Annotated in this window: 47 protein-coding genes and 1 pseudogene (2 of these 48 cut by a window edge); 14 read left to right on the top strand and 34 right to left on the bottom strand. The window is 64.9% G+C overall.

The window, feature by feature from the left end; translation table 11 throughout:
• Positions 1-1,091, bottom strand: partial view of an alanine--tRNA ligase gene (gene alaS, locus DXT59_RS27725; RefSeq protein WP_116141350.1) — the beginning only. It extends 1,534 nt beyond the left edge of the window; the window shows 1,091 of its 2,625 coding nt (coding positions 1-1,091); it begins with the start codon at positions 1,089-1,091; its stop codon lies beyond the left edge, outside the window.
• Positions 1,092-1,349: 258 nt separating this feature from the next.
• Here alaS and DXT59_RS27720 point away from each other — a divergent pair, with 258 nt between their 5' ends.
• On the top strand, positions 1,350-2,570 hold the full coding sequence (locus tag DXT59_RS27720; protein ID WP_116141349.1) for a CaiB/BaiF CoA transferase family protein: 1,221 nt from the start codon (positions 1,350-1,352) through the stop codon (positions 2,568-2,570).
• Between the two features lie 9 nt (positions 2,571-2,579).
• On the opposite strand, the gene DXT59_RS27715 is transcribed toward DXT59_RS27720, so the two are convergent.
• Positions 2,580-3,131 carry an RBBP9/YdeN family alpha/beta hydrolase gene (locus DXT59_RS27715; RefSeq protein WP_116141348.1) on the bottom strand — a complete coding sequence of 184 codons (552 nt, stop codon included), beginning with the start codon at positions 3,129-3,131 and terminating at the stop codon, positions 2,580-2,582.
• Positions 3,132-3,272: 141 nt separating this feature from the next.
• Between DXT59_RS27715 and DXT59_RS27710 the strand changes: the two genes are divergently transcribed.
• On the top strand, positions 3,273-3,941 hold the full coding sequence (locus DXT59_RS27710) for an O-methyltransferase (protein WP_116141347.1): 669 nt from the start codon (positions 3,273-3,275) through the stop codon (positions 3,939-3,941).
• Between the two features lie 48 nt (positions 3,942-3,989).
• Here the strand turns inward: DXT59_RS27710 and DXT59_RS27705 are convergent, their stop codons facing one another.
• Positions 3,990-4,193: an ornithine carbamoyltransferase gene (locus tag DXT59_RS27705; protein WP_116141346.1), complete on the bottom strand. Its 204-nt coding sequence runs from the start codon at positions 4,191-4,193 to the stop codon at positions 3,990-3,992.
• A gap of 251 nt (positions 4,194-4,444) precedes the next feature.
• Between DXT59_RS27705 and DXT59_RS27700 the strand changes: the two genes are divergently transcribed.
• Positions 4,445-6,154: a glutamine--tRNA ligase/YqeY domain fusion protein gene (locus DXT59_RS27700; protein WP_116141566.1), complete on the top strand. Its 1,710-nt coding sequence runs from the start codon at positions 4,445-4,447 to the stop codon at positions 6,152-6,154.
• A gap of 42 nt (positions 6,155-6,196) precedes the next feature.
• On the opposite strand, the gene DXT59_RS27695 is transcribed toward DXT59_RS27700, so the two are convergent.
• The 13 genes from DXT59_RS27695 to DXT59_RS30875 all read right to left on the bottom strand — a co-directional run bounded on the left by DXT59_RS27695 (position 6,197) and on the right by DXT59_RS30875 (position 21,860).
• A complete protein-coding gene (locus DXT59_RS27695) occupies positions 6,197-6,646 on the bottom strand; it encodes an NUDIX hydrolase (RefSeq protein ID WP_116141344.1) in 450 nt (149 codons plus the stop codon).
• Between the two features lie 153 nt (positions 6,647-6,799).
• A complete protein-coding gene (locus tag DXT59_RS27690; protein ID WP_162878279.1) occupies positions 6,800-8,758 on the bottom strand; it encodes a Kelch repeat-containing protein in 1,959 nt (652 codons plus the stop codon).
• 269 nt (positions 8,759-9,027) lie between these two features.
• The gene (locus DXT59_RS27685) at positions 9,028-10,854 is read right to left on the bottom strand and encodes a hypothetical protein (RefSeq protein ID WP_116141340.1); all 1,827 of its coding nucleotides are present in this window, start codon (positions 10,852-10,854) and stop codon (positions 9,028-9,030) included.
• Positions 10,851-12,830, bottom strand: coding sequence for a Hint domain-containing protein (locus DXT59_RS27680; protein WP_116141338.1), 1,980 nt, complete (start codon positions 12,828-12,830; stop codon positions 10,851-10,853). The genes DXT59_RS27685 and DXT59_RS27680 overlap by 4 nt, the downstream gene beginning before the upstream one ends.
• 71 nt (positions 12,831-12,901) lie before the next feature.
• Positions 12,902-14,464 (bottom strand): hypothetical protein, encoded by a 1,563-nt coding sequence (locus DXT59_RS27675; protein WP_116141336.1) that lies wholly within the window; start codon positions 14,462-14,464, stop codon positions 12,902-12,904.
• Positions 14,465-14,608: 144 nt separating this feature from the next.
• Positions 14,609-17,911, bottom strand: a complete 3,303-nt coding sequence (locus tag DXT59_RS27670; RefSeq protein WP_162878278.1) for an ATP-binding protein — start codon at positions 17,909-17,911, stop codon at positions 14,609-14,611.
• Positions 17,908-18,564, bottom strand: coding sequence for a response regulator (locus DXT59_RS27665; protein WP_116141332.1), 657 nt, complete (start codon positions 18,562-18,564; stop codon positions 17,908-17,910). The genes DXT59_RS27670 and DXT59_RS27665 overlap by 4 nt, the downstream gene beginning before the upstream one ends.
• A 245-nt stretch (positions 18,565-18,809) precedes the next feature.
• Positions 18,810-19,430: an HrpE/YscL family type III secretion apparatus protein gene (locus DXT59_RS27660; RefSeq protein WP_116141330.1), complete on the bottom strand. Its 621-nt coding sequence runs from the start codon at positions 19,428-19,430 to the stop codon at positions 18,810-18,812.
• Entirely contained in the window at positions 19,427-20,056 is a 630-nt protein-coding gene (locus DXT59_RS27655; protein WP_116141328.1) for a hypothetical protein, read from the bottom strand. Before DXT59_RS27655 ends, DXT59_RS27660 begins: the two co-directional genes overlap by 4 nt.
• The gene (locus DXT59_RS27650) at positions 20,043-20,732 is read right to left on the bottom strand and encodes a hypothetical protein (RefSeq protein WP_240324709.1); all 690 of its coding nucleotides are present in this window, start codon (positions 20,730-20,732) and stop codon (positions 20,043-20,045) included. Before DXT59_RS27650 ends, DXT59_RS27655 begins: the two co-directional genes overlap by 14 nt.
• 115 nt (positions 20,733-20,847) lie before the next feature.
• Complete coding sequence (locus tag DXT59_RS27645; protein ID WP_162878277.1) at positions 20,848-21,273, bottom strand: hypothetical protein; 426 nt, start codon at positions 21,271-21,273, stop codon at positions 20,848-20,850.
• A complete protein-coding gene (locus DXT59_RS30880) occupies positions 21,270-21,470 on the bottom strand; it encodes a hypothetical protein (RefSeq protein WP_162878276.1) in 201 nt (66 codons plus the stop codon). Before DXT59_RS30880 ends, DXT59_RS27645 begins: the two co-directional genes overlap by 4 nt.
• 63 nt (positions 21,471-21,533) lie before the next feature.
• On the bottom strand, positions 21,534-21,860 hold the full coding sequence (locus tag DXT59_RS30875; RefSeq protein ID WP_162878275.1) for a type III secretion system major pilin HrpA: 327 nt from the start codon (positions 21,858-21,860) through the stop codon (positions 21,534-21,536).
• A 258-nt stretch (positions 21,861-22,118) separates the two neighbouring features.
• On the opposite strand from DXT59_RS30875, the gene DXT59_RS30870 reads away from it, so the two are divergent.
• The 11 genes and pseudogenes from DXT59_RS30870 to DXT59_RS27590 all read left to right on the top strand — a co-directional run bounded on the left by DXT59_RS30870 (position 22,119) and on the right by DXT59_RS27590 (position 31,425).
• Positions 22,119-22,676, top strand: a complete 558-nt coding sequence (locus DXT59_RS30870; protein ID WP_162878274.1) for an RNA polymerase sigma factor — start codon at positions 22,119-22,121, stop codon at positions 22,674-22,676.
• A 112-nt stretch (positions 22,677-22,788) separates the two neighbouring features.
• A complete protein-coding gene (locus tag DXT59_RS30865) occupies positions 22,789-22,995 on the top strand; it encodes a RidA family protein (protein WP_162878273.1) in 207 nt (68 codons plus the stop codon).
• A gap of 5 nt (positions 22,996-23,000) precedes the next feature.
• Positions 23,001-24,512 carry a secretin N-terminal domain-containing protein gene (locus DXT59_RS27635; protein WP_240324716.1) on the top strand — a complete coding sequence of 504 codons (1,512 nt, stop codon included), beginning with the start codon at positions 23,001-23,003 and terminating at the stop codon, positions 24,510-24,512.
• Between the two features lie 21 nt (positions 24,513-24,533).
• Positions 24,534-24,749: pseudogene (locus tag DXT59_RS31635) on the top strand (FHA domain-containing protein); the annotation flags it as partial.
• A gap of 488 nt (positions 24,750-25,237) precedes the next feature.
• Positions 25,238-26,632 (top strand): FliI/YscN family ATPase, encoded by a 1,395-nt coding sequence (locus DXT59_RS27625; protein ID WP_116141315.1) that lies wholly within the window; start codon positions 25,238-25,240, stop codon positions 26,630-26,632.
• 250 nt (positions 26,633-26,882) lie between these two features.
• Positions 26,883-27,110: a hypothetical protein gene (locus DXT59_RS30860; RefSeq protein ID WP_162878271.1), complete on the top strand. Its 228-nt coding sequence runs from the start codon at positions 26,883-26,885 to the stop codon at positions 27,108-27,110.
• A 387-nt stretch (positions 27,111-27,497) separates the two neighbouring features.
• Positions 27,498-28,574 carry a FliM/FliN family flagellar motor switch protein gene (locus DXT59_RS27610; protein ID WP_162878270.1) on the top strand — a complete coding sequence of 359 codons (1,077 nt, stop codon included), beginning with the start codon at positions 27,498-27,500 and terminating at the stop codon, positions 28,572-28,574.
• The gene (gene sctR / locus DXT59_RS27605) at positions 28,571-29,224 is read left to right on the top strand and encodes a type III secretion system export apparatus subunit SctR (RefSeq protein ID WP_116141564.1); all 654 of its coding nucleotides are present in this window, start codon (positions 28,571-28,573) and stop codon (positions 29,222-29,224) included. Before DXT59_RS27610 ends, sctR begins: the two co-directional genes overlap by 4 nt.
• 4 nt (positions 29,225-29,228) lie before the next feature.
• Positions 29,229-29,492: an EscS/YscS/HrcS family type III secretion system export apparatus protein gene (locus DXT59_RS27600; RefSeq protein ID WP_205417487.1), complete on the top strand. Its 264-nt coding sequence runs from the start codon at positions 29,229-29,231 to the stop codon at positions 29,490-29,492.
• 23 nt (positions 29,493-29,515) lie between these two features.
• Entirely contained in the window at positions 29,516-30,316 is an 801-nt protein-coding gene (gene sctT / locus DXT59_RS27595; protein WP_162878269.1) for a type III secretion system export apparatus subunit SctT, read from the top strand.
• Complete coding sequence (locus DXT59_RS27590; protein WP_116141305.1) at positions 30,313-31,425, top strand: EscU/YscU/HrcU family type III secretion system export apparatus switch protein; 1,113 nt, start codon at positions 30,313-30,315, stop codon at positions 31,423-31,425. Before sctT ends, DXT59_RS27590 begins: the two co-directional genes overlap by 4 nt.
• Positions 31,426-31,435: 10 nt before the next feature.
• Here DXT59_RS27590 and DXT59_RS27585 read toward each other — a convergent pair whose 3' ends face one another.
• The 18 genes from DXT59_RS27585 to DXT59_RS27500 form a co-directional block, all read right to left on the bottom strand.
• Entirely contained in the window at positions 31,436-33,628 is a 2,193-nt protein-coding gene (locus DXT59_RS27585) for a flagellar biosynthesis protein FlhA (protein WP_162878268.1), read from the bottom strand.
• 76 nt (positions 33,629-33,704) lie between these two features.
• A complete protein-coding gene (gene tssM, locus DXT59_RS27580; protein WP_162878267.1) occupies positions 33,705-36,938 on the bottom strand; it encodes a type VI secretion system membrane subunit TssM in 3,234 nt (1,077 codons plus the stop codon).
• 110 nt (positions 36,939-37,048) lie between these two features.
• Entirely contained in the window at positions 37,049-38,272 is a 1,224-nt protein-coding gene (gene icmH / locus DXT59_RS27575) for a type IVB secretion system protein IcmH/DotU (protein ID WP_116141299.1), read from the bottom strand.
• Positions 38,254-39,588: a type VI secretion system baseplate subunit TssK gene (gene tssK, locus DXT59_RS27570; protein ID WP_240324707.1), complete on the bottom strand. Its 1,335-nt coding sequence runs from the start codon at positions 39,586-39,588 to the stop codon at positions 38,254-38,256. The genes icmH and tssK overlap by 19 nt, the downstream gene beginning before the upstream one ends.
• A gap of 102 nt (positions 39,589-39,690) precedes the next feature.
• Positions 39,691-40,263 (bottom strand): type VI secretion system lipoprotein TssJ, encoded by a 573-nt coding sequence (gene tssJ / locus DXT59_RS27565; RefSeq protein WP_116141294.1) that lies wholly within the window; start codon positions 40,261-40,263, stop codon positions 39,691-39,693.
• A complete protein-coding gene (locus DXT59_RS27560) occupies positions 40,260-42,224 on the bottom strand; it encodes a type VI secretion system Vgr family protein (protein WP_116141292.1) in 1,965 nt (654 codons plus the stop codon). Before DXT59_RS27560 ends, tssJ begins: the two co-directional genes overlap by 4 nt.
• Positions 42,225-42,245: 21 nt before the next feature.
• Positions 42,246-42,635, bottom strand: coding sequence for a DUF4280 domain-containing protein (locus DXT59_RS27555; protein WP_116141290.1), 390 nt, complete (start codon positions 42,633-42,635; stop codon positions 42,246-42,248).
• Between the two features lie 24 nt (positions 42,636-42,659).
• Entirely contained in the window at positions 42,660-45,263 is a 2,604-nt protein-coding gene (gene tssH / locus DXT59_RS27550) for a type VI secretion system ATPase TssH (protein ID WP_116141288.1), read from the bottom strand.
• Positions 45,260-46,291 (bottom strand): type VI secretion system baseplate subunit TssG, encoded by a 1,032-nt coding sequence (gene tssG / locus DXT59_RS27545; RefSeq protein WP_116141285.1) that lies wholly within the window; start codon positions 46,289-46,291, stop codon positions 45,260-45,262. Before tssG ends, tssH begins: the two co-directional genes overlap by 4 nt.
• Entirely contained in the window at positions 46,276-48,234 is a 1,959-nt protein-coding gene (gene tssF, locus DXT59_RS27540) for a type VI secretion system baseplate subunit TssF (protein ID WP_116141283.1), read from the bottom strand. Before tssF ends, tssG begins: the two co-directional genes overlap by 16 nt.
• Positions 48,231-48,758 (bottom strand): type VI secretion system baseplate subunit TssE, encoded by a 528-nt coding sequence (tssE, locus tag DXT59_RS27535; protein WP_116141281.1) that lies wholly within the window; start codon positions 48,756-48,758, stop codon positions 48,231-48,233. Before tssE ends, tssF begins: the two co-directional genes overlap by 4 nt.
• 66 nt (positions 48,759-48,824) lie before the next feature.
• On the bottom strand, positions 48,825-49,307 hold the full coding sequence (locus DXT59_RS27530; protein ID WP_116141279.1) for an Hcp family type VI secretion system effector: 483 nt from the start codon (positions 49,305-49,307) through the stop codon (positions 48,825-48,827).
• A 78-nt stretch (positions 49,308-49,385) separates the two neighbouring features.
• Positions 49,386-50,876 carry a type VI secretion system contractile sheath large subunit gene (gene tssC / locus DXT59_RS27525; RefSeq protein WP_116141276.1) on the bottom strand — a complete coding sequence of 497 codons (1,491 nt, stop codon included), beginning with the start codon at positions 50,874-50,876 and terminating at the stop codon, positions 49,386-49,388.
• Between the two features lie 51 nt (positions 50,877-50,927).
• Complete coding sequence (gene tssB / locus DXT59_RS27520; RefSeq protein WP_116141274.1) at positions 50,928-51,485, bottom strand: type VI secretion system contractile sheath small subunit; 558 nt, start codon at positions 51,483-51,485, stop codon at positions 50,928-50,930.
• 72 nt (positions 51,486-51,557) lie between these two features.
• On the bottom strand, positions 51,558-52,607 hold the full coding sequence (gene tssA / locus DXT59_RS27515) for a type VI secretion system protein TssA (RefSeq protein ID WP_116141272.1): 1,050 nt from the start codon (positions 52,605-52,607) through the stop codon (positions 51,558-51,560).
• 170 nt (positions 52,608-52,777) lie between these two features.
• Positions 52,778-56,602 carry a PipA/GogA/GtgA family type III secretion system effector gene (locus tag DXT59_RS27510; protein ID WP_116141270.1) on the bottom strand — a complete coding sequence of 1,275 codons (3,825 nt, stop codon included), beginning with the start codon at positions 56,600-56,602 and terminating at the stop codon, positions 52,778-52,780.
• Between the two features lie 109 nt (positions 56,603-56,711).
• Positions 56,712-57,110 carry a hypothetical protein gene (locus DXT59_RS27505; protein ID WP_162878266.1) on the bottom strand — a complete coding sequence of 133 codons (399 nt, stop codon included), beginning with the start codon at positions 57,108-57,110 and terminating at the stop codon, positions 56,712-56,714.
• Positions 57,097-57,671, bottom strand: the final stretch of a protein-coding gene (locus DXT59_RS27500; protein ID WP_162878265.1) for an ATP-binding protein. 2,395 nt of this gene lie beyond the right edge of the window; 575 of the gene's 2,970 nt are visible here — the last part of the coding sequence; its start codon lies beyond the right edge, outside the window; its stop codon occupies positions 57,097-57,099. Before DXT59_RS27500 ends, DXT59_RS27505 begins: the two co-directional genes overlap by 14 nt.

Below are 57,671 nucleotides of genomic sequence, written 5' to 3'. Positions count from 1 at the left end.
AAGAAGCGCTCTTCTTCCTGACGCAGCACGTCCGTCACCCGCGCTTGCGCATCGGCCAGCTCCGGATACGCCGAGCCCATTTGGGCGACGAGGTCGGCCACGAGCTTATGGAAGAAGGCGTGCTTGCAGCCGAGCTTGTAGCCGTGACGAATCGCGCGGCGCACGATCCGGCGCAGCACGTAGCCGCGCCCTTCGTTGCCGGGGATCACGCCGTCGACGATCAAGAACGAGCAGGCGCGAATGTGGTCGGCGATGACCTTCAGCGAGTTGTTCGCGAGGTCGCCCACGCCCGTTTCGCGCGCCGCCGCGGCGATCAGCGCTTGGAACAGATCGATCTCGTAGTTGCTATGCACGTGCTGCAGCACGGCCGCGATACGCTCGAGTCCCATCCCCGTGTCGACACAGGGCTTGGGCAGCGGCGTCATATTGCCTTGGGCATCGCGATTGAACTGCATGAACACGAGATTCCAGATCTCGATGTAGCGATCGCCGTCTTCCTCGGGCGATCCCGGGGGCCCGCCCCACACGTCGGGACCGTGGTCGTAAAAGATTTCCGAGCACGGACCGCACGGGCCCGTATCGGCCATTTGCCAGAAGTTGTCCGACGCATAGCGCGCGCCCTTGTTGTCGCCGATGCGGATGATGCGCTCGGCCGGCACGCCCACTTCCTTGGCCCAGATGTCGTAGGCCTCGTCGTCTTCCTGATAGACGGTGACCCAGAGCTTTTCCTTCGGCAAGCGATAAACCGTGGTCAACAGCTCCCAGGCGTAATGAATCGCGTCGCGCTTGAAGTAGTCGCCGAACGAGAAGTTGCCGAGCATCTCGAAGAACGTATGGTGCCGTGCCGTGTAGCCGACGTTTTCGAGGTCGTTGTGTTTGCCGCCCGCGCGCACGCTGCGCTGCGCCGTCGTGGCGCGCGAGTAAGGACGCGATTCGGCGCCGAGGAACACGTCTTTGAACTGCACCATTCCCGAATTGGTGAAGAGCAGCGTCGGGTCGTTACCGGGCACGAGGCTCGACGAGCGGACGATCGTATGGCCCTTCGATTCGAAGAACTTGAGGAATTTCTCGCGGATTTCGGCGGCTTTCATAGAAAACTGAGGGGGACGGTCTCGACTGGAAACCGGCCGCGCCTGACCTGCCCGGCCGTTTTCCCCTAAACGGCTCATTATACGGAATTGTCGCGGTCGCGCCCCTAACAGCCTGGTTTCGCCCGGCGCGTGCCGCCTGCGCGCGGCAAGGCGGCGCCCGTCCGGCGCGCTTGGGGCGCGCGCGCAAAACCGCTTAACATGCTGGCGACGCCCGCCGCCCGGCGGCGTCGATCCGCTTCGCAAGGAGAGACCGTAACAATGGGAGCGCTCAGCCATATCCGCGTACTCGACTTGACCCGCGTGCTCGCGGGCCCGTGGTGCGCGCAAACGCTAGCCGACCTCGGCGCCGACGTCATCAAGCTCGAGCGGCCCGGCGCGGGCGACGACACGCGCCATTGGGGGCCGCCGTACCTGAAGACGCCCGAGGGCGCCGACACGCGCGAAGCGGCCTATTACCTGTGCGCGAACCGCAACAAACGCTCGATTACGGTCGATATCGCCACGCCCGAGGGTCAAAAGATCGTGCGCGAACTCGCCGCCACGAGCGACGTCGTGCTCGAAAACTACAAGGTCGGGCAATTGAAGAAGTACGGCCTCGATTACGAATCGCTCAAGGCGGTCAAGCCCGATCTCGTCTACTGCTCCGTGACGGGCTTCGGACAGACGGGGCCGCTCGCCGAGCGCGCCGGATACGATTTCATCGTACAAGGCATGGGCGGCTTCATGAGCGTCACGGGCGAGCGCGACGCGCTGCCGGGCGGCGGCCCGCAAAAAGCCGGCGTCGCCATCGCCGATCTGATGACGGGCATGTACGCGACCGTGGCCGTGCTCGCGGCGCTCGCGCATCGCGACCGCACCGGCGAGGGTCAAGCGATCGACATGGCGCTGCTCGATGTCCAAGTCGCCATGCTCGCCAACGTCACCTCGAACTACCTGATCGGCGGCAAGCCGCCGCAGCGCTGGGGCAACGCGCATCAAAACATCGTGCCGTACCAGGCGTTCCAGACAAGCGACAGTTGGATCATCGTCGCCGTCGGCAACGACGGGCAATTCCGTAAGTTCTTGGAAGTGGGCGGCCGGCCGGAACTCGCCGACGACGCGCGTTTCGCGACGAACCCCGAGCGCGTGCGTCACCGCGAGGTGCTCGTGCCGATCATCGCCGAGATGGTCAAGACGCGCACCAAACGCGACTGGATCGAGGCGCTCGAAGCGGCGGGCGTACCGTGCGGGCCGATCAACGATCTAGCCGAAGTGTTCGACGACGAGCAGGTGCGCGCCCGGGGCATGCGCGTGGAGGTGCCGCATCCGAGCGGCGCGACCGCCCCGCTCGTACGCAATCCGATCCGCATGAGCGCCACGCCCCCCGAAGTGCGCAGCGCGCCCCCGACGCTTGGCGAGCACACCGATGCGGTGTTGCGCGAAGTACTCGGCTACGACGAGGCGGCGATCGCGGCGCTGCGCGGCAAATCGGTGATTTGAGCCCGGCGCTCAGCCCGCCAATGAGGCGAGCAGACGCTGCCCCTCTTCCCAATCGCCGAGACCGCTGTCCGCGTTGATATGGCCGCGCGGACCGATCTCGACGAGGCGGCTGCCCCACGCGCGCGCGCACCGCTCGGCGAACCCGAGCGAACCGTACGGATCGTCGCTGCTCGCGACAACGATCGAGGGGAACGGCAAGGGCGCGAGCGCCGGCTCTCCATAGCAGAGCGCATCGCGCGGAAATGCCGGCCCGGCCGGATCGGGCGGCGCCACGAGCAACGCGCCGGCGATCTTGCTCAGTTCGGACGCACGAGCGCAATTGAGCGCCCAATGAGCGGCGGTCAAGCACCCGAGACTATGCGCCGCAAGCCGCAGCGAACCTTCGGGCTCGGCCGCGACCGCGGCATCGAGCGTCTCGCACCACGCCTCGCACACGGGATGATCCCAGTCGGGCATCGCGACGCGCTTAAAAGACATGTCCATCGCTTCCCAGCGCGTTTGCCAATGGCCGGGCCCCGAGTTCGCGTATCCGGGCAATATCAAGGTCGTGTTTCGAGTCATAAAGCGTGGTGTCTCGGCATTCTCGCCCGCGCACTTGGGCCAAGCGTATGAAGGTTGGCGCGTAGTATAAGCGCTGCCCCTAGGCCCCCATTCGCTGAGACCTCAGCAGAAGCCGGAGGCGGGGCCTAAAGGAGAGTCTTCATGGAACAAGCGAAATGGACCGCCGTCGATACCTATCTTTGCGATGCGTTGATCCCTGCCGATCCCGCGCTTGAAGCCGCGCTCGCGGCCAGCGAGCAAGCCGGGCTGCGAGCCATCAACGTATCGCCGAACCAAGGCAAGCTTTTGCATCTGATCGCGCGCATCCACGGCGCGCGGCGCATTCTCGAAATCGGTACGTTAGGCGGCTACAGCGCGATCTGGCTCGCCCGTGCGTTGCCCGCGGACGGTTCGCTGCTCACACTCGAGATCGATCCGGACAGCGCCGCGCTCGCGCGCAAGAACATCGAGCGCGCGGGCCTGAGCGAGCGCGTGACCGTGCGGGTGGGCGACGCCGTCGATTCGCTGCGCGCGCTGGCAGCCGAGCGTGTCGAGCCGTTCGATCTGGTTTTCATCGATGCGAACAAGGACCGCAATCCCGATTACCTCGCGGGCGCGCTCGCGCTCTCGCGCCCCGGCACCGTGATCATTTGCGACAACGTCGTACGCGAGGGCCGTGTCGTGCAAGCGGACAGCCTCGATGCCGACGTGCAGGGCGTACGCCGCTACTTCGAGATGGCGGCGGCCGATCCGCGCTTGACCAGCACGGCGATTCAAACGGTCGGCAGCAAGGGGTGGGACGGTTTCGCGATCTCGATCGTCGCGGGTTGACGCCGAACGCGGGCTGCGAGTCGCCCGCGTTCGGCGTCAAACGTCCGATCAATGACCCGCGCCGATGACGCCGCCGACCGCCGCACCGGCGATCGTGCCGATCGGACCGCCCGTCAGGACGTAGCCGATGGCGCCGCCGGCCGTCGCACCGATAGCGGCATGCTTTTGCGAGCGCGTCATCGAGGAACAGGCGGTGAGGCTCGTCAGAACGAGTACGGCGACGGAAAGCTTGGCGAGCGACGAGATTTTCATGGCGATGCGTGCGGACAAAAGAAACCGGGCGGCCGAAGCGACGGTGGGGACTTCGGCACGCTATACGGGTCGCATCGTAAAAGAGCCGCGCCTGCGCGGGCAAAGCGTTTTACCTCCTGTTACAGCGCGCAACAAATGCCTTGCGCGTCCCTTCCCGAGGGGTCTCGGGCCAGGGGGGCCGTCCTTTAGGTAGAATGATCGGATTACCGCGGGCGCGCCCCGTGTACTTTCCGCCGATTTCCGACTTTCGCATGAACAACGATCGCAACGACGCTGCGGCGGCTTCGCCGTCCAATTTCATCCGCAACATCATCGATGAGGACAACCGTACGGGCAAATGGAGCGGCCGTGTCGAAACGCGCTTCCCTCCCGAGCCGAACGGGTATCTGCATATCGGCCATGCCAAGAGTATTTGCCTGAACTTCGGCGTCGCGGGCGACTACGGCGGCGTATGCCACTTGCGCTTCGACGACACGAACCCGGAAAAGGAAAGCATGGAGTACGCCGATTCGATCGTCGACGCCGTGCGCTGGCTCGGTTTCGATTGGGAGAAGGACGGCAAGTCGCACCAGTACTTCGCAAGCGACTACTACGGCAAGCTCTACGAGTACGCGGAGCTTCTGATTCAGCGCGGCAAGGCTTACGTCGATAGCCAAAGCGCGGACGATATGCGCACGAACCGCGGATCGCTGACGGAGCCGGGCAAGAACTCGCCGTTCCGCGATCGCACGCCGGAAGAGAACCTCGAACTGTTCCGCCGCATGAAGGCGGGCGAGTTCAAGGAAGGCGAGCACGTCCTGCGCGCGAAGATCGATATGGCTTCGCCCAACATGACGATGCGCGACCCGGTCCTCTACCGCATCCGTTTCGCGCACCACTACCGTACGGGCGACGCCTGGTGCGTCTATCCGATGTACGACTACGCGCACTGTATCTCGGACGCGATCGAGAACATCACGCATTCGCTGTGCACGCTCGAATTCGAGGATCATCGTCCGCTCTACGACTGGGTGCTGAACGAATTGGCCGAAGCCGGCGTCTTCACGCGCCCGCTGCCGCAGCAAATCGAATTTTCGCGGCTCAATTTGACCTACGCGATCACGAGCAAGCGCAAGCTGCTGCAACTCGTGACCGAAGGCCATGTGCAAGGCTGGGACGATCCGCGCATGCCGACGATCGTCGGCGTACGCCGCCGCGGCTTCACGCCCGAGGGGATTCGGCTGTTTTGCGAGCGTATCGGCGTGACGAAGGTCGACTCGTGGATCGACATGAGCGTGTTCGAAGGCGCGCTGCGCGACGATCTCGACGATAAGGCGCCGCGCACGGTGGCCGTGCTCGATCCGCTCAAGCTCGTCATCGACAACTTCCCGGCCGAGCTGGCCGAGCCGTGCACGGCCCCCGTGCACCCGCACCACCCCGAGCGCGGTCAACGCAGTTTTCCGATCACGCGCGAATTGTGGATCGAGCGCGAAGACTTCATGGAAGTGCCGCCCAAGGGATATTTCCGCCTGTTCCCCGGCAACAAGGTGCGCCTGCGCTACGGGTACGTGATCGAATGCACGGGTGCCGAGAAGGATGAAAACGGCAACATCCTGGCCGTCCACTGCAACTACTTCCCCGACAGCAAATCGGGCACCGACGGCGCGAACAACTACAAGGTGAAGGGCAACATCCACTGGGTGAGCGCCCAGCATGCGGTGCCGGCCGAAGTCCGCTTGTACGATCGGCTGTTCAAGGAAGCGCAGCCCGATGCGGGCGGCCGCAATTTCCTCGAAGCCCTCAATCCCGATTCGAAGCGCGTCGTGCAGGCGTACCTGGAACCGGGCGCCGAGGCCTTGCAGCCTGAAGAGCGCTGCCAGTTCGAGCGCCACGGATACTTCGTCGCCGATCGCTACGATTCGAAGCCGGGCCAGCCTGTCTTCAACCGTATCGTCGGGCTGCGCGATAGCTGGGGTAAGTAAACGGCAAACGGCGCGGCTCCCGCCGCGCCGCGTCCAGCCGCGTCAAATCTTTCGGTCCAGTTCGGCCAAAGGCAGCGTCGTATCGAAGAGCCGAGCCAGGCTGCGGCTCGCGTAGCGCCCGACGTCCGCGGGCGCAACCCACAGAAACCCATCCATTTCGGGGATGGGCGTACCGTCCCGGCGGCTCGGAAACATCGAGGTGCACTTGCAGCACTCAATATCGACTTCGCCGTCCTCCACGCGCGCCGCAAACAGGTGCAAATCCTTGTCGTGGCGATACGCGAATCGGCCCAGATCGGTCAGCCGCTCGGGCGCGAGCACGATGCCCGTCTCTTCGCGCAATTCGCGTAACGCGGCGTCGATCGGCGCCTCGCCGGGGTCTCCCTGCCCCTTGGGAATGTCCCAATGCGAGGTATCGGTTGCATGTGCCAGGAAAACGTAGCCGCGGCGATCGAGCAGCACGACGCCGCAAGAAACGGTTCGTACATTCATCGGCTGGCCTTCAAGCAAATGACGCGCGCCGGGTGCCGGCGCTCGGACGGATCGGATCTCACATCGCTCCCACGCGGTTCCATGCGCTCGTCATGATATACGCGAGCGAGCCTTGCGTGCGAACGTGAGATCATCGTCCGGCGCCGCTCCGGGTCACGGTACGTATAGCTCGGCCGTATCCCAGTATCGTTGCGCCGATACGTTGTCCCAGCCGCCGATGACGAGCACCGTTCCGTCCGCGAGCGTCGTCGCCCCGCCGCCGATACGAATCGAGTTCATCGGGCGGATGGGCGCCCCGCTCGAAGCGGCCGGGTCGGCTGGATCGAACGTGTAGATCTCCGCGGTATCGGTCCCCACCAAGCCGGAATCCACGCCGCCGCCGGCAATCAGCACGCTGTTGCCGTTCAACGGCGTCAACATCATATTCGTGCGCGGCGTCGCGAGCCCGGGCACGCTCGTCCATGTCTGCGCGGTGGCGTCATAGAGGTCGACCGTGTCGACCGGCCTACGGCTCGTCCCCATGCCGCCGAACACGAGGGCAGTGGTGGGCGACGCGAGCCACGACGCGTATTGCGACCGCGCACCGTTCGACATGTTTTCGACACTCCATCCGTCCCACGGCTCGGCGAGCGTCTGAGCGACAGACGTCGCGCCCGTGCCGCGGTCCGTCTTGGCAGTGCCGGCCGGCAGCACGATGCGCGCGCCGTCTTGCATCGGCAGCGCTTGCGCGAACATGACGCCCTGACCAAGCGCGGGTCCCTGACTCCAGCTTCCATTGGCGCCGCTGAGCGGAGCGTAGATATCGGTCGCATTGGTGATCATGAGCGGACCGGACGGCGAGACGTCCCCCCCCGTCACGACGACGTTGCCGTCGCTTCTCACCGCGATCGCTCCGTCCACGTGCGCGCTGTTCATCGGCGGAGCAGGCTGCCATGCCGCGCTCGGATCGGCGGCGTTCGGATCGAAGAGTTCGGCCGACGTCAATGGACCCTCCACCCCGCGTCCGCCCGCGACGAGCACTTTTCCATTCGGCAGCAACGTGGCGAGCGGATAGAAGCGCCCCACGCTCATCCGGCCTGCCGGCGCGAAACGGCCCGTATTCGGATCGTAGAGATCGGCGCTGTCGAGCGCCGCCTGGCCCGACGCCCTTCCCCCGGTGACGAGCACGCGGCCGTCCGGAAGCACGACTTGCGCGAAGGCATAGCGCGGCGTCGACATCGTACCCGGCACGGCCGTCCAAGTGCCGGGCTCGACCACGCGCAACGTCACCTGCGTGCTAGCCTTGCCGCCGGGTCCGACCGCCTCGATCGTATAGGTGCGGTCGGTGGCGGTGGTCTCGAGCGGGGTGCCGGAAATGTCACCCGTGGCGGGATCCACGGCGAGGCCGGCCGGTAGCGGCTGGGTCGACGCATAGGTCTGCACCGCCCCGCCGTCGTGATATGCGGTGTTGACGAAGATGGGACGCCCCTTCGCATAGACGGCCCAACTGTGCTGATAGCGCAATCCGGTCGGCGCCGCGGGCGTGGGCGGCTCAGGCAGCGGCGGCACGATTTCACCTTGGACGGCGATCGTCAGATGCTCGACGGCCACCTGCCCATCGCTTTGCGAACCATTCGGCAGTCCGAAGCCCGTCACGGTGTAATCGCGTGCATCGCTAGCCTCGAGCGGCGTACCGCTGATCGTGCCTTGATCCTCGGAAAAGCTCAGGCCCGCCGGCAACGCCGGGGCAATCGAATAGCGAACGACGACGCCCGTCGGATGCGGCCGATTCTCGGCGATCGACTGCCGCACCTCGTAGACGGACGAAGCTTGCGTGTAATTCAACGCGATCGGCGGCACCGGCTTGTCCGCCACGGTGATGCGCAAGACGGCCTGTACCGAGCCATCCGGGCCCACGCCGGTCACGACGTAATCCGTCGCGGCGCTGCTTGCTTGCGGCGTGCCGCTCACGACGCCTGTCCCGGCATCGAGCGACAATCCCGCGGGCAACGCCGGTGAGACCGAGTAGCGCTCGATCGCGCCCCCCGAGTGATGCGGCTCGTTGAAGGGAATCGGCTCACCGGTTACGTAAGTAGGCGTGCTGTCGCCGTACTGGAGATCGAACGGCGGCATCGCCCCTTCCCACGCCGCACCCGCCGCGCCGGCGCCTGCTCCGCCTCCGCCATGGCAAGCGGTCAAAAACGTACCGCTTAGCATTACTAAAAGAATAATCAACCGTCGAAACATGACCTCGCCCTCAGTTGCCGCGCTGGACGCGCAAACGCCATCGCCGCCACGGCCATCGCTAACGACTCGTATGGTCGATCAAGGGCCAGTCCTGTCGCGAGCCGAAAATTCTGCAATTTTGAGATGCAGGGGCACGTCCGTTGCGGCCGCCCCTATCATTGGGTCTGCCCATCCTTGCCGGCGCGAGCGGCATCGAAGCGCAACGCGACCCAATCGGCGGCCTCGTTCGGCACGGTCGTCACGATGGGTGCGGAAAAATGCTTTGAATAGAATGATGGGGTGGAAACGTGCTTCGATGGGCTGACCGCATATTGGGCGACGAACTGGCCCGGCTGGCCCGTGGGTCCCGCGCCGAAGCCGGTCAAATCGTCTTCATTCAAGACAAGGACGAAGCCGTCCTGTAGGTTCTCCGGCACGACATCGTGCTTGAGAGACGGAAAATCGACCTTCGGAAAACCCGTGCCTTGGTAGTACCCGGACACGAACGCGCTCAACGTCACCCGTTGCCCGGCTGCGATACCCTGATACGCCGGTATGCGGATCTGCAAGCCACCGGAAATCGTCGAATCGTCGATAACGTTGACGCCGCCCTGGACGAGCGCGGGCGGCGTCAAGGTCCCGCCCGGCACCGGTGCCGGCACGCGCGCCGTGCCTTCGACGTTGAAATACACCAAGCGCGAGTCTTCGCCGTTGCCGTACGAATCGCCGCGGATGCACCCTGCGGCGTTGGATGTATCACCCGACACGAAACGCCAACTCGGGATGTCGATCGGTTCGTCCTGCGACGACGAGCTTTGCCGATAGACGATCCTGGCGATGTCTTCATTGAGCCATATCGCCACTCTGCTGGCCGGCCGCGAGCTGACCGGTAAAGTGACCGGCACGGTGTCCGGATACTTGTCGAGGTTGAGCACATTGCCGTCTAGCGGCAGCCCCAAGGTACCGTCGGTGCCCAAGCCCAAATCGACGGCCGTAAACACCACCTGATTCTGAAACTCCGTCGAATTGAGCGCCGGCGCGAACGTCATGATCGTCGGTTTCGCGTTGCCGAAGAGAATCGTCGCCTGACCGCGATCGTTGGTGAATGCGGGATAGCCCATTTCATAGGCCGGCGTCGACACCCAGTCGAGCGGCTTCAGCCCGCCCGTCGGTGTGAGTTCGCGCGCGAGCGTCGCCGCGTTCGGCTCCATCCGCCAGGCGAACCGCAGGCCTCTGACCGGCCGGCTTTGCTCGTCCAAAACGGTCGTGGTCGAGATAATCAGTTGATCGTTGGTCAACGCGCCCGTCTGCAGCAGAGGGTGGGCGAATTTCTGCACGAAACTCGAAAAGACGCGCGGCCTCACGCAGGCGTAGAGCGCCGAAGCGTGGTACCGGACCGGGCTCGGATCGTCCGCGCCCAGCCGTTCCCACCACGCCGAGACCGTCAGCAAATCGGGTAACGCCGGAGACGCCCCGACCCGAATGCGTTTGACCGCTACGCCGTCGTTATCCGTGTAAGTCGTTGCGTTCGACTCGAGCCGAACCGACGGATACTCGTCGGGCACCGCCCATCGAATCGGTTGATTGCGCAACGGCACACCGTCGGGCGACACCAGGCGAACCTTCACGGGGTTATAGCCAATGTCCAACAGCAACGGCGTGAAAGGCAAGCGCTCGACGAACGTCAGCCCTTGCAGTGACGGTGGGCCGCCCCGCGATAGCGGAAACCACGGCGAACCGGTCAGCATCGTGTCGCCCCGAAACGGCGTGACGGCCACCGAATAGTCGAACCCATCCGCGAGCATATAAGGGAAGCCGGCCAAGCGGCTCATGCCGTCCTCGACGAAGAACGAGTCCATCGTTCTGTCGCCCACGCGCACGCCTTGCACCGAAAGGACGAAGCCGGTTGCGCGATCGTCGTCGGGCGTCGTCCATTGCACCGTGATAAATCCGCGCGCATCGTAATGGGCCTGCACCACCCGGCTCGTGATCGGATCACTCATTGCGCCTCCCTCGCGCTTTGCGGCAACCGCACCGGGGGATGATCGCCGGCCCGCCAATTCTCGAAATCGACGCCCTCCAGCCCACTGGGCAGATACGCAGGCCGCCGGGTTGCGGCCTCGCGCCGCTGTTGTTCGAGTAATGCTTGCTCGTTGTTATCGCCGACGACGATGCCGTTGGCATAGAACAGTGCGTCTTCGGGACGCGTGAGTTGCCCCCCATCCAGGCGTTCGAGCGTCAAGTTGTAGACCGGGTACGTGTTGCCCGATACATGCTCGACCGTGAACGGCTGCGGACTCGGCGGCCCCGCCTGCGTTTTCCTCAACACACGCAACCGGCCTCCGGCGTTCGTCTGCGGCAGGTCCCGCGCCTCGACGATTCGCAGCGGCGGCCCGGACGTCGATCCACCCGTATCGAGCGCTATGGGATGCGCCTCGGTGGCATAAAGCGGCGCCTGATTGCCTTGCGACGTCGAAATCTTCACGAATCGCGCATCGATACCCGAGGTGACGCCCTGAACCTTCAGCGGTCCCAGCGGGCCTGCCACGGTCTCGCCGATCCTCACCCGCTCGATCGGCTCGAGCGTACCGTCCGCCATCGAAATCTGCGTGCCGCCGCGCAAGCAGCCCAGTTGGAAGACCAGTTGAGGCACCTTGACCTGTTGCAAGTTGCTGACCGGCAGTTGACTCAAGAACGCCGCATATACCTTATAGGTCGGTGTGCCCGCGCGATCGAGCGTCGTCGCGTGAATTTTCAATAGAAAGTCCCACAGCGAATTATTGGCGACTTGCTGCCAGCAGATGTTGCCGAAGTCGGCCGGATCGCCGGTGGCACCGGGGCGGCTCGGCGGCGGCCAACTAAACGTGAGCGTCTTCCGATCCGCGCTGACGGACAAATGCGCGAGCAGCGTCTTGCCCTCGATCGGGATGACCGGACAAGCTCCGCCCGTCGCGGGCGGGATAACCGTCAGTTCGCCGTATAGATTCGGCTGCGGGGCATCGCTCGTATCGAACGGCGCCAGACGATCGTTGTAGACGACATCGCCGACGACATACACCTGAACGTGCGCGTCGTTGTTATGAACGCCGGGCATCATCGGCCCGTAGTCGCATGCATTCGGATACTCGACCGTTTTGTTGGCGCGATTGATGCATATGATGATCGGCCGATTGGGGTCGTTGCCGTACTGCACGCTGGGATGTTCGAGCGCGAGCGACTTCGGCACTTCATGCACCGGGCCGCTCAGCAAAACGAGGCAAGGTGAATGGGTCTGTCCGGCCGTGCGATACGAGAACGTGCCGAAGACGTTGATCGGGCCGCCCGTGGGATTGTTTCCGGGCCTCTTTTCGGTCTGAAAGATTTGCAGATGCGGATCGAGGCATTTGCCGCCGGTACAGCCGGCCGTCGCTTTCGTGAATCCCTCGTCGGTGGCGCTCGACAGCACGTTCTCCCACTTCTCGTCGTAGACGTCGACGATGTCGAGCACGTAGGTAGCCGGGTCGACGACGGTATCGAGCGCCCTCGCGCTGACGGTCTTGAAATCGGGGGACGCGTCGATATCGAGGATGTCGCGAAAATCGCTCATCCGCATGCCGTCGGCTGCCTGAACGGGCAACCGGCAGTCGCTGACGCGCACCGGCGAGGCGTGCGCCGCGTCGCGTCCTTGCCTTTCGATGACCTTGTCGAATTCGGCGAACAGGTGAGGCCGTTTCTCGCGCGTGATGCCATGCAGGCGCAGCAACGCATAATAGGCCTGCCGCTGCGTGGGATCGGCCAAGTCGATAGCCGCGCGTCCCGTGGGTCCAACGCTTGCCCGCAATTGTTCGAAAGCGATGCGCTCTTGTGCCGTCATCGGCGCGGTGACGGATTCGGACGGCCGCGCCGCGGAAGCCGCCCCGCCCCCGTTTTGCGCGTGCGCCCATTGATACGCGAATAGAACGAATACCATCCAAATCAAGACCGCCGGTCTGCGAAACATCGCGCCTCCACAGGAGGGTCAATCGAAACTCGGCGAAGCGGCGACTACGTCCGCAGCGCCGACGCCGTGCGTCAAATCGAGGTCACGAGCGGCCAGCCCGACTGAATGTATTGGGAGTACTGGCGCAGAGAAGCGAGCTCGGCTTCGTCGATGCCCTGCGCGCCCGCGCGCTCTTTCAAGCCCCGGTAGAGCACCGGATCGACGACGTAGTAGTCCATGAACAACGTACCGGCCCGCCCGCGCGCGTTATTCGAGAACCCCCATAGCGCCGACGCGTCCACTTCGATCGCCACGATGCCGGGCTCCGTCGTGAATGTCGCGGTGGTCAGCGTCTGTTTATCGATATCGATCGAATTCACCGACTCGTAGCCGTTCGCGTACAACGAAAGATAGCCGCGCCAACCGGCAGGGATCTTGGAATTCGACAAATCGATTACGACGGTAAGCGAATTTCCCCAAATAGCGGAAAGATTAACGGTCGTCAGACGCGGCAGCGTCGGCGCAGGCGCCTTTCTGTCCGTGATATTTGGATCAGGCATATTGGAAATGCGATTCTTATTCTTTATCGCAAACTGATTGGCCACGCTAAGGATTTCATTCGCGAATGACGATTGCGATTCGACGAGGTAACTGAGCTGCGCCTGGTCGCCGGGAGGCGTACCGTCGATCGTGTTTTCCTTAAAGGCGATCTTCGGCAACTCATACCCTACGGTCACGAGGTCGTACATCGTCAATTCGTACGGGCTCACCGGCCTGCCATTGACCAGCACGACGACGGCGGCGGCCGGCGCAACGCCATTCGGAATCGAGCCCAGCTCGACGTGAGTGGTGGCCGCGCCGGCCAAGTCCAACGTGGAGCCGAACGTCGTTCGCAACGGGGGAAGGTCGCCGATATAGACGTACGGATCGACCGTCACCAGTTTGAACCTGCGCTCCAGGCCAGAATCCGGGACTGTCAACGACAATGGAAATACGCCGATGCTTTTACTGGCAATCCTACCGTCCACCGTACCGATTTGCCGCGTCTCGTCCGGGGCCAGAGGGCTCGTCACATACTCGGCGAACGTCATCGGTTCGCCATGCTGGCTCGATTGCGTGATGTCGGTGCCATCGGCCGCGAAAAACGATACGTTCCCTCGATTGGACCTGACCCGTACCGTCACGCCACCAACGAGGGCCGGCACGCCGCTCCAGCTCGAATACGTGAGCTCGACGCTGCCGTTCCCGTCGATGCGGCCGCCGCGGATTGCGAAATCGTCGTCCGATACGACCGTCGGCAAACCGGCGGCTCGAACCCCGAACACATAGTTCACCGCGGCGGCTTCGACGACGACGTTGCGTTCGTCGATGACGTTCAACCGGACCGCCACGTCCGGGCGAGGATCGACGGGACCATCTTGATATATCAGCGAGAACCGCCCGCGCCCATCATGATCCAGCGCCACGGTGGCGGAATCGCCGTTGTCGATGCGCAGTTTTGGATCACGGTTTTGCGGCACGATAAACACCGTGGAATCCTTGAACTGCGGGATCAATACTTGACAAATATATTCTCGCCTGACTTGTAGAAAACTCCCTTCCGGTGGATCGAATTGAGGGGCCTGATCGTCCGATTCCGAAATATTGGAACTCATTCAAATCCCCTTTGAAAGTAAGATAAAACCAAATTTAAAATCAGCGATGCGCCATTGAATCGACCCAAAAAATACTAATCGGACTATTTCTACGATTCAAGCCATTACGGACCACCGCAATGCAATCGCCCGCGGGCCCGGAGTTCAAGTCCCGCGTATTGGGATAATGTCCATGCCCGGATTTGTGCCGGCACCGGGCGCCTCTAGGTTGCGCAGTGCATCCTCCAGCGCAGCGCGCAACGCATGCAAAGACGCGTTCGCCGGCTCGCCTTGCTCGATCGCACGCTCGACGCCAGTGGCCGCGCCCGCCACGTGCGCGAGCCCGAACCAGGCCGCGGTGCCCGAGATAGCGTGTGCCAGTTCGCGTATCTCGTCGCGATCGGCTTCCGCGGGCAAGTCGCCCAACGCTGCAAGGTCGGCCCTTAACGTACCGCGCAGCGCGGGCCACAGTTCATTCCACTGCTCGGATGAAGCCGCCGCTGGAGTGGATGGAGCGAGGCCGTACCGGGCCAACACTCCGCGCAATTGAGCCAAGGACAGCGGTTTGACGCACAGTTCGTCGGCGCCGGCTTGCATGCAAGCGAGATGCTGCTGCGCGGTCGCATCGGCAGTCAATACGACAATCGCGGTCCGATGCGCGCGTCCGTTTTCGCGTCGGCGAATGCGCGCGATCAGCTCGGCACCGTCCAGAACGGGCATCGCGCAATCGGTGACGATCAGCGCGTAGTCGTTGCGCTCACAGGCGGCGAGCGCCTCAGCCCCATTAGCGGCGAGGTCGCAATCGAACACGCGCAGCCTCGCGAATTGGCGTTTCAGTACTTCCCGATTGATCGGCCTGTCCTCGACGATCAGAATACGTGGGCCGCTATGCGTATCGGTGGAGCCCCGATCGGACCGCGCTTCCGGCATTGCCGGTGGCGACGCGAGCGCGCCCGACGCTTCGCGATGAACGGGCAGGCCCAGCGCCACGGTGACGGTCGTGCCGCGTCCCAGTTCGCTCTCGAGCGTAATCGTGCCTCCCATCCGCTCCACCAAGCGCTTGCTGATCGCGAGGCCGAGGCCTGTTCCGCCATAGGCGCCCCCGCGCGCTGTTCGCGCTTGAGCAAACGGAGCGAATAGTCGAGCCTGATCGTCGGCGCCGATGCCGATGCCCGTATCGATCACGCGGAACGACAGCGTCTGCCTGTCATCCGACTCGCCGAGGACATCGACGAATAACGACACCCCGCCGCGCTCGGTAAACTTCGCTGCGTTGCCGAGCAGATTGAGCAGCACCTGTCCGAGCCGCCGCGCGTCCCCTAGGTGCTCGGATGCAACGGCGGACGACACCACGAATCGAATCGTCAAGCCCTTGCGCTCGATCTGCGGCGCGACGAGGCCGACCGCGTTCCGCACGAGCGCGTCGATACTCATTGGCGCCGTTTCAAGCGAAAGGTCGCCGTTCTCGCTTTTTGCGAAATCGAGGATGTCGTTGAGAATCGACAGCAACGACGCTCCGGCATCGCCGGCCATGGCGACGAGTTCGCGGTCGTCGGACTGCAAGCCGTCATGATCGAGCAGTTGCAAGATGCTGACGATCCCGCTCATCGGCAGGCGAATTTCGTGGCTAACCGTTGCGATCAACAACTCCCGTGAGCGCGCTTGCTCTTCCGCTTCGCGCTTGGCCGCTATCAAGGCCTCGTGCGCCTGCCTGGCTTGCGTGATGTCGTGCAAGTAGCCGCTCCATTCCGTTGCGCCGTCATCGCGCCATCGCGGCACCGCTTCGACACGAAACCACGCTTGCGCGGCATCATGCGTTCGCAGCGTGAATTCGGCCTGCACGGGCGAGTTCGATCGCGCCGAACTCAGAAACGAGCGCATCAGCCGACGCAGGGATACCGGCTCGAGCGACCGCACGAAAATATCGAACAGGTCCGCCGTCGCCACGTCGCCGCGCACGCCGACGAGTTCGTCCGCGCGCCGATTGGCGAATACGAGTTCGAAGCCCGGTTGCCGCTTGCGTACGAAACTCAACTGAAAGACGACCGAGGGCAAGGCCTCGGTAAGCGCGACCAGACGCCGTCTCAGCTCACGTTCGCGCCGCTCCGTTCGCCGCAGCTCGGAGATATCGACGAACGCGCAGAGCACGCCGTGGCGATCGTCGCCAATCATGCAAGGCCGCGCCCAATAGACGGCGTCATGAATCTGCGCATCGGGGCCTCGATAACGGAGTTCGCCGCGTGCCGGCTGTCCGGTGACGATGACGGCGCGCGTGCTCGCCGCCAGTGACTCGGCATCGCTTGGCGTCGCGCCATCCAACGGCGGCCGCTTCATGCCGATCAGTTCCTGAGCGCGCATGCCGACAGCTTGCTCGTAGGCCGGATTGACTGCGACGATGCGTTCCTGGGCATCATGCACGGACACCGGTATCGGCACCGTATCCATGAGAAGCGTCTTGAAGCGTGTCTCGGCAACTAGCTCTCTTTGCGTTCTGCGCCGCTCGCGCACCTCCTCGCGCAAACGAGCGAGATTGAATCCGAGCACGGCCAAAAAGAGGAGGGTCACCGTGCCGGCGGGCGCGAGGATCAGCCATAGCGTGCGCGGCGCCACACCGAAGGTGAAGCGCGTGGAAAGCCAGGTGTTTTGGATGTACTCGCGCTCGGTCTCCGGCACGGCCTTGAGCACGCGGTCGATCAGCGGCAATAGCGGAGCGAATCTTGGGGACACGCCGAACGACAGCTCCTGGATCCGGTCGGCCGGTGCCGCGACGCGCAAAAGCCCCGCGTAGCGCTCCCGAACGATTCGGTCGACGACGCCCAGATTGCCGATATAGGCGAATGCGCGCCCTTGGGCGACTGCTTTTAGACCGTCCTCGGCGGAACTCACCGTTACCACGCGCAACGCCGGCAGCGCCCCGAACCGTATGCGAGCCATTTCGACGTCGCCGACAAGAGCGACCTCCGCCCCCTCGAGATCGTCCAGGCCGGCAATGAACGGCGCGGTCTCGCGCGTGACGATCACGAGCGGATATCGTACATAGGACATGGACAAGCCGAAGCCGGGAGCCAGTCCGTCGAAAGCGGAGGCCGCGATCACGATGTCAATCCTACCCGCGTTGGCCAGCCGTACCGTTTCGGCCCACGAGTGCGTCGGTACGAGATCGACACGCAGGTGCAGCGTGTCGCGGAGAAAATCGAGGTAGTCGGCCGAGATACCGTCGATATGGCCTTGCGCATCGACGAACGCCATCGGCGACCACAGTGGGTCGACGCCGACCCGCAATACAGGTAGCGACTGCAGGTAGGCTCTTTCCGTTTGGGAGAGCGCAATGCGCGAGCGCCACGACACGCTAGCTGGTCTGACGCCGGCAGGTGGCCGCGTGCAGGCGCCGAGCGCGAGCAAAACCGCCACAACCAGCGCGAACCCACGCCCGATGCAAGCCGCGCTCGGACGTGCGCTGGCTTTCACGGCGAACAACGATCGATGACTTGCCAGTACTCGATCAATTCCTGGCTACTCGAGAGCCCGAGCTTGTGTTGCGCCCGCATCTTATGCGCGCTGACCGTTTTGACGCTTCGATTGAGCCGCCGAGCGATCTGCCCGGCCGTCAACTTTTCATGAGCGAACAGCCGGACGACATCGAGTTCGGCCGCGGTTAAGGTTGCCTCCTTCCCGATACGCGTGCCGACGAGGCTCATGTTCGCCAGCAGCGCTTCCACGCCGGGGCTCACATAAGGCCGCCCTTGCGCCACTGCGACGAGAGCACTGTGCAATTCGTTGATTCCGCCCGCCTTCTCGACGATCGCACCGATGTTCTTGGTGAGCAGCTTGTTCAAAATGGCGGCATTGCGCATCGCCGTGACAACGACGATAGGTATCCCGGGGCGCATGCGCTTGAGCCGGTCGATCAGCGGAATGCCGTCGCGCGTGAACGTGCCCGGCATCGACAAATCGGTAACGATGACGTCGAATTCCCGCTCTTTGATGAGCGAAATAAGTTCGTCGGAATTCGCCGCTTCCGCGACGACTTGGGCAATATGGCCCGCCTCGATGGCTAAACGTATCCCGTGACGGACAATCCCGTGGTCTTCCGCCAATATGATCTGCAGTGGTGTGTTCACGACGCTTCCATCATCTATCGTCCACCGTGACCTGCAATATCCCGCGCACTCGCCGATTCACGCAGACCGCTTAGAGACATACTTGCGGCAGCGCATTTCCTGCAAGCATCGAAAAATTGTAGTCACGCCAGACCAAGATGGAATTGTAGGGACGCGGTCCAGTCTCGCTCGTCAGAAAATTCTCGAATATTGAAACACACGCGGAATCGAGCCGATCCGGGTGTCGCAATTTCGAGCGCCATCGTTCAATTGGGTGCACCCGCGCTGGCGGCAGCGCTCAACGATGCAAACAGCGCGTCGAAATCGAGCGCCCAATGTCCATTCTCGGTGAGTAGCCGGCATTGCCCCGGCGACAACGCTGCGTCGATTTGAATCGGCCAAGGACAATGGAGCCCCGCCGTACGGCGAGTCGAGTCGTCCTCTTCACACAGGCACAAGCGGGCCGCGGACATGGGCCCCGCCATCTTATTCAATTGCTCGCAGACGACGCGCAGCCGTTGCGCCGCCGGAATCTCGGCGCCGATGTTCGCTAGTACACTCGCCAGTACCTGATCGAGCGTCGCCTCGAGTTCGGAGGTCAACGCGCGCCTTGCAGCCTCGTAGGCTTCTTCGAGCGCGGCCGCGCGCATCGCGAACGCACGGTCCGCCTCTTGGTCGCGCGCACGTCGCTTCTCGGCCGAGCGAGCGCGGCGAATTTTCTCCTTTGCCAGGGCTTGCTTGACGATCGAGGACGCCGTGCGGCGGGCGCGACCTATGATCGATTCGACATCACGCAGCCTCACGGCGTCCTGCGCTCGGACGACGAGACATTCGGAGACGTTCGTTTGTCCACCTCCGAGGCCTACCCGGCGCGCAGTAAAGCTCATCGCTTAACGCTCGGTATCGATTCAGCGGCGGAGTGGCGCACGATCGCCGCGCAAATCGATAGACATCTGCCTACATCTACCCGCTCGATGACGAAGCTTGACGCGTGCGGCGCAATACTCGCCTCACGCCGTACTTGCCGGGCGTCCGGCACAGCCAGCATGGCGATACGCGAGTCCACCTCGGGCCAGTCTTGCCGCGCCATGATGCGTAATACCCGAACGCCATGCATCCCCGCCTCCGATAAGTCTTCTCGCATAACGCCCCCTGCCGAACCGATGCAATTGATCTCGCGGTATCTCAGCGCGAGCGCGAACCAATGATCCATCGGCTTGCGGTACCTGAGCGCGCCGGACAACGGGACGCGAAGCAACGCGATGTACCCCAGCGCCGCCGTTACGCCACGCAGCACGGCGGGCGATGCCTGTACGATGCTCAGCCACCTCTCATCGGCGGGTGCGCGCCATTCTTCCACCAAACCGAAGGAGGCCGCCCAGCCGCGGTAGGCGAGCCTCGCTTCGAAGCAATCGAGATCGCGCGGCGGCGCCCCATAGGTGCGGCGCCAAGCCGGCGCCGCCCAATGCCACGGCTCGGTCCAGAACCGTGGGGCGACGTCAGGGTTCGCCATCGTCCACGCCTCCATTTGAAGTGCGCGCACGCAAGCGCCGCAACGTCCGATCGGCGAAGTAGCCGATCGCGATCGAACCGGCGGCAAGCAGTATCAGTTGCCCGACGGCGCGCAGCTCCACCCGGGACGCCGTTGCGGGAGCCGGCGAATTCGGGACGGCCGCATGTTGTTCGGGCAACAGCATCACGGCGACATGCCGATCGTCTTCGGCGGCCAGCCCTGGCACCGCATGTTTGACGAGCGTCGCGATACCGGGTACGAGCGGCGACAAGTCGACGTCGCCCCGGTGCTTGACGAGCACCGAAGCCGATGCCGAGGCCAGCGGCACTCCGGGCGCTGGGCGCTCGGGCGGGACGACACTGACGCGAGCGGCGACCACGCCGTCGATCTCCATGAGCGTCGATTCGAGCTCGCGTTCGATGGCGCGCATATGGCGAGCGCGTTCCTCTTGCGGCGTCGGTGCGATCCCACGCTTGCCGAGCGCCTCATCGACGGTTGGCCGAACGGACCGCAATAAACCCGCTTCGCGCAATGCACGTATCGCGAGAGGGAGATCCGAATCGGCGACGACCAGCATCACGCCCGACTTTACCGGCTTGCGATCGACGACGATCCCGTGACTGGCCAGCGCCGCCGCGATTTCGCTCGCCCGACGAACATCCGGCGCCAGTTGCAATTCAACCCTCCGTTCGCAGCCGGAAAGCATGGCGACCACGACGATCGACAGCGCGATCGCAGCGACACGACGACCTCTTGCCCTCGGTATTGACGGGCGCTTCATGCCGTCATATTCACGACGCCGACACCAATTGCCGAAGCGCGCCAGCCGTGACGCCGACCAGCTTCGCGCCCCACATGACGCTGATGTTGTAGGACGCCAGCGCGCGAGCCTGCCGATGCATCGATACGGCTAAAACTGACGGATCGACATCGGAACCCCATCCCCGAGCCAGTTGCTCGGACAGCGTTTGTGCCTCCAAGCGATGGCGGCCAACTTGATCGAGGTGCCGCGCAAGGCCGCCGAGCCCCGCGCCGGCCGCATCGAGCGGTCGTCCCGCCGAGACCGCGGACGAAGCCGCCGGAATGAGTTTCGTCAAATGGACAGCAGCCATGGCAGCGCCGAATGAGCCGCGATCGAGGACAGGCGGCGAAGCCGGCGCGCTTGCCTTCCAGGACGCGCCACCGGCCGCCAACGGTTCCAACGCCACGCCGCTCATGGGCGCAACTGCTGCGCGATACCGCGCAACGCGTTGATCAGTTCCGTCTTTGCGCGGCCATCGATGTGGGCCAACGCCGACTCGGCATCCACACGCCGCTTTTCGAGCGCGAACGCAATACCCGTTTGCGCAGTCCATTGCGCCGTTCGCTGCTGGCTCGCCGCTCGCGCGGCGAATCCCCCCAAGACCTCGTTCATCGATTTGCCTCTGGTGACGAGCGCGGCGCGTCGGCGCCGCACTCGCTCCTCTATTTAGAAACGTTAAAAATGAATGCCTTGTGCCGCCTTGATGCTGGCGTTTTGCACTTTCGCTCCGGAATCGAGATGGCCGCTTGCGATACTGTTGGCCGTGTCGGCCATCATCTTTTGGATGTTGGCCTCGGTCTGCATTTCCATCGCTTTCAACTGCGCCGCTTCCTGCCGTTTCAGGACACGCTCCATCTGATTCAAACCGACGCCGCTCGGCGAGCCCGCCGCACCCGAGGCCGCCTCGCCGGACGACCCGGAAACCGCCGAGACGACCGAGGTGGCGAGCGTTGCGAGCGCACCCACCGCGTGCATGGCGGGGACTATGGCTGCTATGGTCATGATTGCGACTCCTTTGCTGACGTTCGAACTGCCGCTCTTCCGCGCAGCGACGCGCCGCCGCCCGGAATTGCGAACTTAGTAACGGCGGCGGCTATGCGGTTCCATGCGGAGCACCTTCGCGGGCAGCCAAACCCGGCACGCGGGTGCTCGCCCCATACCGAGGGTTATGTAGTCCTATTTTTGGTTCGCCCTGAGCGAACGCGTGCCGTTGCGGGAATCATTCGGGAATCGTTACGCCCTGAGTCACTCGATCCCAAGATGAACTCGACGCACTTGCATCCGCCTCCCTCGCCCGCCGTGGCGGATCAGTCCGTTGAATTCGACAACTGGTATCGCGCGCATGGCCGTGCGATTTACCGGTTCATCGCGCGCCGCGTGCGCAGCGCGGAAGATGCGGCCGACATCCTGCAATCGACCTATCTCGGCGCTTGGGAAAATCGCGGTTCGTACCGCGGCACGGCCCAGCCCAAGACTTGGTTGACCGCAATCGCGTTGAACGTCGTGCGCAACCATGTGAGCCGCGCCTCCGATTACCGCTTCGTCATCGAGTCCCTCGACGATCACGAAAGCGAACTCGTCGACACACGGGCACCCGAGCGGTGCGTCTCGGTCAGGCAAACATTCTCGCGCTTCCTCGAATTCGCGCAGTCCCTTTCACCTGAACAGCAACGCATGCTCGAGCTCCTGTTCGTCGATAACGTGAGCTACGTGGAAGTAGCGGCCGCGCTCGGCATTCCCGTGGGCACGGTGCGTTCGCGCTTATCGCGCCTGCGCTCGAAGCTGGAGCGGCATTTCGATCACGCGGGAGCGCTTTGATGCACCGGACGCCTCGAACGCGTCGACTTGATCGCGCATTGCCGCCGCTGCTGGTTTGGCCACGCGGCCAGGCGATCCTTTGGCTAACCGTTCATCCAATCGCCCATCAACGATGACGCTCGAACCCAATGAAATCCAACTGCGCGACGCACTCCGTCACGCCGACCGCGTACGTCGCACGATGTCGCCCGATCGACCCGCTGAATGGCAAGCGTACGTCCAATCGTTGCGGGGCGTCTCCCTGGCGAATTGGAGCGCCACGACAGACCTTCAGATGAAGTTCGCCCTATTGCGCACGGTCATCAACGAAATTCGGTGACCCGCATGATCGAGCGCGCTTGCCTGCGCCTGTCGTTGCTGGCGGCGCTTTGGCTGCTTTGTCTCCCGGGCGGCGCATTCGCCGCGGCCGAGGTCGATCCCGGTCTCGGCGCGCCGTACGCCGTCGAGACGTCGAAGCAACCCCTGCTGACCGTGCTGGAGCGCTTCGCCGCCGATCACGGCCTTACGATCCGCGTTGCAGCCCACGCCGGCCGTCCTTGGCAAACGACAACGCTCGACGGGTGGGTGCGCGCTCCCTCGGGACTTGCGTTTCTCGAGCAGCTTTCTCGCGCTCACCACTTTTCTTGGTTCGTCGCCGAGCGCACGCTCTATCTGAGCGCGGCACGCGATGCCGCCGTGGAGCGCATTGCGCTCGCGGGCATGCCGGCCGACCGCGCGCGCGCTGCCCTCGAAGCGGTTGGCGTCTACGACGCGCGTTTTGGCTGGGGTGAACTTGCCGGCCAAGACGCGGTGCTGGTCGGCGGCCCGCAAGCCTATCGCACCCTCGTTCGACGCTTCTTGGCGAAGGGCTCGGCACCGGGCGAGACGGCATCGGAACTCGAGCCGATGATTTTTCCGCTTCGCTTCGTGCGGGCGGCCGACGAAGCGCCCGCCGATTCCGGCGTCGCTACCCGCCCCGGCGTTGCCGCCATACTACGGCAACTGCTTGCGCGCGAGACGGCCGTCAACCCGCCCCTATTCGCCATCCCCGCACAAGCCGATTTTCCCCCGCTGCCTACCGCGCCGCCGCCCGCTTCGCAATGGACAGCATTTCCCAGCGCCACGGCCGCCTCGCCGTTACCGTTGCCGCTGCCCCGCGCGCGGGCATCCGGCGAATCGGCGTCGCAAGCGACAGAACCGAGCATCGTCGCCGACGAAGCGACGAATTCCGTGATCGTATGGGGCGATCGCCGCTGGCGTAGCAAGATCGCGCAAGTCGTCGCTGCCCTCGATCGTCCATCGCCGCTGGTTTCGATGGACGTACTCGTGATCGAGACGGACCTCGCCACCGTGGCCGCGCTCGACGCGGCGAGCGACGGCGGGCAGGCACGCGCGACGGCGACTGCGCACGGCTCAGCCTTCGACGCGCAAATCGCGGCGGCAATCGCCGAGCGACGCGTGCGCGTGCTCAACCGGCAAACGCTCGTCGGCCGTTTCAACTCCCATACCACGCTGGCAATCGGCGGCGAGGCGCCGGCGGCAAGCACCGCGCCCGACGCCACTTCGGGAGAGCCGCATAATGGCCGCGGCGGCAATCGCGGCGATCGTCTGGACCTCGCTGCCCGGCTCATGCCCGCTCAAGGAAACGCCGCGCCGAACGTGGCGGTCGACGTCGACCTCCTCATGGCGCAGCCGACGGGGCTTCCCGGACAAACCTGGGCGAATACCAGCAGCGTCAAGTTGGATACGGCGGTCACGCTCGAAAGCGGCGCGCCGCCGCGTTTGATCGCGAGCTATCCCGTCGCTTCGGCACGCGCGGAACAGCGTGCCATCTTCATCAGCGCGAAGGCGTTGTGAGTCGGAGCACGCCGCACCGCCATGCTCGAACTTCGCATTCTCACCGGCCTACATCGCGGCGCGGCCGTTCCGCTCGAAGGAGAGACGATTCGTATCGGCAGCGCGGCGCAGAACGATATCGTCTTGCTCGATCCCGGCATGCCGGCGTCGGCCTGTGCGATCTACCGCGCACCGACCTCCGAGTGGCTCTGTCGCGTATTCGACTCAGAGTCGCAGAGCACCGCGCTCGGAGGACAAAACATAGCGGGCGGAACGGCACTCGTCGCAGGGGCGCGTTGGTTCGCAGGTCCAGTTCTCATCGGATGCGAAGACGAAGCTGCCCCATGGGGCGCCGAGCCCACACGGAGCGGCGCCCAATCCCGGAAACGACCCGTACGCCTCGGAACAAAACTGACCGCGGCGGCCGGAATAGTCCTCCTGTCGACAGCCACCGCGGCGTTGCTGCGATGGCCGAGCGAGCCCACGGGCGCAACCGCGGCATCCGCCGCGTCCTTGCCCGATGCGGCAAGCGGGCCGGTGCGCATCGTCAGCGGCACGCTCTACCCAAGCGAGGCCGTTCGCAAGCCGCCTTTCGCGATCCGCAGCGCGAGCACGGGTCCTTATGGCTTCCTCGTGACCGAAGACGAGCACGTCCTGATCGTCGGAAGCCGTTGGCGCGGCTTCACGCTCGTCAAGATCGATGCCGAACGCGCCCTGTTCACCGGTCCCTATCGCGCGGAGTTGAAATGGTGACCGAAGGGGCAACCGCGCACAACGGCGGCTCGGCGTCCGAAACGCCGGTGCGCCTCGCCGCGTGGGCACGCGATGCGCAGCATCGGCTCGCCAAGACGCCGCCAGAGGCGGTTAGCTGCTATGGGAAGGTCGCACACGTGGGTTCGATGCTCGTCGTCGCGCGGCTGCCGCGATGCGCCATCGGCGATCTGTGCGAGCTGCTCGGGGCCGGTGCGGCCAGTGTGCCGGTCCTAGCCGAAGTCGTCGGTTTCGACGACAAACACACCCTACTTGCTCCGCTCTCGCCCACCGAGGGCATCGCGTTCGGTTCGCTCGTCCGCTTGCTGGGCGCGCCTCATCGCGTGCGAGTCGGTCCGCACCTACTCGGTGCAGTGCTCGACGGCTTCGGCCGCGTGCTTCGGCCGGGGCCCGAAGCGTCGAAATCGGGACATGACTGTTCCACCGTACCCGTCATGGCAAGAGCGCCCTGCGCCACGCGGCGCCCGCTCGTCGACCGGCATATCGTCACGGGCGTTCGCGCGATCGATGCCGTGCTGACGTTGGCGCGGGGTCAGCGCGTGGGCTTGTTCGCCGGGCCCGGTAGCGGTAAGACAACGCTGCTCGGCGCATTGGCGCGTGGTATCGACGCCGACGTCGTCGTCCTCGGCCTCGTCGGGGAACGCGGGCGCGAGTTGAACGAGTTCATCAGCCGGGAGCTCGGTCCCCAACGGATGCAGCGGACGGTCGTCGTTTGCGCGACATCCGACTCACCGCCGATGGAGCGCGCGCGAGCCGCGTTCACGGCAACGGCGATCGCGGAAGGTTTTTGCCGCCGCGGCAAGCACGTTCTATTGCTCGTCGATTCCCTCACGCGCTTAGCGCGGGCTCAACGCGAGATCGGGCTTGCGTCGAACGAGCCGCCGGGTCGCCTCGGCTATCCCTCGTCGGTCTTCGCCTTGTTGCCTCGCTTGATCGAACGCGCCGGCAACCGAGCCGACGGCGCGATCACCGGCATCTATACGGTCTTGACCGAAGCCGAGCACGGCGACCCGATCGCCGATGAGAGTCGCTCGCTCCTTGATGCTCACATCGTCCTGTCGCGCAAGCTTGCCGAGCGCGGCAGTTTTCCGGCGATCGACGTCGTCGAGAGCCTTAGTCGGTTGATGCCCCTCGTCGTGCACGGCTCGCACAGGCGCGATGCCGAACGCGCCCGCGCGCTGCTCTCGCGTTATCGAGAACTCGAATGGCTGATCGCGCTCGGCGAGTACGAGCCGGGCCACGACCCGTCAGCGGACGAAGCCGTCGCTCGCTATCCGAAACTTGCCGAACTCATCGAACAAGACCTTCGCACCCCCGCTCCTTGGGAGACAACGCTTGAACACCTCCATGCCAGCGTTCGCGAGCGCTGAACATCGCCGCGCGCACGCTCGTCAGCCTGCGCGGCAGGTTGCGGAAGACCCCGCGCCATCGGGCTTGCCAGATGCTTGCCTCGCGCTCGCAACCGTTTCGGATCTCCGTCGCAAACGTGCCGCGCGGCAACTCGCCGAGGCCGAACGCGGCCTTCGCCGGCTAACGGATGAGCACGCAGGCCGCAAAGCCGAATGGATACGGTCGAAACAATCGGCAAATGAATTCGAACGCGATTGGTACCGGGCACACTTGGGCCGCGAGATCATCTGTCGCGATCTTCGCGCCGCTCGCAGCGCTCAGTCGAAGCGCGACGCGCTGTCGGAGCAGCAAGCCGACGCACTTGCCTTGACCGAACGGAACATCGAGCAAGCGCGCGTCATCCTGGTCGAAATTCGCCGGCGATACGCGGCGACCGAGCGCAAAGTCGAAAAGCTGCGCGTCATGAGGCAACGCCTCGCACCGGTCGAGCGTGTATGACGCCGCTGGCCCTCACCTCGAGCAGTCGACCGCAAGCCGATTCACCCTGTTTAGGCGTGGCCGCGCCCGCGCCGAAGCCCATGCTCCTCGGCGAAGCGTCGAATGCTGGATGGACCCATCGGGCGGCCGCCGCGTGCAGACAGGCCATCCCGATACGCATACGGGTCGCGCGAGGCGGCATCGCGGCTGGCTCGACCTATCGCACGACGCTTTCGATGCCGGAATTCGGCCCGGTCGGTTTGACCGTCACGCATGGCGATTCATACCTTACCGTTCGGTTCGACTGCCTGTCGAAAGCGAGTCATGCCTGGTTGACGATAAAAAAACGCGCGCTGGAACGCAGCCTCACACATGCGTTCGGCCGCGCAACGCATGTCGATGTGGCCCATGACGAAAGCCGATGACCCGGGCACCTCGCGTCTAACGCAGCCGTGTCGCCGGCCCCTTCGCCTGCGCGCTGTCGATGCACTCGCCAAGGCGAGGCACCGTCTTGCGTCCGCATACAGCGCGTCATGCCGACTCGACGACGGCGAGCAAGCGCAATTGCTCCTTCACACCTGCTTCCGCCCCGATGGAGAAGGGTTGCCGCTCGCGACGCGCTTTGGCTACGCCATCGCGTACGACTACGGACCGTTGCTCCTCGCCTGTACGGGGATCGATACGGCGCAGGCCGCGACGTTGCCGGGCCAAGCCGCGCTCGCGTGCTACGCGTTCGCGGCATTGCCGCCCGAGCTACAAGCCGCGCTCGGCGATCCAACCGCGATCGACGCCGCGCCCGCCGGTTCGGCCTTCGAGCCACACCTAAGCATCGGCCTATCGATCCGTTTGCAATCCGTTCGACTCTCGATGCGGCTCACGATGACGGCCGACGGTCTGCATGCATTACTCGATAGCGAGCCATGGGTACCCGTCGTCCCCGTCGCCCACGTGCCCGCGTGGATCAAACGCCATGACACGCAAATCGGCTTGACCGCGGGCGATGCGGTATTGCCGCTTCCCGTATTCGAACGCCTCGCGTGCGGCGACATCGTGCGCCTCTCCCGAAGCGTATTCGACGTGACGGGACGCGCGTCGATCCGCATCGCCTCACACCGCCTGAGGTTGCGCTGGCTCGATTCTCATCATTGCTTCGAAGTCGAAGATATGACCCACACTCCCACTCCACCCCACGATGAGGCGTATGACGCCGTACCCCGCGCGGACGATGCGCTACCGTCGATCGATCCGGCCGCCCTTCCGATCCGGCTTTCGTTCTTGCTCGGCACGCTTCGGCTCACGGTCGGCGAACTCGCGCGCGTACGACCAGGCTCGCTCCTTCAATTGAGAGAAAGGGTACCGCCTCGAGTGATCGTCGAAGCGAACGGCCAAGCAATCGGCGAGGGCGAGTTGGTCGACTTCGACGGCCGGCTCGCCGTCGAAATCACCCGTTGGCCAGATTCGCGCCCGACCGCGACAACGCCATGATCCTCGAGCACAACCCTTTCGCCCTGCTCGCGCTACTTGGACTACTCTCGCTGTTGCCGCTGGTCGCGATCGCGACCACGTCCTACCTGAAGCTGTCGATCGTCCTCGTATTGGTCCGCAATGCGCTCGGCGTGCAGCAAGCGCCGACGACGCTCGCCCTGAACGCCATCGCCCTCGTCGGAACGCTGTTCGTGATGTCGCCCACGCTCTCGGCCTGCATGGCGCAAGCGCGCGGGTTCGATCGTCCCCTCGCATCGGGTGCGTCGCAAATCGACACGGCGCTCGAAGTCGTCGAACCGTTGCGGCAGTTCGTATTGCGCAACGGCCGTCAAGAGGAGCGCGAACGCTTTCTAGACATGGCGCGCAAGACCTGGCCCGAGCCCGCGCACCGCAGCGCCAGCGCGGACGATTGGAGCATCGCCGTGCCGGCATTCGTCGTATCCGAACTCCAATCGGCGTTCGAAATCGGGTTGCTGCTGTTTATCCCGTTCGTCGTCGTCGATATTCTCGTGTCGAACGTCCTCCTTGCGATGGGCATGCAAATGGTGCCGCCGATGATCGTCGCGCTCCCGATCAAGCTGCTGCTGTTCGTGCTCGCGGACGGATGGGGCAAGCTGCTTCACGCGCTCGTGCTCTCGTATCGCGGATAACGCCATGTCCGACTCGCTGATGTTGCTCCAGCATGCGCTGCTATTCGCATTCAAGGTCTCGGTCGTGCTCTCGTTGGCAGCCGGTTGCGCGGGCATCGTGATCTCGCTTCTCTTGTCGGTCTTTCAAATTCAAGATCAAACCTTGCCTTTCGCGGTGAAACTCGTCGTGGTCGGCGTCATGATCGCCATCACGGGCCGCGCGGTCGGCGCCGAGCTTCTGAGTTTGATCGGTCAGGCGTTCGATCTGGCCAGCGTCGGGCAAACGTGATCGGCTCGCCCTTTACCGGCGCCATGGAATCCGCGTTGCCGTTCGTGGCTGCCCTAGCGTTATGTTCTATGCGATGGCTACCGGCCATCTTCCTGGTTCCAATCTTCCGCGCACAGGCCATGAACGGTCTTGCGCGTTCCACTATCGCCCTGGCGCTGGCGTTGCCGGCCGCATCGGGCGTCGCCGGCGCGCTGTCGGACGCTCCGCTGCCCCTCGCGCATTGGCTCGCGCTGACGGCGAAGGAAGCCGCCCTCGGCATCATCGTCGCCAGCCTCGTCGCCGTTCCGTTCTGGGCAGTCGAGGCCGCGGGGACTTACCTCGACTATCAGCGCGGGGCGAACCCGCAGGCGCTCGATCCGGCGATGTCGGTGGACGCATCGGTCCTGGGGGGAATCCTTCAGCAAGCCCTCATCGTCTATCTCATTGCTAGCGGAGGGCTACATGCCGTAATCGAAATCGTCTCGACAAGCTACATCGTGTGGCCGGCCCTCGCCGGATTTCCTCCCTTGGGCCCAGCGATATGGGCACCGTTCGGTACACTCCTCGCCGCGACGATGCAGTTCGCGCTCACGCTCGCCGCTCCGTATCTGCTTGCACTCGCCGCCATCGAGGCTTGCTTCGCCATTGTCTCGCGCGTCAATGCGAAATTCCCCGCCTATGTGGCCGCATTGCCGTTCAAAAGCGTTGTCGTGATATTGCTGATCGCGATGACATTGCCGCGCCTGCTGGCGGCTGGGCATGACCTAGTCGGCGAACATGGTTCGGAAGTGAACCGAGTTCTGCGCGAAACCGCGGCCGCCGCCGATCGGAACAACGCGCGATGAGTGACAAGCCGCTACCTCCCACCGATAAGCGCGTGCGCGATGCGGCCGCCGAAGGCAACGTCGCACGTAGCGACGTCTGGGCCGGATTCGTCGGTTGCCTGCTCGCAACGGAGGCTGCGTTCGCGATGATCGACGCCGGCATCGACCGCTGGCTGGCCTTGCAAGCGGCCGTATTCTCCGCGCTGGCCGAGGCCGAGGCCGATCCCTTGCAGGTTGGTCTGCGCTTGCTTCCGGATTGCCTCGGCGCGATCGTCGTTACGATTGGGTTATTCGCTGCGATCGCACTGGCCGCCGCGGTTCTTGCCGCTTGGGCCAGCAGTGGCCTATCGTTCGCTCCGAAGGCGATCCGGCCGTCGTTCAAGCGCCTAAACGCCGCGCGGCACTTCAAAGGATTGTTCGGCGCCAAAAACCTGACCGCGCTCGTCATCGCACTGGCCTGCGCCTGCCTCGTCGGCGGGCTCGCCTACGGCCTCTTGCGTGCGCGGCTGCCGCTCGTCGGCGCGATGATCGACTGGCAATCGATCGAATTCGACTTGCGGGCCGGCACGGCCGCACTGCACATCTTCGTCAGAGCACTGCTGGCGGCGTTCTTCGTCCCCGCCGCCCTATCGCTCCTCGTCGCGAAACGTCAGCATCATCGCGCATTGCGCATGACGCATCGCGAAGTCAAGGACGAATTGAAGCAAACGTCCGGCGATCCGAGCATGCGTGCCCGGCAACGTGCCTCGTTCACCGAAGCCGTATTCGCCGCGGCGCCGAACGCCTCGCGCCGAAACGGCCGGCGCGCGCTCGTCACCAATCCGGAACATGTTGCCGTCCTACTGGACTATCGCGGCGACGACGCCGATGTACCGACGATCACGGCGAAAGCGACGGACGATGACGCCATACGGTTGACGAACGAAGCCTTGCTCGAGCGCGTGACGGTGTTTCGCTTTCGGAAGCTCGCGCGGCGTCTATATCGTTGCGCAGACCTACAGGCCACGATTCCCGACGATTGCTATCGAGCGGTTGCGATCGTCTTTCGGATCGTCGACGAGCTGGAAGCGCTGAGCGACCGGCCGAACACGCCGATCGAAATCGACGACGTCGCTTTCGATTCCGAATAACGTCGAGCGCCTATGCGCCGTCGTATCGCGGGTCGACAGCGGCAGCGGCAGCGGTAGCGACAGCGGGCAGAGAAAGGCTACCGAGCACATGGACACGTTGAGTCGAAATCAGCTCCGCATACGATAGGACATGCGTTTCCGGTAAATCGTCTGCCAGCAATTGACGCAATGGGCGCCGCAAAGATTGAGTCGTCAGCAAGACCGGCGCGGCGGCGCACTCTCCTCGTCCAACAGCCAATGCGCGCGTTTGGCGAACGATGTCTTGCGTCAAACCCGGCTCGACGGTCAACGCAACGCCAACCGGCCCCTCCTGCAACGCTTCGCGCAACCGCGCTTCGAGCGCTCTCTCGAGCAAACACGCGAATAGCACGCCGCCCTCGGCGAACTCGTCGCAGATCTGCGCGCCGAGCGCAATGCGGACATGTTCAGCCAACGCACACGCTTCTTGCTCGCGTGGCGCCCACACGACGAGCGTTTCGGCGATTTCGCGCACGTTCCTCAACGACACGCGTTCGGCGATCAGCAGTTTCATCACCTGCGCGAACCGCGGCAGCGTCAATGCCTGCGCCAACTCCTTAGCCGTAGCCGGCATCTCGCGCTGCAGCCAGTTGAATACGAGCTGGGCTTCATGAATGCCGACGAAGCGGCCCGCATGGCGTTGCAACAGCCTGCGCATCAACAGCGAGACATAACCGATGGCGTCGAGCCCCCGAGACGGCTCGTCGTTGCCCGCCGGTAATCGATGCGGCTCGATCCAGACCGCCGCCTCGAGCAGCGGAAACGACTGCGCAATCGCGTGCGTCTGCGAGATCCCACCTTGCTCGTCAGGCGTCGTGACACAAACGCGGTCCCAATGCAGTTGCCCCGACGCCACGACCACTTCGTGAATCGCAATCTCGTACATGTTCTCGGTCAATCGCGCGACCCGATCGATCTCGATAACAGGCACCGTCATGCCGTAACGCAACACAAGCTCGTTTCGAACGCGCCGGATCGCACGGGTCAATGCATCGAGGCGCCGCACCGCGCCCTCATCGGCAAGCTGCGACGACAGCGAAACGACGATGGGCCGCAGCGGCACGATCTGCCGCACGTCGACGTCATCGGGGACGACGGCGGGATCGGGCGGCTTCACGGGCGCGCGGGAGTGCGCATGCGCTCGCGCTTCACGCCGCAAATGCATCACACCGGTTGCACCCATCACGAGCGCCAACAGCAAGAAGACGAACCAAGGCATGCCGGGCACGACCGCGAAGACCGTCATGACGAACGACGCAAGCATCCAAGCCCATGGCGCGCCGATGAGCTGCCGCGCGATCTGGCCGCCCACCGTCGACGCGGGCGATGCCGCGTCGTCGCCGCCGCGCGTGATCAACACGGCCGCGGCGATCGCGATCAGCAACGCCGGAATTTGCGCGATGAGCGCATTGCCGATGGTCAAAATCGAATACCGCTCGAGCGCCTCGTCGAACGATAAGCCGCCGCGCGTCACTCCGATGGCGATCCCGGCCGTCAGGTTGACGACGACGATCGCGAGTCCCGCGATCGCATCGCCCTTGACGAATCGCATCGCACCGTCCATCGCACCGTGCATCCGGCTTTCGCGCGCCAGCTCTTCGCGAAGATATTGCGCCGTCTCGGGGCGCGTGAAGCCCGCGCGCAAATCGGCGTCGATGGCCATTTGGCGCCCCGGAATCGAATCGAGGGTGAAGCGCGCGCCAACCTCGGCGACGCGCTCCGCCCCTTTCGTGACCACCAGAAACTGGACGATCGCGATGATCGAAAACACGATCAGGCCGACGACGAGGTCGTCGCCCGCGACAAATCGACCGAATGTATCGACGATATCGCCCGCGTCCGCGTGCAGCAATATCGACCGGCTCGTGCTGACCTCGATGCCGAGCCGAAACAGCGTCGTCAGCAGCAGTACGACGGGGAAACTCGAGAACGAAACGGCACTCGGCATATACAGCGCCAGCGCGATCAGCAACACGGCGGCGGCGATATTGACGGCAATCAGCGCATCGATGACGAGGGCCGGCAGCGGCACGACCATCATCGCCATCACGAGCGCGATCAAGATCGCCGCCACCGCGTCGCCGCGCGCACCGAACCGCGCGAGCCAGCGCGCAGGACGACCGTCCAATACGCGCCGCAATCGCTGTATCGGCGCGAAGGCCGCCGCCGAGGAAATGCCCTTCATAAACCGGCCGATCAAGAAAGAATGCGTTGAGTAACCGATGCGGCGCCAACGGTTCCGCATACGCGCGCGGCTGCGGCTAAAAGCCCGATGGACAGCGAAACGCGTGCAAAGCCGGCGCGGCGAACGGATTCACCACGCTCGACGCGGCGAGATCGAGCACGACGCTTCGTCCGTCGAAGACATACGTCAGCACGAACCGGTCGGCAGCCCGCGCGTCCAGGCGGCCGAAATCGAGCAAACGGAACAGCGCCCAAGCACCGTGCGTCTGAACGCTTTGGCGGCCATCCGGGCCCGCCGGTGCGAATTCGATGCGCGCGGCGCGGGCGCCCGCGCGATCGGGCCAATCGAAGCTCGCGGCACGCGGCGGACCGTGCGCGTAGTCCAGCGTTTGTGTGCCGTCGGCAAGGACGAAGCGCGTCAAACCGGGGTCCATATCGCGCGGCGTGAGCGCGAAATGCACCGCCATCGTTTTGCTGCCCCCGGGGAAAAACGCGTCGCGTATTTGCGCGGCCCGCTCGAACTCGCGCAACGCGGCGACCGGCATCCCGGGCGGGGCGATCCGCGGGCGCCAGACCCAAGGCGTCGCACTCGTATCGACGTACGGTTTCAAATACGTTTGAAAGAACGTATCGAGCAACCCGCCAGGGGCGAATAGCCGTGCGAAATCGTCAGGCGTAACCTCATCGCCGCCGCTAGAAAAAAAAGGATACCGACCGTCGATCGCCGCATGGCAAAACGCGCCCGCCTCAGCCCGCCATTGCCGCTCGATGTGGTTGCGCTGCGCCGACTGAGCCGACGTGGTGCCTTCGCGTGCCAGCGAACCGAGCATATCGCCCACCGGTTCGGGCAGCGTCAGGGCGCTTTCGGTCAGTCGATCGAGCGCGTCGTCCGCGGGTGCAGGCAAGCCGCTCCCGCGCGCGGTATCGGCCGCACGCAGATAAACGGCTAGCTCTTTCAACTGCGCCTGGACTTCGCCGAGTGCTCCGCTGCCCCGCTCGCCCGATCCGGCGACGAGCCGATGCAGGGCCGCGAAGTGCTCGTCGACCAACGAGGCCGACGCTGCGCTATCGTCGGTTAATCGAAGAGGCGGTTGCGTCGCCGGTGCCGCCCCCGAGAACCACTGCCGGACCTTGCGTCCGACGATACCCACGCGGTCCGGCGCCCTAGCGGCGGCTGCCCGCGCGGACGCGGCACCGGCAATCGTCGTTTCCTTTGCGACGCGCGCGAGGAACGCCTGCAATGGGGAATCATGGCCCGCCAGCAGTGAAACGAGCGACGCGGCATCGCCGGACCCCGGCAGAGGCCTCAATCGGACGTCGTCGATGACGGTATCCCAAGCTTGCGCGTAAGCGGCAAAGTACAGGCGATCGACGCTTGCCGCCAGTTCGCCCGGCTCCGCCGTGGCCGAGGCCGGGCGGCCGAGTATCCAATCGTCCCGCCGGCCTTGCGCGAGCGCCGCATCGCGCACGCCGAAGTAACGACCGAGTCCGGCTAACGTATAGACGCCCGGCACGCCGTCGCTGAGCCGAGCCCCGCTTTTGCGGTAAAACACGAGTGCCGCCGCCGGACCCGCCATCTCGGCGACCGACAGCGGCTCCGGCACGGCAGCGCGAAGCGCCGGCATCAGCGCGTCGAATATGCGCTGCGCCCGAGGTTGCGTGAGCAGACGCGCGCGTGCCTCGCCGACCAGCTTCGCGTCCAGCGGGACGGCCGGCGCGAGCGCGGCGGCGTCGGCCCAAGCGGCGCAGTGCGCCAGCCAAGCGGCCCGTTCAGCCGGCGATAGCGCTAGCCGCGAAGCGTCTTCCTCGATCCAGGCGAGCACCGTGGCACCGTCGTAATGAGCCTTCGCGCCTAACATCGAATAAGCGCGCAGCGTCTGGAATTGCTTCGCTGGGGTGTCGCTCGCGTCCCCCAACTGCGCCTTCATGCGCTCGATGACGTAAGGCTGCACCGTTTCACGCAGTACGGTCGCATAGGCCGACCGGCAGGCACGCTCCAGATGCACTTCGCGCACGAGGTCGAGGCCGACGAGCCAAGCTTGCCCCGGCTCTTGCCACGCCTTGCCGCAAGGCAGAGCGCGAGCCTCGTCTAGCAGGGCGAGCATCGCACGCGGCGAGCGAAGCTCGACGCCCGCTTGGGCGGCACGCACGAGCGCGGCAGCCGCGGGCGCCGTGGCGGCGACTGCCGTACTCCCGTGCCGATAGGCGGTGACAAGACCGATTGCCGCACACGCGAGCATGAGCGCACACGCGGCCGTCATCACGCGCGCGATGACGATGCGCCGATGCGGCAGCGCGAGACGCGAGCGCGCAAGGCCCCGCTCTTGAAAAACCGCCCTCCGAAAAAAACCTTCGATGAAGTAAGGACGCTCGGACCCGGACGCCCCATGCAAGGCGGGCGCTGCCGGGAGCGTAACGGACGCAGAATCGGAGGCATACGCGTTCACCGCGGCCGGCGTCGTCGCGACCGCGCAGAAATGCACGCCACGCAGCAACGGCGTTTCGGGGCATCCGGGCGAAGCCTCGAACGCATTGCGCAAGAACTCGCTCAGAGGCGCGGCCAATCTATTGAACGCCTCGGGAAAGCCGAACGTCATCGCGGCGCGGTATGCATCGGCGCGGACCGGCATGCGCGCGACGACCTGCGCCCGCGCCGCCCGCATCAGCGCGTCGAATCCGTGCGCGGCGCCGCCTGGCGATGCATCGTCCGATGCATTCGTCGCGAGCGGAAAGACGAGCCCGAGAGAGCTTGCGCGCGCCTCGTCCGTCGAATCACCGCAGAACGCCTCGAAGCCGGTCAAGCGATCGCACTGCGTCACGAGCAGATAAACCGGTAGCCGCCTTTTCCATAGGCGATGGCATTCGTCGATGCGCTGCCGCACGCCGTCGGCATAGCGCGCTCGCGCCGCGTCGTCGCTATCGACGAGTTGCCGAACCGAGACGGTAACGACGACGCCGTTCGCCGGACACGCGCCGCGCACGCGCCGCAACCGTCGAATCAACGCGTGCCAGACGGCTTCGCTCTCGGGCTCTCCAAGCGTCGCTTCGAATAAGACGGCGTCCTTGCCGAACCAGCCACGTAGCAGCGTCTCGCCGCTCGCCGCCGAGGCAGGCGAGGGATGATCTTGCGGACGCTGGCCGAACGCGCGCGCGAGCGTCGATTTTCCCGCGCCGCGCTCGCCTACGACGAGATACCAAGGCAAACGATAAACGCTATGTTTGCCCAAGCGCCATGCCGGACCTCCCGCGCGGACCCAACGCACGGCGGATGCCACGATCGCATCGGCGTCGCGGCGCATGCGATCGGACACGACGGGACGCACGAGACCTTTACGGATCGGCTCGGTTGGCGCCCCCTCGGCTCTATCCGGCCGATTCGCCGTGCCTGATCGCCACCGGGGAAAGAATTTTCCTAACATGCTCATAACGCAGCCCCATCAGCGATTACCGTAATCACGACCCGGCGATTGCGTGCTCGGTCCGCCGGCGAATCGTTCGGGACCACGGGCTCGGAAGCGCCGCGTCCTTGGGCGAGAAACCGTTCCGGCGCCCCGGCTTGTTCGCGCAGCAGATTGACGACCTCTGTCGCGCGCGCTAGCGAGAGTTGCCAATTCGATGGCTTTCCGCGCGAAGGCGCCTCGTCGTCCGTATGGCCCGACACGACGATGCGCGCATCGAACCCGCGCAGCGCGATCCCGATCCGCCGCAGCAACGCGATCCGATCGGGTAGAACCTTCGCGCTGCCCGACGCGAACAGCGCGTCGCTGCCGAGCGTGAGAACCGCCCGATCGGGGGCGGAGTCGAGCGCGAGCCGCCCAGCCGAAACATCGTCGGTCAAACGGCTCGAGAGGCTATCCGCGAGCGCGCTCGACCCGTGCTCGGGGAGCGTTGCGATACCCGTGGCCGGCGCGACCGCGATACGCGCCAATGTGTCGATCACCGGCATCGCTTGCGCGTGCAGACGCGCATCGACCACGACGATCAGCGAGACGAACGCGGCGAGAGCAAGGGTGACGACGGCCCGGCAGCCCAACCATCGAGCGTGTCCGCGCCAAACATGCTCGTGGCCCGCCATCGGCCCCGGCCAAGCGCGCGGCATCGAGCGTTCCGCCAAGAGCCGGCGCCTCAGATCGGCGCGCACCGACTCCAGACGAGCGGCCCCGGCATCGAGCAAGCGATAACGGCCCTGCATCCCCAGGGCAAGCATCACGTAGATGAGTTCCAATACGTCGAGGTGCGCATTCGCGTCGCGCGAAAGATCTTGCAGCAGCGAGAAAAAGCGCTCGCCACCCGACGTTTCGCCATGAAACAGCATCAACAAGCTACAGCTCGCCCAGGCACCGCCGCCGCCGGACGGCGTCGCGGCGACGATCTCGTCGACGAAGGTGCACAAGCAGTAGTGCGCCGCCGTCCGTTCGCGTTCATCGAGCCGGGCATCGGCGAGTGCCTCGTCGAATGCCTCGACCATTGCGCGCAGCCGGTCGCGCAGCGGCTCTAGCGCATCCTCGTAGGGACGCAGGCGCAGCGTGCAGGCGAGATCGAGCAACGGGCGAGCCGCCGCGAGCGGCAGATTGATTTCCGCGCCCACCCGAATCCGCGCCGCCGCGACGCCATCCCATGCCCGCGTCATTGCCGGATCGCCCATAGCTGCAACTCCAAGCCGGGCAAGCTGCCGGCCACATGCATCGCGAGCGCGCCCGACGATGCCAAGCGCGGCCACAACGGATCGTTCGCGTCGAGCGCGAAATAGCAGCGCTGCGCGTGAAACGGCAACTGGCGCGGCGCGGCGGGCAACAGGCGCAGCGCGATGCCGGGCAACTGCAAGTTCACGAGGTCGTCGATCGTTTCCAGCGGCCCGACCTTCAGGTGCTGCGGTAAGGACGCCGCGAGCATGTCGACGGCCATGTCCGCACGCGCGGTCAACACGAAACCGCTGCTGGCGAACAGCGTCGAGTCCGCCACGCGCGCCACGTGCAAGCCGAACGGCCTCGCGTCGAGGCCGATGGCTACCGCCTGCGGATTCATCGCATGACTGAGCGCTTCGCGCACGGTCTCCATCAAAGGCGCGAACGTCGCGGCGAGCGCGTCATGCCGATAGGGGCCGCGCTCGGCGTGCCGCATCGCGCCGTGAGTGAGGCCAGGCAGTTCGCCGGCCAACTGCAACAACGCGCAATAGAGCGATTCCGGATGAACGCCCGCGCTTTGCGCCCAATGCGCCAGCAGCGGCTCCACACGATTGACGAGTTGCAGCAATAGGAAATCGGTCAACTCGGCGACCGCGCCGATTCCCGGCTGAGCGAGACGTGCCGAAAGCATCTGCGCGCGCTGACGCAGCAACCCGGCTAGTTCGTCGACGAATGCCGACAAGGACGCCGCGACCCGATAGTCGAGGCAAGGTGGTATGTACGCAGGATCGAGCACGAGCCGATGATCGGCACGGCGCTCGACGATCCGCGCGACGCCGATGCGCGTGAACGCATCGCCGATCTCGTCGGCGAACGCGAGACGCATGCGCACGCGCGCGACCTGAACGAGCGCGCTGTCGCCTCCGCGTGCGTGACAATCGTCCACGGCATATTCGGCACGCCGGTATCTCGCGTACGACTCGCCGTGCGCCCCCGGATCGTCCCTCTCCGAATCGTCCTCGACTTCCGGCACGCCCGGCCTCGCTAGCGCCAGCGCCAGCACGACGGTGACCTCGCGCCGGTTTTCGGGCACGTCGATCGGCAACGGCAAATCGCCGTTGCCGGGCAGCGAAAACGGCGTGCCGTCCGGCATCACCCCTTCGCATGCGAGCAACGCAAGCTTACCGAGGGCCAATTGCGCACGGTCGATCTCGAGCATCGAGAAGCCCCAACCGTGCGGCGCTCTCGGAGCACAGCGCGCACCGATCAGCCAGTGCAGGTATCTGTCGTGTTGTTGCAGATGCTGTTGCTGCAGCAGCATCCCTTCCGACCACACGACCCTATCGTTGCAAAGCATTGATTTCCCCGAAAATCGTGCACGTGACACCCGATTCGACAATCGAATCGAACGCGCCCGCCGCTTCGTCGCATGCGCGCATCATTTGCGTGCGGCGCCGATCGCGTCCGTCAGTTTTTTCCAAAGCGGCTTGACGAACCGTCCGACGAGCCCGTCGTCATCGACCGGAGGCGCTTGCGGCACGCGCCTGACCGTGACGCCATCGCCGGCGAAAACGGCCGCGAGTTCCACGTCGCGAGACGCCGATGGATCCACATCGACGATCGCCCGCCAGTGCGCGGTATCGATGCGTCGATACGCCGCCACGATCGCAAGCGCTCGGGTGCGCGCATCGAGCGGTTCGTCGAGCCGAATCCGTTCGCCCGGCCGTAAGACGATCACGCTACGCGCGAGCGCGGACCGGCCAAGCACGGTCTGATCGTGGTCATAGAGTTCGAAGAACGTGGCCTGATCGAACGCATCGCGCTGAGCGAGCGCATACAAGCGCACGAGCACCGGCGCGCTCTGCCCCTGCGCGCCGGGATTGACGGACGAGGACGCGCTCAACGTCCAGCGCGCTCGCACCGCGTCGTCCGATCGTTCGCGCGGCCAGTGAGCGCATGCCGTGAGCCACAGTGCGCCGAGACACGGCAAGACGATGCGAGCATGTCTCATCGCGCACCCGAGCCGTCGTCGGCCTTTTTAGGCGCGCTCGGCGCATGGGGCGAGGCGCCCGGCGCGGAGCCCGCCGCCCCGCCGCTGTTCAAACCGACGACGGGGCCGCTCACTTGCACGCCGGCGGGCGTGATGGTCACGAAGCTGCCGCCGCACTTGAGCGTGAGCATCGCGCCCGCTTCGATGACCACGCTCGCACCGCCCTTGATATGAACGATCTCGCCCTGCGCGGAATAATTGACGCCTGCGGCCTGCACGATGTCGATACCCGCTGAGAGCGACGCGCTTGCACCGACCTTCACGCGCTGCTCTTCGCCGATCGTCAGGTCGTGCGCGCCCACCTTGACGAGCTGCCGCCCCTCGACGATCGCATGCGCGTCCTCCCCCACCCAACTAAGCGAATCGCGTTTCACATAGCTGTCGGCGCGCCCGCCCGTATAAAGCAGCAGTTGCAAATTTTTATCGTCGAAGCGCAGCTCGCTACGCTCTCCGTCGCCGGCGAGCGATGCGCTGCGTATCGTCGAAATGGACTCGTGCGCGGGCAGCGCATAAGGTGGCGGATTGGCGCTGTTATAGAGCGCGCCGACGATCACGGGACAATCCGGATCGCCGTCGATAAATTCGACGATGACCTCCTGCCCCACGCGCGGCATGAAGACCATCCCCCAATTGCGGCCCGCCCACCCTTGCGCCACGCGTACCCAGCAGCGTTGCAGGCGTTGGCCGGCCGACGGCGGGTCGAGCTGTTCCCAGTGAAACTGCACCTTGACGCAGCCGTGCTCGGCGGTGCTCATGCTATCGCCCTCCGGCGCGACCACACTGGCGCTCTGCGGACCCGCATGCGGGCGAGGCGTCGTGCGCTCCGGCCGGAACGGATAGCGACTCGGCAGCGCTTTGAACGTGCAATCGAACACGGGCTCCTGGCGCCTCGCGGCGTCGCACCCGGGCACGTAATCGCCGCCCCGAATGCGGTACTGCGCTTCGGTGACGAGATAGTCTTCGTTTTGATCGGCGCGAGGGTGATCCGCGAGCGTAAAACGATGCCCCGGCGCGATGGCCGGCGTTGTCGCGGCACCGGTCGCGCATGCGCTCGCCGCCTGCAACGCATCGATGCGCGCCTGCGCTAAGCGGCGCCCGTCGTCTTGCGTGAGGTAATGCATCTCGTACTCGGCGGCGACGTAACGGCGCTCCCCGGCATCGCTCGATGCGCGCGTGACGAGCGCTTGTTGCTGCGCGCTCGCTTTGGCGTTGGTGAAGTCGAACGCCGTCAATTCGGCCGTGCCCGTCGCCAAACGGTGCTCGAACCGCCACCGGTAGATCGATTCCGAAACGGGCCATGCATCCATCCGTACTTCGGAGTACGGGATCGCTCCCACGTGAGCCGGCGCGCCCGGCGCATCGGCCAACACGAGGCGGTCGCGGCCGTTTTCATGCTCGAAAAAATAATAGATGCCGTCACGCTCGAGCAGGCGGCTCACGAAGTCGAAGTCGCTCTCGTTGTACTGCGCGCAATGATCGCGTTTCGGGTAGCGCGCGGCGCAGGCATTTCGGTAATCGATGCGATACCCGGCCAGCACGGCCTCGACGATCTCCAGCACCGTGCGCCCGTGAAAGAAGCGGCAATGTCGTCCGAGCGTGAGCAGCCAAAGGCTCGGTCGGACGATCGCCTCATAGCAAAAAAGCGCGCGCCGGCCTTCGTCCACGCCGGGCTCGACGATCGAAAACGCCGCAACGATGCCGTTGAATTCGCGCGTGCGTTCGCTCGATTCCACCGAAATCGACAATCTCGTCCCGAGCAACGCACGTGCTTCAAGATCCGCGCGATCGCTCAGCAGCGTCGCGCGGATCTCGAACGGGCGCGAGAGCGCATCGACGCCGCTCGCCGCCGACAACACGAGCGTATCGTCCGCCAGTGCGGTCTTCACGCGCGCCGCGCGCGGCGCTTGGAGTGGAAGGGTCATCGAGTCACTCGCTCCCGCGCTTCAAGGCATCAACGTGCGCACGGCGCCGCCGAATGCCACCGCGACGCTCCCACCGAATGCGCACAAACAAACGCTGGCGTTAGTCAGCGCCGGCAACGCACCGATTGAGACGGTCGGCGCCCCGGGCAGCCAAGGCGCAACGGTTTCGGGAATGCATGGCGCGGGGGTCGGCACGCCCATGGCCGCCGCCGTCGCCGCTGCGACGGCGGGATTCGCCGGCGAACTGCAAAGCCCGAAGGTCGGAATATTGACGAGCGGCTCGTGATCCATGATCGTCGCGGCGGGGCGCCCCTCGATGAGAACGCGTGCTTGCGGCAATACGACCAGCGCGGTAGGCGCGGCACCGAACGTGCAAGTCAATTCGGCGCCGGCAACGACGGGTTGGGGCATATCGGGTTCCTTACTCGCGTTGCCTCAAGCCTCGATGCGGCAGCCGAATTCACCTCGATCGGCGAATAACGTCATTCGGGCAGGCTTGCGTTGTTCCGCGCGGTCGCACAGCAACGCGTGACCGATTTCAGGTAAAACCGCATCGGCAATCGTCGCGTCGACGAGGCGCGCACCGCTTTCGCGCTCCGCGCATCGATCGACGATGGCAGCCACGACCGCCTCGTCATACGCGAGCGTCACGGCATGCTCCGCCTGCACCTGCTTGCACACTTGCTCGAGCTGCGCCCGCACGATCGAGCGCATCGCGTCGTCGGAAAGCGGCATGTACGCGATCGTCGTCATCCGCGCGATCAGTGCCGCGGGAAAGACCGTGAGCAGCGCTTCGCGCAGCGGGCCCCGCAACGCATCGAGTACGTCGGCCGTGGCCCCGCGCGCGTCGTGCCACGCGCGCAAGATGCACGCGTCGCCGAGATTCGTCGTGAGCAGGATCAGCGTATTGCGGAAATCCACGATGCGGCCCTGGCCGTCCTCCATCCAGCCTTTGTCGAAGACTTGATAGAACAAGGCATGAACGTCGCGGTGGGCTTTTTCGATCTCGTCCAGCAGCACGACGCAGTACGGCTTGCGGCGAACCGCGTCGGTCAGCGCCCCGCCCTCGCCGTAACCGACATAGCCGGGCGGCGCGCCTTTCAGCGTGGACACGGTATGTGCTTCCTGATACTCGCTCATGTTGAACGTGATCAAGTTGCGCTCGCCGCCGTAGATCGCCTCGGCCAAGGCTTGCGCCGTTTCGGTCTTACCCACGCCCGATGGTCCGGCGAGCAAGAAGACGCCGAGCGGCCGCCCGGGCCGCTGCAAACCGGCGCGCGCCGTACGCACGCGCCGGGCGATACGCTCGATCGCGTGCGCCTGGCCGACGATCCTCGCGTTCAATCGCGCCGCTAAGCCGAGCACGGTATCGAGTTCGTCGCGAAGCATGCGTCGCACCGGAACGCCGGTCCAATCTTGCACCACCGAAGCCACGGCTTGCCGGTCCACACTCGCGGCGACGAGCGGCAGTTCTCCCTGCTGCTCTCGCAGCTCGCCCTCCAGGCGAGCGAGCGCGGCTCGGCGGTCGTCGTCGCCGGCCTCCTCGATGAGCGTCGCGCGCAGCGATAAGACGTCGGCAACCTGACGCGCTTGCTCGTGCCAGCACTGCTCCAGCGCGGCAGCTTTCTCGCGCTCGGCCGCCAGCGCTTGCTGCGCTTGCCCCACGCACAGCGGCTCGACGCGGCCCAGCACCCGCTCACGAGCGAGCGCGCGGTACTCGGCCGCCAGCGTTGCAACTCGCTCGCGCGCCTCATCGAGCGGCGGCGGTACCGCATCGCGGCCGGCCGCAACCCGTGCGCAAACGGTATCGAGCAAACTCACCGCCTTGTCGGGCAACTGCCGATCGTTGATATACCGATGGCTGAGCGTCACCGCGGCATGCAAAGCTTCCTCGAGCACCAGCACACCGTGATGCGCCTCCATCGCGGGCGCCACGGCGCGCAGCATCGCAAGTGCGCGCGCCTCGTTCGGCTCCGCGACCGATACGGGCTGAAACCGCCGCGCGAGCGCCGGATCTTTTTCGATGTGACGCTTGTATTCGGCCCACGTCGTGGCCGCAATGGTGCGCAAAGCACCGCGCGCCAGCGCGGGCTTGAGCAGGTTCGCCGCGTCGCCGGTGCCCGCGGTCCCGCCCGCACCGACGAGCGTATGCGCCTCGTCGATAAAAAGAATCACGGGCGGCTGCGCCGCCTGCACTTCGTCGACGACCCGGCGCAAGCGCGCTTCGAATTCGCCCTTTGCGCCGGCCCCGGCTTGAAGCAATCCGATATCCAGCGAGCGCAACGAAACGCCGCGCAGCCTCTGCGGCACCTCACCGGCGACGATACGTTGCGCGAGCCCCTCGACGATCGCCGTTTTTCCCACGCCCGCGTCGCCGGTCAGCAGCGGGTTGTTTTGCCGGCGCCGCAGCAAGATGTCGATGACCTGGCGAATTTCGTCGTTCCGCCCCACCACCGCGTCGAGCTTGCCTTCCCTGGCGAGCGCGGTCAGATCGACTGTATAGCGCTCAAGGGCCTCGGAGTCAGTCTCCGGCGTGGCCGCATCATGCCCGCCGGCCGCCGCCTCGGGAGAGCCGGCCGCGATGTGCTCGAGCGCTCGGACGCACGCGTGCTCGTCCAGCCGCGCCAGCGAGGGCGCGCATGCGGTCAGCGTCCGCTTCAGCGACGGTGCGCCGACGATACCGACGAGCAAATGCCCCGTGCGCACCCGCTGAGCCCCGTACCTCAGCGACGCATGGATCCAGCCGCGCTCCGCGGCCTCCATGACGTCGCTCGATAAGTCGATCGGCTGTCCGGCGCAACGCGGCAAGCGCTCCAACGAGCGCTCCAACTCATCGGCGAGCAAACCGGCGTCGATCTCGAAAAACGAGGCGATCCGGCGTAGATCGGAATCCTCGTGCCGAACGATTTGCAACAGCCAATGCGCCAATTCCACGTACGCATGCCCCCGTGCCTTGCCCAAGGCGGTGCCGCTTTCGATGGCGCGATAGGCGGGCGCGCCCAATTTGCCGAACAGCGCGGCGCGACTCAGTTCAGTCATGAAGCTTGTTCCTTACTCAGTGTCCCAATGAATGCTTTGTCGCCGCCGAAGCGCAGCGCGGGAGCCGCCGCGTTCGCCCTTGCATCGCCGAGCCATGTGTGCCGGCCAAGCCGGGTTGTCGGCCCGAGCCGCGTGGCGCGCGCGGCATCGTGCGCGAGTCTCAGTTCCAGTTCGAATTCGAACGTAGGTCCCGCATACAAACGCACCCACCGCGCCATGCGGCGCGCCTGGACCGTACCGGGCTGCAACCGTTCGCATTGATCTGCGTTCAGCGGCCCGGCGACGACCCGGAATTTCTGCTGCCGATCCCACACCCGGCGCCCCACGAGGTATCCCGCGCCGAGCGTGCCCCGATTGCGCGCGCCAAGTCTTACGCCCGCCGTTTCAGGTAACGGCAGCCATTGCCCGACGAACGGCTCGATCCGCACCGGCACGCCGAACTCGTTCGAGAGGAGCGTCGCAAGACCGCACGCATGGCGGCGCCGGTCGCCGAGCAACGCGGCCTCGCCGAGCCGTGCAGCGTGCTCGACGGCCCCCGGCGCATCCGAGCCCGCCTGCCCGAGTCCGCACACGCTGCTCACATAGCGCGCAAAGCGGTCGTCGCCGGGGCGATCGAGACCGATGACCGGTTGGGCGTCGGCCCAAGCGCGATACATCAAACTCGACATGCGGTGCTGAAACACGTCGAGAAAGCGCTCGAAGGTGCGGTCTTGCCGGTGAAGCGAGCGAGCGAGCGCATATTCGGTCAAATGCAGCGGCATCGGCCCGTCCGGCCCGAGCAGCCCGAAATCCAACGCGAGCCGCGCGCGCGCCGCACCGCCGGGCGGCTCGTACGACATGATCTGCGCCGAGCTGAAGCGCAAATGCGCGTCATGGCCGAGGCGAACCGGCTCGCGAGCGGCCTTCGTCCCTCTCCCGAGGCGCGCTTCGCTCGGATGCGCGCACTCGATAAGGCGCAACGCCTGAAACGATTGGAATTGCTTGGGGTCGCGCAGCAGCCTTTCGAGGAGCGTCAAAGAATCTCGCATTGCCCCACCCTCGCCGGATACCGGGTCACGACGGCTTGCGCGGGCGTGCGAACGACCGTCTGAGCGAATTGATTGATCGGCATGTAATCGGCCAGCGCCGCGGCCAGCACGGCCCCAAGCAACGACGCCCGTGCCCCGGCCGGTGCGCGATCGTCGAACGTCAGCGTGATCTCGAGCCCTCGCCCGTAGGACACCGGACCAGGCAACGGCAGACGGCGCGTGATCGCCCTCGCGCTCGCCTGTTGCAAAAGGGAGATTTGATAGCGCCCTGCCGCATCGTCGGCGGGACACAGGGCGGCCATCCATTGACGCAATGCGCTTGCATCATGACCCGACGATCGCGCCGCGGTCTCGCTCGGCTCGCTCACGCTCGCAAGCAACGGCAGCCGGCTGACCGAGAGCATATCCAGCAACCGCCATGCATCCTCCGGCGCTTCGAGCGCAGGGCAAGGGGGCGTGGGTCCGGCCAGACAGCGGATGCGCTCGACCGCCTGTAAGCCGCTATCTCCCGTGAAGTCCGTCACGCCGACGCCCACCGGCATCGACAACGGCAAATCGCGATTGGTACATAGCACCTTCGCCCCGAGCTGTCTCAGATCGGCCGGATACGGCGCTTCGTCCGGCGTCACGATGGCGACGAATACCTCGGAGCCCGCATAGCGCGAGCGGGCCCCGCGCGCGTGCTCGCTCGCCGAAAGCCGGCGTGGCGCTCGCCGCATTTGGAAATAGGCCCGTCCTCGTGCTTCCTCGCCCGGATCGCGCGCCCGATAAAGCGGCGCGAATCGCCGCGGGGCGGCATCTCCGGCCACATAGCCGTCGATTGACTCGATCGCGTAGACCTCGAAATCGAGCGGCCGTGTGCGATCGACGACGACGTGATGCTCGAACCGCCGGTCGTCCACGGCGATACGGTCGGCGCGCCGCTCGAACAAGTTAATGGCCGGTGTGCAATGTAGCGCAAAGCTCGATGCGTCGATGCTCGTTTGCAATGTCGCGTCATAGGCGTCGAGCAAGAACACGACGTCGAGCGCGACCCGGTCGAGCGAGACCCGGTCGAACGCGCTTTGATCGGATACGCCGCTTGTGCGTAGCGCGAGAGCCGCTTCCTTCAAGAAATCCAATTCGACGAAAGCGTATCGCTGCGGAAACGCGAAGTATTCGCGCAGCAAACGGCATCCGCGGTATGCCGAACTCACCGCGGGCAACAGCGCTTCGGCGTCCTCGAAGCCCTTGGCCCGCGCGCAACGCGGCGACAACGAAACATACCGGCCCTTGCGGCCATCCTCGACCCGCAAGCCCACCGCCAAACAATGGCCGGTCATCCGCGCGTGAAGCAACTCGGCCACCCCCTCGCTGCCGCGCAAGTAGATCGGCACAGGACCGCTCGCCTGCATGACGTCGAGCGCGGCGGGTCCCCATTCGAAGTGCAGCGTGAGGACCGCCTTCGGCGCACCGTCGAGCCGAGGCGCCCAGCCATGCGGCAGGCAATCGAACGCGCGATAGTCCGCATGCGCAAGGCCAAGCGGCAGCAGCGTCAACGCGTGGCCGGTCCGGTACTCGCAACGCGTCGTGCCTTCGCGCTCGAGCCCGCTCGACAAAGCGGTGCCGCGCGGCACGGCAATGCCGCGCGCGAGCGCCGGATGCGTGCGATCGGGCTCGATTTGCACGACGGCCATGGAAGGCGTCGGGGCAAGCAGTCCCGGATAGATCATCTCCGCGAGATGCTGCGTGAATCGCGGAAATTGGGCGTCCAGTTGCATCCTGACCCGGGCCGCGAGGAAGCTGAATCCCTCGAGCAGCCGCTCGACATACGGGTCGGCGCACTCGAATGCATCAAGGCCCAGGCGGGCGGCGACCTTCGGAAACGCTTGCGCGAATTCCCCGCCGACCTCGCGCAAATGACGCAATTCCTCCTCGTAATATGCGAGCAGCGTATCGTTCATGACATGGGTACCGATGAGCCCGCGGGGGCGCCTTCGATGATGCGCGCCTGCCCCGACTCCAAATCGAGCTCCGTCTTGAAGTAGAGCCGCTCCGGATAAGGCTGCGCCCATAGATCGGCTTCGACCAGGAAGCAGACCGACGCCGACGCCCCGGTCTCGCCGCTTTCGAGCGGGCGCACGCGCAAGGTCCCCGCAACGATGCGAGGCTCGAAGCGAGTGATCGTTCGTTCCACTTCTCGCCCAAGGGCGCCGACGTTCAAACTCGAGCGCACCGTGCCCGTCACGTCGCGCAGTCCGTAATTGAGCACCGAGGCCGCCGCCAACGGATGAGCCGCGAGTGTCGCGCACCCGTATAACGCGTGCGCATTGAGCAAACTCGATAAATCGCGCAGCACGCTCGCGCGCAACTGCTTCGACGACATCGCACGCCGCTCGCGCGGCTCGGTGCGCTCGTGCGGCGCATCGTCGGACAATCGATCGAGCAGCGCGGGCTGCAGACGATCTCGGCTCGTCGGTTCGGACATGGGGAAGCGAAACGTTGCAAGCGCGGATGAGGAGAGCAGCGCCGGGCGCCGCTCTCCCGCGTCGGTTTAAGAGACCTTCTTCGTCAAGATGTCGAAGCCGGTCTTACCCTTCGACACGAGCGCGCCCGTCGCCGTGTTTTGCGAGAAATACTCGCGCTCGATTTTCTCGAACGTCAGTTCGAGATGTTCGCTCGTCCCTTCCGCGTGGTACGTATGGATACGGGCGTTGGTCAGCGTGACGACGACGAACGGCTTCGGCGTGTTTTCGCCGTCGGCCTTGTAGTCCTTCAACGTCACCGTCGAAATCGGCTTTCCGCTGTAGAACTGCGCCTCGATCTTCGGCGTCGATCCGCACACCATCTTGGTGACGCTGACCGGCGAAACGTAAGCCGCGCCGCTGCCCGACAAACCCGGTCCGCGCCCTTCCATCGGAATGGCGGCGTCGAACGAAAAACTGAGAACGTCCATTTCATTGCTCGCGCCGTCGACTTGCGATTCACCGTCGATGCCGGTCATCTTCATCGTCTTGACGATATTGTCGTAACTCATTGGGACTCCTTTCGATGCTTCAAAACTTCCCGCGCCGCATGCACTCGCTGCTCATGAAGCGACGGGTCCGGAAAAGATTCACTGTCCGCCGACGACGGGCAGTTTGCTCACGAGGCGCAGCGATACGGTCAAGCCTTCGAGCTGGTAGTGCGGCTTCAAATAAAAGCGCGAGGTGTAGTAGCCCGGACTGCCGGGGACTTCCTCCACGACGACGGATGCGTCGGCGAGCGGCTTCGAGGCCTTGGTCGCCTCGGACGAGTGGCTCGGCATGCCGTCGACGTAGGTCATGACCCACTGATAGAGCCACCGCTGCATCTCGTCCTTGCTCTTGAACGAACCGATCTTGTCGCGAGCGATGCACTTCAAGTAATGCGCGAAGCGACTGCAGGCGAAGAGGTAGGGCAAGCGCGCGGCCAACATCGCATTTGCGGTTGCCTCGGGATCGTCGTACTCCGCGCTTTTGTGCAACGACTGCGCGCCGATGAAGGCGGCCATCCCCGAGTGCTTCATATGCACGAGCGGCAAAAAGCCGGCCTTGGACAGTTCCGCCTCGCGCCGATCGCTGATGCCGATCTCGGTCGGACATTTCGCGTCGAGGCCACCGTCGTCGGTCGGAAAGACATGCACGGGCAAGCCTTGGACGGCGCCGCCCGATTCGATGCCGCGAATGCGCGAGCACCAGCCGTAGTCCTTGAACGAGCGATTGACGTTCGCGGCCATCGCGTAAGCCGCATTCGCCCATGTATAGCGACTGCTGTCGCCTTCGGCCGTGTCTTCCTCGAACGCGAACGCATCGACCGGATTGCTCCCGGCGCCATAGGGCGCGCGCGCCAAGAAGCGCGGCAGCGCGAGGCCGATATAGCGCGAGTCTTCCGATTCGCGCAACGCGCGCCACGCCGCATGCTCCGGTGTTTGGAAAAGCTTGGCGATATCGCGCGGATTGGCGAGTTCCTGCCAAGATTCCATCAGCATCACGGCGGGCGATGCCCCGGCGATGAACGGCGCATGGGCTGCCGCGCAGATCTTGGCCATTTGCGCGAGCAGATCGACGTCGGGGCCGCTATTGTCGAAGTAGTAGTCCGCCACGATCGCGCCGAAGGGGTGGCCGCCGAACTGCCCGTACTCCTCTTCGTATAGCTTCTTGAAGAGCGCGCTCTGGTCCCAGGCCGAGCCTTTGTACTTCTTGAGCGTTTTGTACAGCTCTTCCTTCGAGATGTTCATGACGCGCAATTTCAATTGCTCGTCGGTCTCCGTGTTGCTGACGAGATAATGCAGGCCGCGCCACGCGCTTTCCACCCGCTGAAACGCCGCGCAATGAAGGATCTCGTTGATCTGCGCGGTCAGCTTCCGATCGATGGCGGCGATCAGCGCTTCGACCGTGCCGGTCACGTCGGGCGAAATGCAAGCCGTATCGGCGAGCGCTTGCTCGGCGAGCGTGTGAACGGCGTGCGCGACCGCCGCTTGGGCATCGTCGGTCCTCGGCTTGAACGCCTTATGCAGCAGCGCGCCGAAATCGTCGCTTTCGATGACCGCCGCGGCAGCGTCGCCGCTAGCCGCCGCCGGCTGCATCTGCGTTGCAGGGCTAAGCTCTGACATGGTGACTATTCCTCGATACGTGAATTAGGCGCCGGTCTGCGCATCGGCATCGGCAGGTGTGGCGGTAGCATCCGTCTCGCCGCTAGCGCCGGCGTTCGGGCGCGTGCTAAGCGTGCGCATCAAGGCGGGATCGGCCAAGACGTGCGCGACGAGCGCCTCGGCGTCCACCTTGCCGTCCATATAGGTCAACAGATTTGCCAGATGACCGCGCGCTTCGAGCAAACGCCGAAGCGGTTCGACGCGGCGCGCAAGCGCCGCCGGCGAAAAATCGTCCATCGACTCGAAGGTGAGGTCGATCCCGAGCTGCCCCTCGCCCGTCAGCGTGTTCGGAATCATGGCCGCGACGCGCGGCTTCATCGCCTTCAAGCGCTCGTCGAAGTTCTCGCTATCGATTTCCAGAAACTGACGTTCGGCCACGGGCGGTTGCGTCAGCGTCGATTGACCGGATAGCTCGGCCATCACGCCCATGACGAAGGGCAGATTCACCTTCTTTTGCGCGCCATAAACCTCGACGTCGTATTCGATTTGCACACGCGGCGCGCGGGTACGCCCCAAGAACTTTTGGCTGCTTTCGTTAGACATGCAAACGACCTCTCTTTTGATTCGCTCAAACAAAAATCGGCGGCTCGATCACGCCTGCGGTCACGCCTGCGACTATGCGCAACCCGCCCAGTGTTTCGCCTGCTCGATACCGGCCGGCGTCAAATCGGCCACCAGATCGGTAAAGCGCATCCCGACGAGCATCCGCGCGCGTTGCAATAGGATCGGAACCGGACTCGACGGCTCGGCGGCTGCGTAATAGGCGCACAACCGATCGAGCATGCGGACGACATCGTCGCGATCGGCGATTCGGCCGGGCTCCGCCGACGCCGATGGGGCCACCGGCGAATCGGCCGCCGCGTTCGCGAGCGCAGCCCGCCCGGGGTGACGCTCGAGCTGTGCTTGCACGGCGCGCTGCGCATGCATGAGGACCTGTTCGAGCGCGGCAAGCGTCACCGTCGAGCGGTGTCCGGCGCGCGCGTTCAGTTCGGCATCGATCCGCTTCAAGCACGCGCGCGCATCGCCCAGCGCGTCGTGCGTGGCGATCACGTCCTCGATCGAGACGTCGGCGAACGCGGCATCGACGGCCTTCGGTTCGATCGCCGAGGCGTCCGGTGCACCACTCGCATCAAGTGCCTCGGCCGCATCGCGCGAGCCGGACGAATGCGCCGCCGCTTGCTCGATATCGTTCAAACTCACGGGCCCGTGGTGCGGGGAGACGATCAGCGGTGCCAGTCTCATTGCACGAACGAATGCGCTCTTGTCATCGAGCGACAGCAACGTATTGATCCGCGCGGTCGGATCGAGATCGTCGTCGCGATCGAGTTGCGGATGCAGCGTGTCCCAATACCGGGCGAGAAGCCCTTCGATTAGAGTCAGCCCTTCGGTAATCGCCGCCGCGCCATGGAGCGCGACGAGCGAGCGCGTCAGCCAGACGGCGAGCCGCAAGTCGCGGCTTCGGGACATCAAATCGAGTGCCGCCGCCTTGACGCGTTTCCAATCCGGACCGGTCGCGGCGACGTGCATACTGCCGTACTGCACGTCGGGGCTGCCCTCGAGCGCACGCGCCGCATCGAGGTACGCCGGGCAATATTCGAGGTCGGGACCGCAAGGCGATGCGGGATCGACCGGCTCAAGCAACAGCGGGACATCGATGAGAGTCATTGTCGAATCGTGTGGGCAAACGATCGAGGCACGCCGCGCCACGAAAGGCTCGGTTGACAGTGGCTTATCAGCGGCAGATGCCGCCGTGCTTCGAACAACGACTCCATTGTTGGCCTTAACGCGCCGGCGCTCATCCTGAAAATTCTCAGACTTCGTCCGAGAAGCGGACGTTAAGCGAGTTGCAGGTACCGATCTTCCACCGACGCGCTGCGCATAGCCGACGTCTGCCTCGCAAGTAGTTGCGCTTCGGCGGCCGTATCGCCCGGTCCCACGAGTGCGGAGACGAGTTGGCGCGGATAGTTGAACCCGGCCTCCTTCAAGACTCGATCGGTCAGGTAGACAGCGGCGCCGCGGTTCGTCGACGCGAGCGGCGCGGGCACCTTGCCCAATCCGGTCACCGCGCAAATCATCTGGTAGGCGAGCTTGCGTTCGAGTTCGACCTCCCGCAAGCCCGATTCCGTCAGATAATGCAGTCCGTCGTCGAGTACGTAGATTTTCTTCGTCGATTCGGCCACGCCATGCACGCGGCCGCCCGGCGAAAGCGCTTGAAAATCCAGATCGCCCTCGAGCACGAACTTCCAGGGGTCGGCGCGCGACGCCTCCGTCACGGGCATCTTGTCGAACATGCGTCGAAAGGTGACGCTTCGCTGATAGAGCCGACCGTAGAAATCGATGATCACGACGGCGTCCGAGCCAAGCTCGGTGGTCATCGTCCGGTCCTGCACGTAGAAGCCGAAATTGTCGTCGAACTTTTCCTTGAACGCGCTCCACGAGAGGAATATCTCGTCTTTGACGTCTTCGATCCGATCGAGCACCGCCGTGGCGTCTTTAACCGTCAAGCGCGACGAAACCGGCTCCCCCTCCACGACCGTATCGGCCGTCACGGCGCCGAGCCTAGCGTCCACGAGCGCGTCCAGATAACGGTCTTCTCGCGCGGACAAGCCCGCCGCCCGCTGCGCATTGAATTCGACCGTTTGATCCACGGGCATATCGTCGGTCGCGTTGACGCGGCGATACATGACCTGCTCGGGAATCCGATAGCCCGCCTCGCTCAGGATCTTGTCGGTCAGATAAACGACGGGGCCGCGGTTGCGTAAAGCAGCGGCGTGCTCGGGGTCGCGCCCACCCGTCAGCGCGTGGACCATCTCGTGCAAATAGGCCTGCTCGGGCGTCAACGTTTGCACGCCGGCGGCGGACATATACGGCATCGCCACGATATCGGCATCGTTCGGCAGGTAGATGCGTTTATGGCCGAAGTCCGTATAGGCCTTGCGCGGCGAACCGAGCGGTCCCGCCTCGCCGATCACGAATTCCCATTTCTTCCAGGGAGCCGTCGTCGCGTTGCTCGCGTGCGCGTCCAACACCGCGTGTCGATTGAACACACGGCGGAACGTGCCGCTCGATTCATAGAGCTTGCGGTAAAACGCCCGCGCATCGAAACGCGACGTGTTGGCTGCGGGCGGGCGCAGGACGAACGAATCGGAAAAACACAGATCGAAGTCGCGCAATGCCATGTCGTCGGCCCGTTCGAGCAGTGCGGACACGTCCTTGACCGTCATACGCTCTCGGGCCCATTTGCCCTCGGCCGAGGGTTCTCCGAGCCGCGGATGAATTTCCGGAGCGTAGCCCTTACCCGTGCGCGGGTCGACCTCGATGGCGGGGGCGTCTGTCACCCGTCGGCGCGTTCGCCAATCCACCTCGAAGAACGCTTCGCCGTCACGGGTGACCGGAACGATCCGATCTTCGAGGTCCAGATGCACCACGTCGTAGTTGCGCCAGCGTACGCTGCGGTTTTCTCGCGCCTCGCGCGCCAACGCGCGCAACGGCTCGGGCACATCGGCGTCCGGCTGGGCAATGTGCACCGGATCGACGCTCATCTCGATCATTTCATGATGCCCCGCGACGTTGACCCGCGAGGCGTCGACGCGCCCGAGCGCACGCCGCAGCCGCGGCACGACGGGATGCACCGCCTCCGAACGTGCGCCGCCGGCCCCTGTTCCCACATCGAATACGTCGGCACAGAGAAAGAGCAAACCGAACGCGGCTCGCGCCGCGTCGCGATGGCGTATGCCCTCTTCGATGTTGTAGATGGGGCCCACGACCGGGACCGTATTGATCCACGTCTCGAACCCTCGCATGAGCGCCCGATGCGACTCCGTTTCAACCGCCTCGGTGCGCGCGATTTCGTCCGCGACGCGGCGCACCGTATCGGGCGTGACCGGCATCGATTGCGCGCGCAGACGCTGCTTGGCCTCGGCGACCACCCAGGGGTCCGCCGGTAGCCTTGCGTTGAACGCGAGTTCCTCCCGCTGCAATTCGTCGCGCGGGTTGAGCCGCACGCCATCGGGCAACGTCATGACGCTACCGGTTAGCCCCACCCAGTCCGCTCGATCGAGGAACTCGTCGACCACGTTGCCGAACGCATTCTTCAGCACGTTCGGATTGTCGCCCGCAATGGCGTAGTGCCGCCCCTCGGAGAGCGCCTCCTCGCTCAGGCCCGCCTTGCTCAAAACGGTGACGGCCGTGCGGCGCCGATCGAACGACGGTCGCGCCCCGTAAGCGAGCAGCAATCGCTCATTGGCGTACTCGGTGACCACGGCGGCACGCGCCTCGAAATCGGCGCCGACGAGACGGTTGGGCCTCAGCACACCGGTCTGCTTGACCGTTCGCGCGAAGTCCGATATCGGGCCATCATGATCGGCGGCCACGCGCAGCGTATCGAACAAACCGAGCAGTGCGTGCGCCCGGCGGGCCGGCTCGACGTCCTTCCAACTCCTTCCGGGCGGCGCCCAACCCGACAGATATTGGGCGAGCCATTGCGCAGGCTGGCTATTGCCGTTCGCCATGCAGTCGAGCGCACGATCGTTGATCTGATTTTCGTAGAGCAGCTCCAATTGTTCGTTCGACAGCACTTCGAAGTCGCTCGAGCGCGCCAAATGCGCGGCGAAGAGCAGACGCGGATGAAATGGATAGATATTGCCCTCGCTCCACGCGCCTTCGCATTTCGAGAAGGCGCTGACGAGTTCCGCCTCGTTGCGATGGCGGGGGGCTACAGGCACGCCCTGTCTGTAGCGCTCGATCCGCAACAACGCGCTGGCGAGCGAGTGCGGCACCGATCCGATCGTAAAGCTCGTCGACTCGCCCATTTCCTCGAACTTGCGCGCCAGCAGCTTGCTTCGCTCGGCCCGCGAGAACGCGGTCAGCGCGGGAGCGGCCCATACCGCTTGCTGATCGAGGAGATCGTCGAACGATTTGCCCTTTGCATTGCGCAACGCAAAGCCGTCGAAATATGGCGTGGTTTGACTGTATGACGCGCTGGGCGCGAACAACGCGTCGAGCGCGCGGCGCAGCGGATAATCGACACGCAGCGCGGTCAGGAACCCGGCGCGCAGCCCGGAGAGCGTCGCGCAGTGCTGTTCGCTCGGCACCGCTTCTCCGGGCGGACGATCCACTGGTTGCGGCCGTCGCAATCTGTCGTATAGGAGAGCCGCCTCATCGAGTAGCGCCTCATCGGCCAACAGTGACGGATCGAGCGTAGTCGTGAACGCATCGGGGATGGCGCGGCGCCGATGCTTTGCCACTGCCCGCAACAAGTCGCTGGGCCTGTCCGCGTAGGGCCGCGCCTTGCTTTCGTCGACCCACGCCGACAATGCGATGTTGAGCCGCTCGAGCACTGCGGCATCGCTTTTCGACATGCACGAATCGGCAACGGCCGGGGCCACCTGAGCCGAGGATACGCCCGCGCCGGCCGGAACCGTGAGGTCGTCGGTCAGAGCGCGCCGTCGCCGCTGCTCGACCGGACGCATAGCGTCATACCGCGCGCGCTCTTGCGCGCTTGTCGGATCACGGTCCGACCATTCGATGTCGGCGCCCATTGCCGGCGTAGAGCCAGCCTCAACCGTGCCGATGCCGGAAAGCACCGGATCCGCGTGCGCGATATCGAACGGATCGCTGCGACCGATGCCGTGCGCCGGCCCTATGATTGCGATCCCCATGCCTGTTCTCCATTTTGAAAGTTCGTGACAGGTGCGACGATCTTTCAAAAGCAGGGGGACATCGTCTTGCAAGCGAGATTCCCGGACTGGGTTACCGGGCGCGTGCCAATCACCTTGCCGCGCGCGACTCCCAGCGTTCGCGGACAAATGCCAGCCTGAGCGCCACGAGCGTCGAGCGAGCGGCAGGCAAGGCCAAACCGATCAACGACGCGTCGCCCAGACGCAATGCACGTTCCGCGCGGCTGAGCGGCTCGAGCGTACCCTCGTCGCTGACAAAAAACGCGGCCGTGCCCGTCAGCCGGTGCAATGCCTGGGCGGCCGGCGTCCACTGCCCGGAGCCGAGCGCGGTGTCCAATGCCAGGCACTGGCAGTCGAATTCGTCCAGCGCGACCGCAAGCAGCGTGCGCAACCCCGCGTCGCCATACAACATCGACAACTCCGATAAGTCGAACGAGCAGGCTTCGTACGACTCGCGCGTCTCGCTCGCGCGCCGGTTAGACATCGGCATCGACGTTCTCCACCCATTTCTCCAGCAACGCCGCAAGCTTGTTGCGCGTGATCGGCTTGGCCAAGTAATCGTCCATCCCAGCGTCCCGGCATGCGCTTACGTCGTCGGACGTCGCATTCGCACTAATGGCGACGATCGTCGTGCGCGGGAGACGATCGCCTTGCGCGCCGCGAATCTTGCGCGCGACCGTATAGCCGTCCATACCCGGCATATGACAATCGAGCAGCACGATCGCGGGGCGAATACGATGCCAGCACTCGAGACCTTGCATGCCGTCGGCGGCCTCGACGGCGTTCACGCCGAGCGCGCGCAGTTGCCGCACCACGATGTCCCGATTGACGTCGTTGTCTTCGATGACGAGTACGCCGCCAATCGCGGGCAAGCCGGCACCATCGGGGACCGGGGCCGCGCTGCTCGCGCCTACCCCGATGAAGCGTGGCAAAGCCCGATCCTCGATGCGCGCGGAAGGCGCCCCCTCGGGTGCCTTCGACCGATGGATCCCTGCCGATACAGCCGCCATGAAATCATCGACGAAGCGCACGGCACGCTGCCGGCCATCTG

The sequence above is a fragment of the Trinickia diaoshuihuensis genome, assembly GCF_003390925.1.
Classification (GTDB): domain Bacteria; phylum Pseudomonadota; class Gammaproteobacteria; order Burkholderiales; family Burkholderiaceae; genus Trinickia; species Trinickia diaoshuihuensis.
Note: the sequence above shows the minus strand (reverse complement) of the source record. Positions and strands in the feature narration are given on the sequence as shown.

Coding starts and splice junctions, on each gene's coding strand:
- DXT59_RS27720 (WP_116141349.1), top strand. CDS start 1,350: ATGGGAGCGCTCAGCCATATCCGCGTACTCGACTTGACCCGCGTGCTC.
- DXT59_RS27715 (WP_116141348.1), bottom strand. CDS start 3,131: ATGACTCGAAACACGACCTTGATATTGCCCGGATACGCGAACTCGGGG.
- DXT59_RS27710 (WP_116141347.1), top strand. CDS start 3,273: ATGGAACAAGCGAAATGGACCGCCGTCGATACCTATCTTTGCGATGCG.
- DXT59_RS27705 (WP_116141346.1), bottom strand. CDS start 4,193: ATGAAAATCTCGTCGCTCGCCAAGCTTTCCGTCGCCGTACTCGTTCTG.
- DXT59_RS27700 (WP_116141566.1), top strand. CDS start 4,445: ATGAACAACGATCGCAACGACGCTGCGGCGGCTTCGCCGTCCAATTTC.
- DXT59_RS27695 (WP_116141344.1), bottom strand. CDS start 6,646: ATGAATGTACGAACCGTTTCTTGCGGCGTCGTGCTGCTCGATCGCCGC.
- DXT59_RS27690 (WP_162878279.1), bottom strand. CDS start 8,758: ATGCCGCCGTTCGATCTCCAGTACGGCGACAGCACGCCTACTTACGTA.
- DXT59_RS27685 (WP_116141340.1), bottom strand. CDS start 10,854: ATGAGTGATCCGATCACGAGCCGGGTGGTGCAGGCCCATTACGATGCG.
- DXT59_RS27680 (WP_116141338.1), bottom strand. CDS start 12,830: ATGTTTCGCAGACCGGCGGTCTTGATTTGGATGGTATTCGTTCTATTC.
- DXT59_RS27675 (WP_116141336.1), bottom strand. CDS start 14,464: ATGAGTTCCAATATTTCGGAATCGGACGATCAGGCCCCTCAATTCGAT.
- DXT59_RS27660 (WP_116141330.1), bottom strand. CDS start 19,430: ATGAGCTTTACTGCGCGCCGGGTAGGCCTCGGAGGTGGACAAACGAAC.
- DXT59_RS27655 (WP_116141328.1), bottom strand. CDS start 20,056: ATGGCGAACCCTGACGTCGCCCCACGGTTCTGGACCGAGCCGTGGCAT.
- DXT59_RS27645 (WP_162878277.1), bottom strand. CDS start 21,273: ATGAGCGGCGTGGCGTTGGAACCGTTGGCGGCCGGTGGCGCGTCCTGG.
- DXT59_RS30880 (WP_162878276.1), bottom strand. CDS start 21,470: ATGAACGAGGTCTTGGGGGGATTCGCCGCGCGAGCGGCGAGCCAGCAG.
- DXT59_RS30875 (WP_162878275.1), bottom strand. CDS start 21,860: ATGACCATAGCAGCCATAGTCCCCGCCATGCACGCGGTGGGTGCGCTC.
- DXT59_RS30870 (WP_162878274.1), top strand. CDS start 22,119: ATGAACTCGACGCACTTGCATCCGCCTCCCTCGCCCGCCGTGGCGGAT.
- DXT59_RS30865 (WP_162878273.1), top strand. CDS start 22,789: ATGACGCTCGAACCCAATGAAATCCAACTGCGCGACGCACTCCGTCAC.
- DXT59_RS27635 (WP_240324716.1), top strand. CDS start 23,001: ATGATCGAGCGCGCTTGCCTGCGCCTGTCGTTGCTGGCGGCGCTTTGG.
- DXT59_RS27625 (WP_116141315.1), top strand. CDS start 25,238: ATGGTGACCGAAGGGGCAACCGCGCACAACGGCGGCTCGGCGTCCGAA.
- DXT59_RS27610 (WP_162878270.1), top strand. CDS start 27,498: ATGACGAAAGCCGATGACCCGGGCACCTCGCGTCTAACGCAGCCGTGT.
- sctR (WP_116141564.1), top strand. CDS start 28,571: ATGATCCTCGAGCACAACCCTTTCGCCCTGCTCGCGCTACTTGGACTA.
- DXT59_RS27600 (WP_205417487.1), top strand. CDS start 29,229: ATGTCCGACTCGCTGATGTTGCTCCAGCATGCGCTGCTATTCGCATTC.
- sctT (WP_162878269.1), top strand. CDS start 29,516: ATGGAATCCGCGTTGCCGTTCGTGGCTGCCCTAGCGTTATGTTCTATG.
- DXT59_RS27590 (WP_116141305.1), top strand. CDS start 30,313: ATGAGTGACAAGCCGCTACCTCCCACCGATAAGCGCGTGCGCGATGCG.
- DXT59_RS27585 (WP_162878268.1), bottom strand. CDS start 33,628: ATGAAGGGCATTTCCTCGGCGGCGGCCTTCGCGCCGATACAGCGATTG.
- icmH (WP_116141299.1), bottom strand. CDS start 38,272: ATGGGCGATCCGGCAATGACGCGGGCATGGGATGGCGTCGCGGCGGCG.
- tssJ (WP_116141294.1), bottom strand. CDS start 40,263: ATGAGACATGCTCGCATCGTCTTGCCGTGTCTCGGCGCACTGTGGCTC.
- DXT59_RS27560 (WP_116141292.1), bottom strand. CDS start 42,224: ATGACCCTTCCACTCCAAGCGCCGCGCGCGGCGCGCGTGAAGACCGCA.
- DXT59_RS27555 (WP_116141290.1), bottom strand. CDS start 42,635: ATGCCCCAACCCGTCGTTGCCGGCGCCGAATTGACTTGCACGTTCGGT.
- tssH (WP_116141288.1), bottom strand. CDS start 45,263: ATGACTGAACTGAGTCGCGCCGCGCTGTTCGGCAAATTGGGCGCGCCC.
- tssG (WP_116141285.1), bottom strand. CDS start 46,291: ATGCGAGATTCTTTGACGCTCCTCGAAAGGCTGCTGCGCGACCCCAAG.
- tssF (WP_116141283.1), bottom strand. CDS start 48,234: ATGAACGATACGCTGCTCGCATATTACGAGGAGGAATTGCGTCATTTG.
- tssE (WP_116141281.1), bottom strand. CDS start 48,758: ATGTCCGAACCGACGAGCCGAGATCGTCTGCAGCCCGCGCTGCTCGAT.
- DXT59_RS27530 (WP_116141279.1), bottom strand. CDS start 49,307: ATGAGTTACGACAATATCGTCAAGACGATGAAGATGACCGGCATCGAC.
- tssC (WP_116141276.1), bottom strand. CDS start 50,876: ATGCAGCCGGCGGCGGCTAGCGGCGACGCTGCCGCGGCGGTCATCGAA.
- tssB (WP_116141274.1), bottom strand. CDS start 51,485: ATGTCTAACGAAAGCAGCCAAAAGTTCTTGGGGCGTACCCGCGCGCCG.
- tssA (WP_116141272.1), bottom strand. CDS start 52,607: ATGACTCTCATCGATGTCCCGCTGTTGCTTGAGCCGGTCGATCCCGCA.
- DXT59_RS27510 (WP_116141270.1), bottom strand. CDS start 56,602: ATGGGGATCGCAATCATAGGGCCGGCGCACGGCATCGGTCGCAGCGAT.
- DXT59_RS27505 (WP_162878266.1), bottom strand. CDS start 57,110: ATGCCGATGTCTAACCGGCGCGCGAGCGAGACGCGCGAGTCGTACGAA.